Consider the following 57,671-nt stretch of genomic DNA (forward strand, 5'->3'; position numbering starts at 1 on the left):
AGTCGGTCGCCGCCAACCTTACTGTTTTGCCAACGCCCCTCCGGCCCTGCCGTTGAGGGGCGTTGCTGTTTCTAGACCACCGGCCCGCTGGCCAAGATAGGTTTGCTGTTAGCATAGCTGGGAAATCGGATGGCGAAGCAATTTTCTAGAAAAGATTGTGTTTACATTTATACACTTCTCTAGCTAATATGGCGCTTACTTATCCTTGGTTTCTGTTGGGTTTAGTTTCAATAGCTATTCCAATTGCTATTCATCTGTTTGAATTACGGCGTCCTAAACGAATATTGTTTACTAACATTGGGTTCATTCGTGAAGTGAAGCTGATCAGTGCTCGGCAACGTAAGTTGAAACACCTGTTGGTACTCTTAGCGCGTATTAGCTTTATTACTTTTCTGGTGCTGATTTTTGTACAGCCCTATATACCTGCGCCAATTCAAAATGCACAAGCTCAAACATCAGTTGGAGTATTTGTTGATGCAACCCCAAGCATGCAGGCGAGTAACCGTAATAGCCAGCCTAATGGGTTTGAACAAAGTATTAAGCAGGCCCAAGAGCTTCCTAACGCTTATTCAACCAACACTGCTTTTTCTTTACTTAATAGTTCTATACAGCCTCGAACAACAAGTGCTTATAGATTAGAATTAGATAAGCTAAGTATATCGGGTGAGGCTGATGGTGTAGGTGGCTTGCTTAATCGGATAAGTGCTGTGAAGCCGGAACAGGTATTTGTCTTTTCAGATTTTCAGAAGAATGACTTTTCTGCAAAAAAAATTGCCTCTATAGATTCCGGTAAACAGGTGTTTTTAGTGCCGGTTGGCACAGCAGACAAAAAAAATGTTTTTGTAGATAGTGTGTGGCTTGATGATGCTTTCATAAGAAGTAATACTAATATCAAGTTGCATATTAGGCTTCGCAATGGCGGGAATGTTGAGGTTGATAACTGCCAAGTAAAACTGTTTGTAGGGGATCGTCAGGCTGCAGCTTTCAGAACAGATGTGCCTGTTGGAGGGGTTGCAACAACTACCGTACAGTTACGCCTAGAAGGAGAGCGACTATCTGAATGCAGAGTGGAATTGAATGATTTTCCTGTCACCTTCGATAATAGCTTCTACTTCGCGCTTCAGCCTTCTCCGAAAATTAAAGTACTTGATATTGCTGGTACTACAGGAGGCGCTGATATAATGAGGCAATTGTATGCTAACGAGCCTTTATTTGCATATAATTCTGCAAAAGCTTCGAATGCTGATTACCGCACGCTAGAAAGCAGTGATATAGTTATTGTTGAAGGTCAGGCTCGTATCGAAACTGGTTTGCGTGAGAGTTTGGTGCGTGTGGCGAAGCGAGGTGCATCGTTGGTAATCGTGCCACCGTCAGTATTAACAAGTCGGTCTTCGTATAATCAGTTGTTTGAAGACTTAGGAGTTGGTCCGATACAATGGGAGCCTGCAGGTTTGGCGCCAGTGTTGCGAGATGTTGCAGTACCTACGGCACAGAATCCTTTTTTTAAAGATGTGTTTGGGAGTCAGAACCGACAGCCCGTTATGCCGAAGGCAAGCCCGGTAATACGCTGGTCGCGCTCTGATGCGAACATCGTGCAGATGCGTGACGGAGAAGGTTTTCTGGGAGCGTTTTCCAGCGGACCAGGCAGAGTATACCTATTTGCTGCTCCCTTTAGTACTGAGTACACTGATTTCACGCAACATGCCTTGTTTGTGCCTGTAATGTACCGTTTGGCTATGCAAAGCTATAGGCGCGAGCAGCAACCTGCTTACCGACTCAACCAAGGTACTATAGCTGCAAATGTCGCTGAAGCTATACAGAGCGGAGGCGAACAAGTATTCAAACTTTCTAAGGATAGCACCACGTTTATTCCGAGCCAGCGGCTGCAAGCCGGAATTTTGCGCTTTGATGTACCTGTGGCGATGCGTGAGCCAGGTTTCTATACTCTTTCTTTGAACGGAAAAACAGTAGCTACTCTGGCTTTCAACTTCGACAAGCGCGAGTCGGAACTAGCTACTTATTCTGCCGAAGAGCTACGCCAGCTTGTTGGCCCAAATCAACCAAACGTGCAGGTGTACGATGGAGCTAATGGCGAGTCAGTAGCGGCGAAATACAAAGCAGAGCGAGTTGGTAAGCCTTTGTGGTATTACTGCCTGTGGGCCGCACTAGCTAGCTTGCTTGCTGAAGTGCTCGTGCTGCGCTTCATGCGCCAACAGAAAGCGCAGCAACAGACTCCAATTGCTGCTTAGGCACGAGTAGGTAGCATAAGTCATTGTATCTTGCTGGCTCATCATGTCAGATATAGTGGAAGAATCTGTTTCGCCGGCTAAACCTGTTTTGCGTACGGCATTGCTTTTTGGAGTTGGGGCGGGAGTTTTATGTGCCATCTGGGTGATAGGGCTCTATCTGAGCGGCAGTAACCCGTATGGTCCCAAGCGGCTGATGGCCATTTTTGCGCCACCCATTGCGGTGCTATTGGGCCAGTGGCAGCTACGGCGCCATTTCAAACCAGAGGGTCCCGGAATTCTGAAATCTGTAGGAACTGGGTTGCTAATTGCGCTTTTTGCAGCTGTAGTATCGGCAGGTAGCGTTTATGCTTTTGCGCGTATTACTGGCCCTGACCCCATAGCGCGGCATTTAACAGAAATGCGCCAGTTGTTGAAGCAGAGTCGCCCGATGTTTTTGAAAGAAAAAAACGGACGCCAGCAGTACGAACAAACGTACCGTGGCCTGGCGTTTTCTGCTCAGGGCTTAGCGGCTGATGATTATATGCGGAAGCTGTTAGTGGGGGTATTGCTAAGCATTCCGGGGGGGATATTTCTGCGGAAATAAGGAAATAATAGATATTGCATCTTCAATTTCCCGTCTCAACCTTATTAGAAAACAATGGAAACACCTGCTACTCCCGTTACTACTTCTTCAGTCGGTATTCGCTATGGTCTGTTGCTAGGGCTGGTATCCGTCATCTTCTCCTTTCTTCAATTAACGTTTATTGAAGACCCAGAAACGCCCTTGCGTTGGTTGAGTGTAATTATTCTGATTGGAGGCATTGTATTAGCTCACAAGCACTTTAAGCAGCAAAACCAAGGGTTCATGGCTTATGGACAAGGACTAGCCATTGGCACAATCGTGTCGGCTGTTTCAGGCATTATTGGCGGAGTGTTTACGTATATATACTTCACTTTCATTGACCCTAGCTATATGGCTCGCGTTATGGAGCTAACCCGGAGCCGGATGGAAGAAAAGGGAATGCCAGATGCACAGATTGATCAGGCTATGGCTTGGTCGGAGAAGTTCACTACTGGTCCTATTTCTATGATATTCCCTATTTTGGGCGCTTTGCTTATGGGTTTTCTCATCTCGTTAGTTGTTTCTGCTTTCACTAAAAATTCCCGTCCCGAGTTTGAGTAAGCGCCTTTCGCATCCATTTCCGGTTGAGCTGTCTATCGTAATTCCGTTGCTCAATGAAGCCGAATCCTTACCGGAACTGACACGCTGGATTAATCGGGTGTTGGTGGAGCATGGGCTGACGTATGAGGTGCTTCTGATTGACGACGGTTCGACGGACGACTCCTGGGACGTAATTGGAGAGCTAGCCGAAACCAACAAAAACCTGCGCGGCATTCGTTTCAACCGCAATTATGGGAAATCGGCGGCGCTGAACGTTGGCTTTCGGGAAACGGTTGGCCGGGTGGTATGCACCATGGATGCCGACTTGCAGGACTCGCCGGAAGAGCTGCCAGAGCTGTACCGCATGATAACGGAAGGTGGTTTCGACTTGGTAAGCGGCTGGAAACAGAAGCGTTACGATCCACTCTCGAAGACCATTCCTACTAAGCTATTCAACGGTGTAACCCGTTGGATTTCGGGTATCCAACTCCACGATTTCAACTGCGGCCTGAAATCATACGACCAGCGGGTAGTCAAAAGCATCGAGGTGTATGGCGAGATGCACCGCTACATTCCGGTAATTGCCAAATGGTCGGGGTTCCGGAAGATAGGCGAGAAGGTGGTGCAACACCAGGAGCGCAAATACGGCGTCACGAAATTTGGGCTGGAGCGGTTCGTGTATGGGTTCCTGGATTTAATGAGCATTACGTTCGTGAGCCGGTTTCGGCGGCGGCCTATGCACTTCTTTGGCACTATGGGCACGTTGTCGTTCGTGCTGGGAATGCTGATTACGCTGTGGCTGGTGGGGGAGAAGGTGTATCTGGCCTTCAATAATCTGAAAGCGCGCGACGTGACAGACCAGCCCTTGTTTTTCCTGGCCTTGGTAGCGGTGGTACTAGGAGCTATGTTGTTCCTGACGGGGTTTCTGGCCGAACTGATTCAACTCAATGGCCCGAACCGCAACGACTATCTAGTGCGGGAAAGAGTTAACTAAAGCTAGACTGTGCACAATTACCGCCGTACTACAACCAGTTGTGTGTTGGTTTTTAACGCTTAAAATCACCTATGCGCGTTGTTATCATCGGGCCGGCGTATCCGCTGCGGGGCGGGCTAGCAACTTACAACGAACGGCTGGCGCGGGCATTCCGCGAAGCCGGTGACGAAGTAAAGCTGGTTACGTTTTCGTTGCAGTATCCAGGGTTCCTATTTCCTGGCCAGACCCAGTTCAGCACCGAAACAGGACCAACGGATTTAACGATTGATGTTAGCATTAATTCAGTGAATCCTTGGACTTGGTGGCAAGTGGGCAACAAGCTACGGCGTGAGAAGCCCGACCTGGTGGTATTTCGGTTTTGGCTGCCATTTATGGGGCCTGCGCTGGGTAGCATTGCCCGCCGCATCCGTAGCAACCGCCATACCCGCATAGTAGCTATTACCGACAACGTAATACCGCATGAGAAACGGCCCGGCGACCGGCCGTTCACGCGGTATTTTCTGGCGGCCTGTCATGGCTTTGTGACTATGAGCCGCTCGGTGCTAGCCGATTTGCGGCGCCTGCACTTCAAGCAGCCGGCTCAGTACAAACCACATCCGCTCTATGACAACTTCGGGCCATTAAAGTCTAAGCCAGAAGCGTTGCAGGCCTTGCAACTGGATCCTAACTACAGCTATTTACTGTTCTTCGGATTTATTAGGGCGTATAAAGGCCTCGACATTCTGCTAGAAGCTTTTGCTGATGCTCGGTTGGCGGCGTTGCCAGTAAAGCTCATTATTGCGGGAGAGTATTACGAAGATGCGGCTCCTTATGAGGCTCTGATTCAGCAGCACAAGCTGGAAAGCCGCCTTGTACGTGCCACCGACTTCATTCCAAACGAGCAGGTGGTAGATTATTTTTGCGCGGCTGATATGGTGGTGCAGCCCTACAAAAATGCCACCCAAAGCGGCGTTTCCCAAATTGCCTACCACTTCGAGCGCCCCATGCTAGTAACCGATGTCGGAGGCCTCGCCGAACTGATTCCAGATGGGGAGGTGGGTTACGTAGTGAAGCCCACGGCCCAGGCCATTGCCAATGCGCTGGTGGATTTCTATGAGCACCAGCGCGAAGTGGAATTCACCGCCGGTGTGTGGGCCCGCAAAAAGGAATTCTCGTGGAGCGAAATGGTGAAGGCGTTGAAGGAAGTAGCTGCCTGACCGTCAGGCCAGAAGCGGCACGCTGGTTTGCACGGCGGCAAACACCTTTTCAGCGGGCAGTTCCTCCATGCAGCTGGTGCCCAGCTTGCAAGTACCGCGGTAAAAGCAAACGCACGGCCGGTCGGGCTGCACGAGCTGGCCACGGCCATACAGGTCAAACTCGTGGGGGTTGAAGATATTGTTCATCAAGATGGTAGGCTTGGCCAGCGCAATGCTGATGTGCATAGCCATCGTCACCTGCGTCACGATGCCATCCATCTGATGCATCAGGTTGATGAACTGCTCCAGCGGGAACGTGCCCGGATACGCCGCACCAGTAGCGGCATGCAGGCGCTGGTTACGCTCGGCCTCGGCGGTGCCGCCTAGCAATACGGGCGCATAGCCGGCTTGTTGGAGCTGGGTAATCAGCGTGACCCACTTTTCATCTGACCACAGCCGCGTCGTCCACCGGTCGCCGCAGCCGGTGTTCAGACCGATGCGGGGTTTGCCTTGTGGCAAGGTGTCCCAGCGGTAACCCTTGTTTTCGTGATTGTCGAAGACGTACTCCTCACCCCGGAACTCGAAGCCGCACAGCTCGAAAATCTCCTGCACGTAGGGCTTCTGGTTTTGCAGACTAAGCTGGTCGAAGATGCCCGTTAGAAACTTATGGTGGGCCTGCTCGTTGTGGGGCCACGCCACACCATCGTACTCGCGCAGGGTGTAGCCGAAACGGTGTTTGGCATCCACTTTCAGCAGCAGCGCGCAGGCTTCTTTCTCTTTATCAAGGTTGATGGCAATGTCGAACTGCCGGGCCATGAGCTGCATGGCGCTGGCGAAGTCAAACTTCAGAATTTCATCGACTTCAGCTTGCGGCAAAATAGCCGGCGTAAGCGTCAGCCAAGTGATGTAGCAGCCCGGATACTCCTGGCGCAACCGGCGCAACAGCGGCGTGGTCCGAATTACGTCGCCAATTGCCCCAAGCTTAATAAGCAGCACCCGCTTCTGTACTGGGGCATATACGGGGCAGTTCTGGCAAACGTAGCCGCTTTCTTTATTGGGACGGCAGGGCAAGTCGCCGCGGAAATGACGGCAGTCGGGCCGGACAGTAACGCCGGATAGGTTGGACATACAAACGCAGTTAGGAACCGCGAAGATAAACACCCCAGCCGATGTTGCAGATGGTAGTTGCTAGGGCAGCAACTGAGGCACAGACGAGGTACCCATTGATACCCCAGTAGCTAGTTGTACGGCAGGTAGTTTCTCGCTTTTGTACACTGGCGACCAAATAGGCAGATCCGTGAATTGCGTGGCTGGTAACAGTTGGGCGAGAGGGGCGCTTGGCTGGTTTAGATGTTCAAATCCGTCTGTATCGAAGATATCAGCGTACGACATGCAAGTAGGTGGTAGAGGAGCGAGGTTCAGTATGCCAAAGATTCACCTATTTATACAAATAGACAATATATCTATCTTGTAATTATTCTACCATAAAATAAGCTGTACTAGCCAGGAAAGATTGAAACTGCTGGTATTTGAACATAAGGTATAATTTATATAATATATAAACGTTCGGGTGATTAGTATAAAACAAAAAGCAGTGCAGACTTACGCCTTGCACTGCTTTTTGTTTCAGTAATGATGTTTTACACTCCTACATAGTTTGAAGGAGAAATAGCCCGTAGTTCGGTCTTCACGGCCTCACTTACTTCCAGCGTTTCTACAAACTCGCGGATAGTTGCCTCCGAAATAGCCGAACCAGTGCGGGTTAAGGCTTTCAGCGCATTATATGGGTCAGGATAATTCTCGCGGCGCAGAATAGTCTGGATGGCTTCGGCTACCACCGGCCAATTAGCTTCCAAGTCGCGGCGCAACGCGTCTTCGTCGAGGGCAAGTTTGTTGAGGCCGCGTTGGAGCGAGGTAAGAGCAATAAGCGTGTGGCCCAGCGGCACACCTAGGTTGCGCAGTACAGTGGAGTCGGTCAGGTCGCGCTGGAGGCGGCTGATGGGCAGCTTGGCCGACAGGTGTTCCAGCACGGCGTTGGCTAGGCCCAGGTTGCCTTCCGCATTTTCGAAGTCGATGGGGTTCACCTTGTGCGGCATGGCTGACGAGCCTACTTCACCGGCCTTAATGGTCTGGCGGAAATAGCCCACCGCAATGTACTGCCACACGTCGCGGGCTAGGTCGGTGAGGATGGTATTGAGCCGTTTCAGGTTGTCGCAGAGAGCCGCCAGGTGGTCGTAGTGCTCGATTTGGGTGGTGGGGAAGCTGCGGCTCAAACCCAATTTGCCTTCCACAAATTGCTGGGCAAACTGGTGCCAGTCGAGTTGGGGATAAGCTACGTGGTGAGCATTGAAGTTGCCGGTAGCCCCCCCAAACTTGGCCGCAAACGGTACCTGCCCCAGCAAGGTTACCTGGGCATCGAGGCGGGCTACAAACACCTGAATTTCCTTGCCCAGCCGAGTAGGGGAGGCCGGCTGGCCGTGGGTACGGGCCAGCATCGGAACGGCGGCCCACTCGGTGGCGCGCTCGGCCAGCTGGTTGCGCACCTGGGCGTAGGCGGGCAGCAACGTATGCAGGAGGGCGTGCTGGAGGCTCAGCGGAATAGCGGTGTTGTTGATATCCTGCGAAGTCAGCCCGAAGTGGATGAACTCCAAGCAAGAGCCCAGGCCTAGCGCCGTGAACCGGTCCCGCAGGAAGTATTCCACGGCTTTCACATCGTGGTTGGTTACCTGCTCGTGGGCTTTCACGGCTTCGGCATCGGCCACCGAAAACTCGGTGTAGATGGCACGCAGCTTAGGGAATAAGCTGGTATCAACGCCTTGCAGCTGGGGCAGCGGCACTTCGCAGAGCGCAATAAAGTATTCCACTTCCACCAGCACCCGGTACCGAATCAGGGCTAGCTCCGAGAAGTACGGTGCGAGAGGGGTGGTCTGGCGGCGGTAGCGGCCATCAAGAGGCGAAACGGCGGTTAGAGGCGTGAGTTGAGCGTAATCGGCAGCAGTTGACATGCGGAGAAGGAGTTGGCCTAGACGCCCAAAGGTAACGAAAGGGCACGCGCAGCCTGAACGGGGGCAACCTTTTTCGTTACCTTTGTACAGCAGGCGGTGGCTGGTTGGCACGAATCTGGCCTAGCCCCGCCACGACTTCCTTCACTCTGCTTGTTCGCGTGACTCCAGCAACAAAGAAAAAAATAGGTATTGGTCTGGGTATTCTGGCGGCGCTGCTGGCGGTGGGCCTCACGGTGTTTCTGCTCAAGCGCCAAGCCCTGCTAACGTATGCCCTGGCCCAGGTGAAAGCGAAAGTGGAACGCAAATACCCCGTGGCGCTGACGTTGGGCAAGGCCCATTTCACCGACCTGAACACAGTGCAGATTGACGGCATGAGCCTCGTGCCCACCGCCCAGCCCACCGACACGCTGCTTCAGGCCCGCCTGATGACGGTTTCGTTGAGTGTCCGGTCGTTGTTTGCCGGCCGGCCGGTGTTCAGCAACCTGGAAATCAGTGATGCGCAACTCACGGCCCGCAAAACCAACCGCGCCGATAACTACTCGTTTCTCTACAAAAAGAAAGGCGCTACGCCCACTGCCACGCCACGGGATACCACCAACGGCACCAACTATGGGTTGCTGGTGAACCAACTGCTGGAAGCCAGCTTCGATAATGTACCCGGTGAGGCAGATTTCCGCAATTTCCTGGTTACCTATGACAGCCCGCGCCACCAGGCCCGCATTGTAATGCCCCGGCTGGCTATTGAAGACGGTGATATTGAAGGCCAGCTAACGGCTACCGTCGATTCGGTGGTGAACAAGGTGGGCGTACAAGGCCACATCGAGCCCGGTGACTACGCCCTGAACGCCGAGGTGTTTGGCTTGGACCGGCGGCCGGTTGCGCTGCCCTACGTGCTGCGGCGCTACGGTGCGCGGGTGCAGTTTGATACGTTGCGTTTCAGCCTCACCGATAAGGACCTAGCCGATGATGAGCTAACAGTGCGCGGCACGGCGTCGGCGGCCAACTTCATTGTGAATCACCCCAAACTCTCCGACCGGGATGTGCGCTTCCCGCGCGGCGGTATCGAGTTTGTGGCCCGACTGGGGCAAGCCTTTGCCGCGCTGGATGAGGGCACGAAAGTGACTTTGAACCGCATGGCGTTCTTTCCGGTGATGAGCGTGCGGAAGCTGCCGCTCAACCAGCGGGTGGTGGGTAAGATGCTGAACGGCCTGCGCAACCGCCGCGAAACGTTGGCCGGCTTGCAAGTGAAAGCGGATATTGTATCAGCAGAAACGCCGGCCAACACGTTTTTCGCGGCGTTGCCCGAAGGCATGTTCAACACCTTGGAAGGCATGCAGGGCGAAGGCACGCTCAAATACAAGATGCACCTCGACCTGGATATGAACCAGCTCGACAGCCTGCAATTCTCATCGGGCCTGACGCCGAAGAACTTCCGCATCACCAAAATGGGCGCCGAAGACCTGAACAAGCTGAACGAGGATTTCCTGTACACGGCCTACAACGACAAAGGCGACTCCATCAAAACCTTCGCGGTGGGTGCTTCCAACCCCGAGTTTGTGTCGTACGACGAGGTGTCGAACTACCTCAAGGCGGCCATTATGACGGCTGAGGACCCACGTTTCCTGACGCATAAAGGGTTCATGGAGAAGGCCTTTGTGAAATCGGCCATTCAGAACATCAAGGAGAAGCGGTTTGCACGGGGTGGCAGCACCATTTCTATGCAGCTAGTGAAAAACGTATTCCTGACCCGCCAGAAAACGGTAACCCGCAAAATAGAAGAGGCCCTGATTGTGTGGCTGCTGGAAAACACCCGCATCGTTTCCAAACAGCGCATGTTTGAAGTGTATTTGAACATCATTGAATGGGGCCCCAAGGTGTATGGCGCCAGTGAGGCCTCGGAGTTTTACTTCAATAAGCAGCCTGCCAACCTCAACCTGTCGGAGAGCTTGTATTTGGCCAGCATCATCCCGCGGCCCAAGTATTTCCAACGCTCATTCAACCAGTACGGCGAAATGCGCAGCAGCGCCCGGTATTTTCACCGCCTGATTGCCAAGCTCATGGCCAGCAAAGGCCTGATTTCGCAGAACGATTACGCCAGTGTCGACTACTCGTTGAGCTTCCCCGGCCGGGCCCACAGTTCTATTTTCCGGGCCGTGCGCGACACGGTGCGCGTTACAACAACTGATTCCACACAATTCGAGCCATTGAATCTGATTGATTTGCTGGGAGGCAACGCGGCTCCGGATGCCGGCGTGAACACCAATATTCCGGCCGAGCAAGGCGGTGGTCCACCTACGCCAGCGCCCAAGCCATAACCAACCATTTGCTAGGAAAACCAACGGCCCGCAAGCTACCTAGGTAGTTTGCGGGCCGTTGGTTTTCCTAGCCGTATTAAGAAAATGCAAGCCTACAGCAGCGACTTTATAAATTCGTCGTTGAAGTCGGGGGCGAAGTGCAGCACGTTTGGCAGGTGAGTAAACTCGTGCGCTTCGTGGGTGGTGGTGAGTACTACGGCCTGCATACCGGCGTTGTTGGCGGCCTCAGCACCTTTGGGCACATCCTCGAACACGAGGCACTCACTGGGCTCAGCGCCGAGCTGGGCGGCGGCTTTCAGGAAGGTTTCGGGGTGCGGCTTGCTCAGCGTTACGTCGTCGGCACTCACGATTTGCTGAAAATAGTGCCGAATATTCAGGTTGTCGAGCACGAAGTTAATGTTGAAGGGAATGGCTGCCGACCCAATGGCCATAGCAATACCCCGCTGATGGGCCCGCTCCAGAAACTCGGCCAGGCCCGGCAGCAGCGCCAGATGCGGCAGAAACTCGGCTTGGTAGCGCTTTTCCTTTTCCACCGACAGCGTATCCATTTCCGCTGCCGTGAACCGGTCGGCCCCGAACATGCGCACCAGCAGTTCCTGGTTTTTGCCGTACATCTGGGGCTTGATTTCGTCCCAGGAAAAATTGCCGCCCAAATCGTGGTTGAGTACGTGCTGCCAGGCCCGCGTATGGTATTCCATATCGTGGATCATGGTGCCGTTGAGGTCGAAAATAAATGCTTTCATGCAAAGGAATAGGTGAGGACGCGTTTTCAGATAGTTGGTAGTTGGATGAAATGGCATCTTGAGAATAGCATCCAACCTAAATCCAACTACCTACTACCCTATAATACGCTGCCGCAAAGCTACGGCCGCCAGGTTTACAACCGATGAAGAAGAGGTTACGCTGGCGTTTCGGCCTGCTTCGGGAACAGCAACGAAGCCGTAATGGACAGTGCCAGAATAACGCCCACCACCCCCAATGATATGCCCATAGACAAATGCACCACTTCGGAAAGCAGCAGCTTGCCCCCAATAAAGACGAGGATGAGCGAGAGGCCGTAGTGCAGATAGTGGAACAGCCGCATCAGGCCTTCCAGCGCAAAATACAGTGCCCGTAGCCCCAGCAGCGCAAATACGTTGGAGGTGTACACAATAAACGTGTCGCGCGAGACGGCCAGGATGGCGGGGATGGAATCGACGGCAAACACCACATCGGTGGTTTCCACCATTACCAGCACCACCAGTAGCGGCGTAGCGAACAGCAGCCCGTCTTTGCGGACGAAGAATTTGCCCTCGTGCAGTTGGCTGGTGATGGGCAAATGGCGGCTCAGAAACTTCACTACCGGGTTGGAATCGGGGTCAATTTCGGGCTCCCCGGCGCTAAGCGCCATCTTGATGCCCGTGTATATCAGAAACGCCCCGAGCACATACAGCAGGAAGCTGAACTTGGCCAGCAAGGCCGCGCCCACCAGAATAAAAATTGCCCGCAACACCAGCGCGCCCAGAATCCCCCAGAACAGAATCTTGTGCTGGTACTGGGGTGGAACCCGGAAATAGCTGAAAATCAGCAGGAAGACAAATAGGTTGTCGACGCTCAACGACTTCTCGATGAGGTAGCCGGTGAGGAACTCCAGGCCCGCCTGCCGGCCCATGGTGCGGTACACCAGGTAGTTGAACCCCAACGAGAGCGTAATCCAGAACACACTCCAACCCAGGGCCTCGCGCATTTTCACTACGTGCGCTTTCCGGTTGAACACCAGCAAATCGAGCAGCAGCATGGCCAGCACGAAGGCATTGAACCCAACCCAAAAGAGAGGCGTGTTTTCCATGTAGTAGCGACTTGATACCCTTGGTAAGTCACCCGCTAGCCGGGCCTCTCAATACTACGAATTTACCGGGTTTCGGTGGTAGAAGTTGCCACGGTAGTAGCTAATGGGGCGGCGGGCTCCACCCGGTCGAAGCGGCGGAACCAGCTATAGATGCGCATCTTGATAACACCGAAGAAGGCTTCCTGGAAGATGCCTTTGCTCATTTTGGAAGTGCCGCGGGTACGGTCGGTGAAAATGATGGGCACTTCCTTGATGCGGAAACCATACTTGTAGGCCAGCCACTTCATCTCAATCTGGAAGGCATAGCCCACAAACCGAATCTGGTCGAGGGGGATGGTGCGCAGCACGCGGGCCGTGTAGCACTTGAAGCCGGCGGTGGCATCCATGATGGGCATGCTGGTAATGAAGCGCACGTAAGCCGAGGCAAACCACGACATCAGCACCCGGTCCATGGGCCAGTTGACCACGTTTACGCCCTGAATGTAGCGCGAACCAATAGCCAGGTCGTAGCCCTGATGGGCGCAGGCATCATAAAGCTTCACCAGGTCGTCGGGGTTGTGCGAGAAGTCGGCGTCCATCTCGAAAACGTACTGATAGCCGTGCGCCAACGCCCACTTAAACCCGTGAATGTAGGCCGTACCCAACCCCAGCTTGCCTTTGCGCTCTTCCAGAAACAGCCGGCCCGGAAACTCCGTCATCAGGGCGCGCACAATACCGGCCGTGCCGTCCGGCGAGCCATCATCAATGATGAGCACGTTGAACGCCTTCGGCAACGAGAAGACCTTACGGATAATCAGCTCCGCATTTTCTCGCTCATTGTAGGTTGGTATCAGGACGAGCCCCTCATTCATAAGCCAAAGATATAAGTTAGATACGAGTACGAACACATCAGTAAGCAGACTTTACAGCGCGTAGTACAGTTGAGCTGTGTATACCCCTCGGAGCCTCAGAGAACTATAGAAGAAAATGCCTCTGTTCCAGCGGCTGTTCTTGGCAAGATGCTTTCTGCTACAGTGGTGGTTGCAGCCCAAGGGCAGCTAGCAAGCGCATATTTCAACAGCGCCAAGTGCCGCAAAAGTTGCCTGGTTTCCAAGAACGTTAAATACCGGCTGAGGCTGCTTGTTAGCGTTGGGATACCACATAATATGCGCTGCTTGCAGGTGGCTTGAAAAAATAATGCAACCGTGCTGTAACCTTCCGGCGCGGGGACGGTGTCCACCAGCAAATACCACAAAAACTCAGCTCTATCCGGTTGGACTCGCTATCAGATAACGCGCTTATGCTCCGGGTAAAGGCCGGGGAGCTGGACCGAATGGGTTTGCTGTTCGAGCGGCATCACCGCAAGCTGTACGGCTTTCTGTACCACATGCTGGGCAGTGCCGCCGTCAGCGAGGATTTGGTGCAGAACGTGTTTTACCGCATGCTCAAGTACCGGCACACCTACACCGGGGAGGGCGAGTTTCGGGCGTGGATGTACCACCTGGCCCGCAACGTGCTAGCTGACCACGCCAAGAAGAACCGCCACGCCACCCGCCACACCGATGTAGCCGCCTTTGCCGAAAGACTGAGCGGCGGCACCCACGCCGACGAAGGCCTGCAAAAGGAGCAGGAAGCGGCCACTCTGCACCGCGCCTTGGCCCGGCTCAGCCCCGAATACCGCGAGGTACTGGTGCTAAGCCGCTTCCAGGAAATGAAGTACGAGGAAATAGCCCGGGTGCTGAACACCACCGAAGGCGCCGTGAAAGTACGGGTGCACCGCGCCATGAACGAGCTGAAAACCACCTATCTGCGAATTGAAAACTGAATGATATGACGTGCCAACAAGCCCAGGACAAACTCCCCGACTACGTGAATCAGCAGCTACCGGCCGCTGAACAGGCAGCGCTAAAGGCCCATTTGGCGCATTGCCCGGCGTGCCAGGAAGAACTGGCCGCCATGCAGCAGATGTGGCAGTTGCTAAGTGGGGTGTCCACACCCGAGCCGAGCGAAAACGTACGGCCGGCATTCTATTCCATGCTGGCGGCCTACAAGGAAGAAGTGGCCGCTACGCCAACATCCTCATTAGCTGGCGTATGGCGCTGGTTGCAGGCGCTGGCCGTGCCACAGCCGGTAGTTCGGTTGGCGTACAGTGTGTGCTTGATAGGGGTGGGGCTGGCCGCGGGGTGGTGGCTGAATAACCGCAACGCCCCCGCCAAACCCGACCAAGAGCAACTGGCCGCTCTGAGCAAGCAGGTAGAGCACATGCAACAGGTGATGCTGCTCACGCTCATCGAAAACCCCTCAGCAACGGAGCGGCTGCGGGCCGTGAGCTACACCAAAGAGCTAAGCAGCGCCAATGCCCGGGTGGTAGAAGCCTTGCTGAGCACCCTCAACCACGACGAAAACGTGAATGTGCGCTTGGCTACCCTCGAAGCCCTGGCCCAACTGGCGCAAGACCCGGCCGTGCGGCTGGGGCTGGTGCAGGCGCTGCCGCAGCAGGAGTCGCCGCTGGTGCAGTCGGCGCTGGCCGATGTGATGGTGCAGTTGCAGGAGAAACTCTCGGTGCAGCCGTTACGCCGCCTGCTCGCCCAGCCCGACCTGAACTCGGCCGTGAAAAGCAAAATCGAAGAAAGCCTCAAATCCTTGTCGAACGGGCAGCCCGCCACCTCGTCTTCACCTCAACCTTCCTACCATGAAACGCTGTATCCTGCCCAGCCAAATCGGACTGCTGGTACTATTATCTAGCTGCCAGGCTCAGGCCCAACAACAGGAAGCCACCGAGCAAATCAACAAGGAATTCACGCTAGCCACTGATGCCAGCCGCAACACCCTGGCCGTGTACAACATCGACGGCGCAATAAGCGTGCAGGGCTACTCCGGCAACAAAGTGGTGGTGGAAGTCACGAAAACCATCCGGGCTGCTGACGCGCAAACCCTGGCAGTAGGCAAGCAGGAAGCGCAAGTGGATTTCTACCAGCGCAACGACAGCGTGGTGGTGTACATGAAAGGCCCCTACGATTCGCGGCCGAACCATAACCGCAACACCGGGCACAAGGATATCAAGTACCGGTACTCGTTCAACTACGTGGTGAAAGTGCCTTACCAGATGAACCTGCACGTATCGACCATCAACAACGGCGCGGTGCTGGTGCAGGACGTAACGGGCACGCTGAACGCCTACAACATCAACGGGGCCGTGACGCTCCGCAACGTGAAAGGCACCACCACCGCCCGTACTATTAACGGCAACCTGGAAGCCACGTACGCGGCCAATCCGCCCGGCCCGTCGTCCTACAACACCATCAACGGCCAAATCAAGGTGAGCTACCCAGCGGATTTGGCGGCGGATGTGCACTTCAAAAGCATGCACGGCGAGCTGTACACCGACTTTCCCAACGCGGAAATCCTGCCCGTGCAAGTCACGCAGAACAAGCAAAATGCCGGCAGCGGCACCCAATACAAAATCACCAAGAATACGGTTGTGCGGCTTGGTAAAGGCGGTAAAGACTTCCGCTTCGAAACCATCAATGGCAGCGTAACCATCAAACAGCAACCCAAATGAACAGTTTCTCTTCTCGATTTTCCGTCCTGCACCACGTAGCAGGCAGCATTGGCTTGGCGTTGGTAGTGGGTATCTACGAGCCGGCTTCGGCACAGGCACCCAAAGAGCAGCTGGTAGTGGCGCTCAGCAACCCCGGCAAACCCGGTTTGGTGAGCGTGAAACTGGTAGGCGGCTCGATTACGGTGGTTGGCTACAGCGGTAAAGACGTGGTGATTGATGCCACAGCCCGCGCCGGCCGGCAAGCCGCAGCCCGCCCGGTACCCGCCAACGCCGCCGGCATGAAGCGCATCGACACCAGCAACAGCTTCGACCTTACCGCCGACGAAGCCAACAATCAGGTTTCCATCAAAACCTCATCCTGGAAGAATCCCATCGACTTGGTGATTAAGGTGCCGCAGCGGTTTTCGTTGCAGATTGGCACGGTGCAAAACGGCAATATTACGGTCGAAAACGTGTCGGGTGAGCTGGAAGTCAGCAACGTGAATGGGGCCATCCAACTGAACGACGTATCGGGCTCGGCCGTGGCCAACACCGTGAATGGCCCGATAAAAGCCACGTTCAAAACCGTAACGGCCGGGGCACCGATGGCCTTTTCCACGGTGAACGGCCAGGTTGATGTCACGCTACCGAGTAGTGCCAAAGCCGCATTAAAGTTGAAATCAGACTACGGCGAAGTTTACTCCGACTTCGATTTGGTAACGGAGAAAAGCCCGACCAAAGTAGCCCGCATCAACGAAGGGGGAATGCAGCGCGTGAGTATCGACGAGTGGACTTACGGAAAAATCAACGGCGGTGGCGCCGAAATCATGATGAAGACCTTACACGGCAACATTTACATCCGCAAAGCCAAGTAAGTAGTAGGTAAAGACACCGTCATTCCTCGGCAAGCCGGAATGACGGTGTCTTTACCTACTATAACTCTAACTCAGGCCCACGAATCAGTTGTTCGGCTACGTGCCGGGCGTGGCGGATACAGTCGGGTACGCCCACGCCGCCGCGCCAGTTGGCGGCACTCCAGATGCCTTCGGCCTGAAGGGCATCGGTGGTAGCATGTGCGGCCACAATGTGCTGGTCGTACTGCGGAATGGCTTTGTCCCAGAGGTAGCGGTACTGCCACAGCGGCTGCGCGGCTTTGATGTCGTACAGCCGGCTTAGCTCCTGGTGCACGGCGGCTTTCTGGGCGGTTTCCGGCTGCCGGGCATTGGCTTCATACTGCACACCGCCCACAAACGTGGTGAACAGCACCTGCCCATCGGGCACGCGGTTCGGGAAGATAGAGCTGGTCCAGATGCTGCCGGCCGCGTAGGGCTGCTCCACTTTGGGGTGCAGCGCCCCAAATCCATCGAGTGGGTGACCGACATCGGCGCGGCGGTAGGCGGTGTACACGGCGGCCATAGGCGGGTAGTGCACAGCGGCCAAAGCGGCGGCAGCTTCCGGGAAAAGCGGGGCCAGCAAGGGCGCCGCTGCAAACGTTGGTAGGGCCAGCACTACAGCGTCGTACGAGAAGCCCCCGTTGCTACCCGCTGACGTTTGCACCTGGTAGCCACCCTTGGCGGTGCGGTGCAGCGCCAGTACCCGCCGGCCTACGTGGCGGTGGGTAAGCCTGGCAGCCAGCGTATCCGTTAGCCTTTGAATGCCGCCTTGCAGCGAAATGATGCGGCGGCGGCCGGCCCCACCGCCGGTTTTAGCTAGCCCACGCAGCACCGAGCCGTACTGCTGCTCCAAGGCCGCCACCTTGCTAAAGGTCTTGTGAATGAGAAGCTGCGCCGGGTCGCCGGCATAGATGCCCGAGATGAACGGATTAACGGCGTAGTCAACTAGCTCGGAGCCGAAGCGGCGGCGGAAGAAGGCATCCACCGTTTCGGTGGGGTTGAGCGGCGCGGCCGGGCGGCGCAACTCCCGCAGGATATTGAACTTGGCTTTCCAACTGAAAAAACTATTAGTAAGCAAAGCAGGTGGCGTACCAGGAAGCTGCTGGTAGCGCCCATTGCGCAGCACGTAGCGGTTTTTGCTAACAGCGGCGGCCTCCTGAATGTCTTCGGTTAACCCCAATTCCGTTATCAGTTCCAGCAGCTCGTCGCTCAGTTGCAAGGAGTTGGGGCCGGTTTCAACGAGGTAGCCATCGGGGTGCGACACGGAGCGCAGGCAGCCGCCGGGCGTGGTTTTGGCTTCAAACAGGTCGTACGCAACGCCGGCTTTTTGCAACTGCCAAGCCAGCGTAAGGCCAGAAATACCGCCACCCAGAATAGCAATGGTCATACCGTGGAGTAAGTAACGAAGCGAAGAAAAAGGAGCTATGCAGTAGATAACCACTTGCGGGCGCAAAGGTCATGGAAATTTATAATTCCAAGCCCCCGCGCCGTCAACTCCCGCAAAAACCGCAATTTTGCGCACTCTGCCCCACTTCTTACTTCGCTTACCAGCCTCCGCGTATGCCTGCTACCAACAAAGCCGTTTTCCTAGACCGCGACGGGGTACTCAACCAGGAAATTGGGCATTATGTGTGGGACCCCAACCAGTTTGTGGTGCTGGAAGGCGTGCCGCAAAGCCTGGCCCAGCTCAAGCAAGCGGGCTATTACCTGATAGTTGTAACCAACCAGGCGGGTATTGCCAAGGGCCTATACACCCCACTCGATGTGCAGGCCTGCCACGCCAAGCTGCAAGCCGCCTGCGGCAACCTGATTGATGCATTCTACTTCGCGCCGGGCCATCCCAGCGTGTCGGAATCCTTGTCGCGCAAGCCCGATTCGCTGATGCTGGAGAAGGGGCTGGCCCGCTTCCACCTCGACCCCGCCCAGTGCTGGATGGTCGGTGACCGGTACCGCGACATGCAGGCCGGTCACAAAGTTGGGGTGCGCAGTATTTTGGTGGGAGAGGAGGAAACTACTGAGTACCAGCCCCGCGTAGCCGATTTGTCCGCCGCCGTGCAGCTGATTTTACAGGCCGCGCATCCCGCACCTACCACTACCAATTAAGCGCGCTTTAGCCGAGCCAATACGCAGAAAGCCGGCCTCTTGGTGAAGGGCCGGCTTTCTGCGTATCGAGAAAATGCAGACGGATTACTGGCGTGCTGCCGCCGATTCAGAGGTGCTGGCCGTGATGGGAGAGGCCACGTGAGTAGCCGGTTTGGTGCTGCTGTAGGCAGGGCACTGGGTTTTGCACGAGCTAAGCCCTACAACGGCCAATGCAACGAAAAGCAAAGTTCGTTTCATATAAAAATGCAATTTTAGGTTTTCTGGTTTTAGGCAGTGTATTCGAAATTAACACATTCCGGAAGATAACGCAGCGTTGGAGTTAAAATTATTCTAGTCATCTGTAATGCCACAGAAAATACGCAACAAAAAGAGAGGTCAGCTTCTATCCGCAGATAAAAGCTGACCTCAAGGGAGGACAAAGCCAAAAAAAGCCGTTCCTGCTTACTGCCGCGCTACCGAAGCAGAAGCCGTAGAGGCCGTAACCGGCGAAGAAACCCGGTGAGATGCTTTAGTGCTTGAATAAGCCGGGCAAACCGTTTTATTGCATGCACTCAAACCTAGTACGGCCACCGAAGCCAGGAGAAGTAGCTTTTTCATCATCAAGTAGTTGAGCTGTTTTTGGGGATTAGTTATATCCTCAAAAATAGGATTTTCCAGCGGGCCAACCAAGGCCGCCCGCCGGAAAACCAGTAATATCATTTATTGGTAACCCAGAATGCGCATCATGGAGGCGCTGTCCTGCTTTTCGGCAAACACCCGGTCGGTGAGGTTGCCCTCTTCGTCCCGGTCCAGGATAACCAGCTTGGGAGCCGGAATCAGGCAGTGCTTGATGCCACCGTAGCCGCTCAGGCTTTCCTGATAGGCACCGGTATGGAAAAAGCCCACGTACAGCGGCTCGGTGTCGGCGGGTTTGCGCTCCGGCAGGAACACCTGGTATATGTGCTTTTCAGCATTATAATAATCCTGTGAATCGCAGGTGAGGCCGCCGAGCTGGCAGCGCTTATACTGCTTGTTCCAGCCGTTGAGGGCCAGCAGGATAAAGCGCTGGTTCAGGGCCCAGGTATCAGGCAGGTTGGTGATAAATGAACCGTCAATCATGTACCACAACTCCTTGTCGTTCTGAAGCTTCTCATCCAGAATCGAGTAGATGGTTGCGCCCGATTCACCCACCGTGAAAATGCCGAACTCGGTGAAAATATCCGGCTCTGGTACGCCTTCTTCCCCACAAATGCGCTGAATAGTACGCAGCACCTCGGCAATCATGTACGGGTAGTCGTACTCGGGCTGGATGGAGGTTTGGATGGGCAGGCCGCCGCCAATGTCGATGGTGGTGAGGGTAGGGCACACCTTGCGCAGCTCACAGTACTTGTGCACAAACCGGCTCAGCTCCGACCAGTAATATGAGGTGTCCTTAATGCCCGTGTTGATGAAGTAGTGCAGCATCGTCAGCTCGAAGCGCGGGTCGTTCTTGATGCGCTCCTGATACAGCGGAATGGCATCGGCGTAGCGAATACCCAGGCGCGAGGTGTAGAACTGGAAGCGTGGCTCTTCATCGGACGCCAAGCGCATGCCCACGTTGCACTTCTCCTGCACGTTGTCGTGGTAGTACTGCACCTCATTCGGCGAGTCGAGAATGGGCATGCAGTTCACGAAGCCGTCGTTGATGAGGGCGGTAATTTCCTGCTTGTATTCCGCGGTTTTGAAGCCGTTGCAGATGATGAACGTATCCTTGGAAACCTTGCCTTTGGCGTGCATGGCCCGGATAATGCTCATATCAAACCACGACGAGGTTTCGATGTGCACGTCGTTTTTGAGGGCTTCTTCCACCACAAAGCTGAAGTGCGACGCCTTGGTGCAATAGGCGTAGGAATAGCGGCCCTTGTAGCCGATTTGCTCGATGCCTTCCTTGAACCACTGCTTGGCCCGCTGAATCTGGGTGCTGATTTTGGGTAGGTACGCCAGCCGCAGCGGCGTGCCGTGCTTCTCCACCAGGGCCATCAGGTCGATGTCGTGGAAGCGCAGCTCGTTTTGCTCGACGGTAAACTCCTGGCTGGGAAAGTCGAAAGTCTGCTTAATCAGGTCGTGGTAGGTGTCCATGTAGTAGTGCCTAGTGCCTAGTGCTTGGTGCCTAGTGTTTAGGGTGAAAGGAAACGGAAGAAAAAGAACACAAATGGCGTAGCAGTCTGGCTGGGCCTGTACCGAAGAGTAAGCTCCACTCTAAGCACCAAGCACTAATAACTAAGCACTAAATTGCGTCCGCAAAGATACTCCCTTGGGGAGTTTTGGTTGTGCTATGTTCGTTGGTTGCGCCGGAAGGTCCGGGCGCGTCAAGCCTGAGTGGGAACCCACCCCCTCAATCGGCAAGCATCTAACCCACCTAACCTCTTTTCTGCCAATGTAATATGCGACGTATCAAGTTGCTGGAAGTGCGCTCCGAACTTGGAGCCGGTACCCGAGGCGCCAGTATGGGCATTGATGCCCTGAAAGTGGCCTGCCTCAACAAGGGCGGCGACTACTTCCGCCGATTCAACTCCGTGGTGGTGCCCGACCTGAACCACGTGCTCTTCGAGCCCAACCACTTCCCCTGCGCCCGCCACATCGACTCGATTTATACGGTGCAGCGGGCCGTAGCCAGCGCCGTCGAGCAGACGTTGCGCTTCGGGGAGTTTCCGCTGGTGCTATCCGCCGACCACAGCAGCGCCAACGCCACCATTGCCGGCATCAAGGCGGCCTACCCCCACAAAACCCTGGGCGTTATCTGGATTGATGCCCACGCCGATATTCACTCGCCGTACACCACGCCCTCCGGCAACGTGCACGGCATGCCGCTGGCCGCCTCCCTGGGCGTAGACAACCGCGAGTGCCAGCGCCAGCAGCCCGACCAGGAAACCGAGTTTTTCTGGCAGCGCCTCAAAAACCTGAGTGTGCCCGGCCCGCGCCTGCTCCCCGAGCACCTCGTGTACGTAGCCGTGCGCGACACCGAGCCCGAAGAAGACGCGCTGATTGAGCGCCTGGGCATCCGCTGGATTCGCCTGCCCGAAATCAAGGAAAAAGGCTCCCGCCAGCTTTCCCGTGAAATTTACGAGCACCTGCGCTTCTGCGACATCGTGTACATTTCCTTCGACGTAGACAGCCTCGATGCCAGCTTTAGCCGCGGCACCGGCACGCCCGTCGCCGATGGGTTGTACCTGTCGGAAGGGGAGAACCTGTGCCAGGATTTGCTGGAAAATGAGCGGGTAGTGTGCTTCGAGATGGGCGAAATCAACCCCACCCTCGACCACGAAAACACCATGGCCCACAACGCCTTCAATATCCTGGAAAAAGCCACCGAAGCCATTGAGCGCCGGTTGCGGCTGGAAGAGGTAACGGCCCGCCACCCCCGCGGCGAGGCCGCCGGGCGGTAGAGGGTCAGTTCTGATTGTAACTGGTTTAGTTTCGGGTTGTACGCTTCTCCTTCCAGTATGCCAGTGAAGGAGAGGAAGGTGGTAATTCTATCGTCCCTAACTTCCTCCCGTGGTTCTCCCCAGCCTTTCTACCTTTGTAGTAGTAGAAACCGGTAGCGGCTTCTGCTACTGCTTGTAGCGCCGGTGCTGGTTTACGCCGCCTCGTTTGCCGCAACGTAGGGGCCGTGCCGCTGCTACACCTTGCTTTTCCGTGCAACAACTCGAAAATACTCTCAAAACTGCGCTGGGCGCGGCTATTCAAAACGTATTCGGCGCTGAGGTGCCCGCCGCCCAACTGGTATTGCAGCCCACCCGCAAGGACTTTGCCGGCTCGTTTACGCTGGTTACGTTTCCGTTCACCAAAACCCTGGGCAAAGGCCCCGAGCAAATCGGGCAGGCGGTGGGGGAGTGGCTGGTGGCCAACGAGCCCGCCGTGAAAGGCTTCAACGTGGTGAAGGGCTTCCTGAACCTGGAAATTGCTGATGCGGAGTGGCTGAAGGTGTTCGAGCAACTGCGGCAGCTGCCGGCCGGCGCGCCCGTGGCCACCGGCGGCCCGCAGAACGTGGTAGTGGAGTATTCGTCGCCGAATACCAACAAGCCATTGCACCTGGGCCATTTGCGCAACAACTTCCTCGGTTACTCGGTGGCCGAAATCCTGAAAGCCACCGGCGCCACCGTCACCAAAGCCAACCTGGTTAACGACCGGGGTATCCACATCTGCAAGTCGATGCTGGCGTACCAGCAGTACGGCAACGGCGAAACGCCGCAGAGTGCTGGCATCAAAGGTGACCACCTGGCTGGCAAGTACTACGTGCTGTTCGAGAAGCACTACCGGGAGCAGGTGAAGCAGCTTGAGGCCGAAGGCGTAGCCGCCGACGTAGCCAAGCGCAAGGCCCCCCTGATGCTGGAAGCCCAGGACATGCTGCTTAAGTGGGAAGCCAACGACGAAGAGGTGGTAAACCTCTGGAAGCAGATGAACGGCTGGGTGTACGAAGGCTTCGATGAAACCTACAAGTCCATCGGTGTTGATTTCGACAAGTACTACTACGAGTCGCAAACCTACTTGCTGGGCAAAGAGCGGGTGGAAGAGGGCCTGCAAAAAGGCGTGTTTTTCAAGAAGGACGACGGCTCCGTGTGGGTGGACCTCCAAGCCGAGGGCCTCGATGAGAAGCTACTGCTCCGCGCCGACGGTACCTCCGTGTACATCACCCAAGACCTGGGCACGGCCGAGCTGAAGTACCAGGATTTCCATTACGACCTGTCCGTTTACGTCATTGCCGACGAGCAGAACTACCACATGCAGGTGCTGAAGGCAGTGCTGGCCAAGCTCGGCAAGCCTTACGCCGACGCCATCTACCACCTCAGCTACGGCATGGTAGATTTGCCTTCGGGCAAGATGAAGAGCCGGGAAGGCACCGTAGTGGACGCCGACGAGCTAGTGCGCGAGGTGGTGGAAGCCGCCAAGCAAGCCACGCTGGAAAAAGGTAAGATTGAAGGTTTATCCGAGCAGGAGGCTGCCGAGCTATTCCACATGCTGGGCTTGGGCGCGCTGAAATACTACCTGCTGAAAGTGGACCCCAAGAAGCGGATGCTCTTCAACCCCGAGGAGTCGGTGAGCCTGGAAGGCCACACTGGGCCGTTCATTCAGTACAGCCACGCCCGGATTTCCAGCATCCTGCGCAAAGCGGCCGAGCAAGGCGTTGAGCCCAGCGCCCCGCTTGCCAATTCAGTGGAGCTACACAGCACCGAGCAGGAAATGATTCAGGAACTGGGCCGGTACGCTGCCGTAGTAGCCGAAGCCGCCCGGGCCCAGTCGCCGGCTTTGGTGGCGCAATACGCTTACGATGTGGCTAAGGCCTACAACCGGTTCTATACCGAGGTGCCGATTTTCATTGAGCCGGATGCCACCAAGAAAGCCTTCCGGGTGGCGCTGTCGGCCCAAACGGCGCGGGCCATTAAGAGTAGCATGGGCTTGTTAGGCATTCCGGTGCCGGAGCGGATGTAGTGTCCAGGTAAGCCGTTAATCAACACAATGCCCCGCTTTACACTAAGTAAAGCGGGGCATTGTGTTGATTAACCAAGCTACGTTAGGCAGTGCTCCTACAAACACTTACCCAACGTAGCACCGAGGCTTAGTTGTAGCCAGGGTTTTGCGGCACCTTCCAGCTTTGAGCGTCATTCAAAGGAATTGGCAGCAGAGGCGTCGGGTTCACCGAGGTTTCGGTAGCTACGTGCGACATGGCCCGGGCCCGCACTTCAGGCGACAGGATGGCCATGTAGCGGCCCGTCCGCATCAAATCCCAGAGGCGCAACGACTCCTCGCCAAACTCCACCCGCCGCTCGTGCCAGATGGCATTCAGCAAGGGTTGGCCCGACAAACTCATTGCCAGGTCTGGCAGCGTGCCGGCGGGGGCGTTGGTAGGCTCGTAGGTGAGCGTGCCCAAGCGGGTGCCGGGTGGCCGGGTGGAAAGGCGGGCCCGGCCGCGCACCTGATTGACCAGCATTACAGCTTCGGCGGGGCGGTTTAGCCGGGCTGCGGCTTCAGCCTTCATCAGCAGAATATCGGCGTAGCGAATCTTACGGATGTTCTGCGGGCCCGACTCCGGCGCATTGGGTCGGAGGATAGCCGCCTTCCGGTTGAAATAGCCCGTAGCGTTTTGGGTGAGGTCGATGCGGTTGAGGATGCCCAGCACGATGTCGTTGTCCTTAATAATGGTGACTTCGCGGCGTGGGTCGTTGGTCTCAAACTCATCCACGAGACTCTGCGTGGGGTTGTTGAACCCGTAGCCAAACGTGTTGCGGTTGTTCTGAAAAATATTGCTGGTGGTACCTATCGAAATAGGGCCGTACCCGTTGTTGTCCGAGCCAAACTGGATTTCAAACAACGATTCGCTGCTGTTCTCCCCAATGTCCTGGTGAATGGCCGCGTAGTTGGCCAGCAGGCTGTATTGGTTGGAGGCAGTAATGGTGTTCGTAATGTCGTACACTTCCTGCCACGTGTGGTTGTTGCCGTTCACGGTGCCCAGCTGGTACATGATAACGCGGGCCAGGTAGCCGTTGGCGGCGCCTTTGGTCGCGCGGCCCAGGTCGGCAGCAGCATAAGCGCTTTTTTCCGGCAGCAAACCCGCGGCATCCTTCAGGTCCTTCTCAATAAAGGCGTAGGTCTGCGCGATGGTCGCGCGGGTTGCGTTGGGAGCTTCCGTCGGCGTCAGGGTTTTCTCGAACAGCGGAACGCCCCCGTACAGCTTCACCAGGTTGAAGTAGAAATACGCCCGCAGAAACAGGGCTTCGCCTTTCAGGCGCGATTTGAGCGCCGCGTCGATAGTGCCCGCATCCACGTTGTTAATCACCGTGTTAGCGCGCGCAATACCCGTGAAGCTATGCGTCCAGAGTGAGTTGACGATGGGACTACTAGTTGGCGTGTTCCAGGTTTTGAGCTCGATAAGGGAAGGAAAGTCGCTGGGTGAGCTGCCCCCCTTGTCGGAATCATCCGTCATTAAGTCGCCAAACATCCATTCGAAGTTCTGGGCCACGTACTGGCCGTTGGGGTCACCCCATTTGGGGCCCTGGTCCCAGGCGGCTACATCGTACACGGCATTAATGGCCTGCACGGCATTGGTAGGGTCCCGGAAAAGATTGTCCTGCGTGGTGGTGCCAAGCGGCTCCTTATCGAGGAAGCTCTTGCAGCCAGGAGCCAGGGCGGTAGTCAGCAACAGGCCGAACAAAGCGGCGCGGGTAAGTTTCATATAACGGGAGGTGGGAAGTAACTGATTAGAACTGCACGTTGAAGCCCAGGCGGTAGGTACGGGCCTGCGGATAGTTGCCGTAGTCGACGCCGTACGCGAGGGGGTTGTTGTACGAGGCCGACGTGGAAATTTCGGGGTCGTAGCCGGTGTAGTCCGTGATGGTAAACACGTTGTCGACCGAGGCAAACACCCGAGCCCCTTTCACCTTGACCTTGCTTAAGAAGGCCTGGGGCAGCGTGTAGCCTAGCTCCATGTTGCGGGCGCGCAGGTAGCTGGCGTCTTCTATGTGGCGGCTGCTTAAACGGTCGTTGCCGTTGGTATCGTTCGACGTGATGCGGGGCTGATTGCTATTGGGGTTGTTGGGCGTCCAGCGGTCCATGCGGCTCGCGTAGAAGTTGCTCCATACCCCCACAAAGTCGGCAGACTTGTTTAGGTGGAAACCGGCGCCGTTCACGGCTTCGGCACCCTGCACACCATACAGCAGAACCTTGAAATCGAAGCCCGAATAGCTCAGGTTCAGCGAAGCACCGTAGCTGAAATCGGGAGTACCGCTGCCCAGGTACGTGTTGTCGGCGCCCGTAATGGTGCCGTCGCCGTTGGAGTCCACATAGCGCACGTCGCCAGGCTTGGCCCCCGGCTGCACCGGCGCCGTCACGCCAGCGGCGTTGGTGGAGGTATAGGCATCAATTTCGGCCTGGCTATGAAACACGCCCTGGGCCTGCAAGCCGTAGAAGTAGGCTATTTCGCGGCCTACGCTCGTGAGGGTGGTGTTGCCGATTTGCGTGAGCACCGCGCCGGCCACAATGGGGTTGCCGCCGCCCAGGCTGGTTACTTCGTTGTTGATTTTGGTGAAGTTAAGACCCACGTTGTATTGCAGCTTGCCAATCTCATTGCGGTAGTTCATGGCTAGCTCCAGGCCGCGGTTGCGCAGGGAACCCACGTTGGCGCTAGCAGGAGCCTGCCCCAGGTAGTCGGGTACCGGCGACAGTGCAATCATGTCTTGGGTGCGCCGCTCGTAATAGTCGGCCGTGAAGGTCAGCTGGCTGTTGAACAGCTCGGCATCAATGCCCACGTCGGTGGTAACGGCGGTTTCCCACTTCAGCTTCGTATTGTTGATCTGCGTAATAGCCAAACCGGGAGCAGGCGCGCCGTTGAATACGTAGATCTGGTTGTTGTTCGCCACGGACGCATAGCCGTAGTTGGGGGCGGCGTTCTGGTTGCCCACCTGGCCGTAGCTGGCCCGCAGCTTCAGCACCGACAGGTAGCTGATGTCCTTCAGGAAATTTTCGTTGGAGATATTCCAGGCAGCACCCACCGACGGGAACGTACCCCGCCGTACCGGCCCGAGAAACTTCGAGGTCTGGTCGAAGCGCAGCGTACCTGTTACCAGGTACTTGTCGCGGAAGTTGTAGTTGGCCCGGCCGAAGTAGGAGAATAAGCTGCCATCGTACTGCGAGCTACGCACCACGTTGCCGGTGCTACGCGAGGCCGACGCATATTGCAAGGAGATATCGGCTGGTACGTTGTAGGCCGTGACGGAAATGCCGTTGCCGTACCCGCGCTGCGCTTCCTGGCCCAGGGTAGCTGAGAAAGAGCTGTTGTCGGAAAGCGTTTTGTTGTAGTTGGCGTAGTTCGACCACACCCACGAAACGTTTTCGTTGCGCGACTCGATAAGCGCGCTCTGGGCCCGGTTGTCTACCGGCCCGATGTAGTACTGCGGCTGGTAGGCTTTAGGGTGGTTGTTGTTGTAGTTGACGCCGAACGTAGAGCGGAACGACAACCCTTCAAACAACGAAATATCCAGGTAGCTGCTGCTGAACAGGTTGTTGTTCTGCGTCTTGTTGTACTGCTGCTCGTCGAGGTAGCGCGGCACGTTCAGCACGTTGCGCGTGATAATGTCTTCGTTGTACGTGCCGTTGGGGCCGAACGGGTTGAATACCGGGTTGGCTTGCACGGCATATTGCAGCACCAGGTAAGGCGGCGAGCCACCCTGACCGTCGCCGGCTCCCGTTTGGTTGCTATTGGTAAAGGTGGCCGCTACGCCCGCCTTGATGCGCTTGGTGAGTACCACGTCGTCGTTTACCCGAATTACGTACTTCTTGAAGCCCGAATTCTTGATAATGCCGTTTTGCTGGAAATAGCTGCCGCTGATCAGGTAGCGGTTTTGCTCGGAACCGCCCGAAGCCGACAAGCTATAGTTGGTAATCAGGCCCTTTTGCGTTACTAGGTCTTGGTAGTCAATGCCTTTGGCGTTGGTAGCAATGGCATCTTGCAGCAGCGGCGCATAGCTGGCCGGTACCTGGTTGCCGTTGTTGGCGAAGGCCTCCGTTACGAGTGTGGCGTACTGGGCGGCGGTGGTCAGGGGCAGGGTCCGCCGAATCTGCTGGAAGCCGGTGTAGCCCGACAGGTTGAACTGCGTGGCACCCGCCTTGCCGTGCTTGGTGGTGATGAGCACCACACCATTCGCCCCGCGCGAGCCGTAGATGGCCGTGGCTGAAGCATCCTTCAGAATCTCGGTTGACTCAATATCAGCGGGCAGCAGAAAGCCGATGTCACCGGTCTGGATGCCGTCCACCACGTACAGCGGGTCGCTGTTGTTGATGGTGCCCACGCCCCGCACCCGAATGCGGGTACCGGAACCCGGCTGCCCACTGTTAGTGGTTACTTCTACGCCGGCTACCCGGCCTTGCAGGGCCTGTACGGGGTCAGCGGTAGCTACCTGCGTCAGCTGCGCGCTACTCACCGAGGCCACGGAACCGGTCAGGTCACTTTTGCGGGCCGTACCGTAGCCGATAACCACTACTTCGTTCAGGGCCTGGGTGTCTTCCACTAGCGTTACCGATAGGTTAGTGGTAGCACCCGTTACCGGCACTTCCTTGCGCGTAAAACCCACAAAGCTCACCACCAACACACTGTTCTCAGGCGCCTGAATCGTGAAGCTGCCGTCGGGCCCGGTGCTGGTGCCGGTGGTGGTGCCTTTCACTACAACCGTTACGCCGGGCAAGCCGGCACCTTTGCTGTCCACTATCCGGCCCGATACCGCCACATCCAGTGGCTGAGTAGTGCTACCGAAATCGTTTGCGTAAGTTGGTATACGTAATACAATCCGGCCGTTGGTCACCTCGTAGCTGATCTTCAGCGGAGCCAGCACCTCATCCAGTACCGCCGATAAGCTTTCCTCCCTGGCATCCAGCGTTACTTTGCGTTCAGCACCAATGAGTTGCTGGCTGTACACGAAACGGACGTTGGCCTGCTTGGCAATCTGGGTCAGCGTTTCTTTGATGGTCTGGCCCTCCACCTGAAGGGTGATTTTGCGCTCCAACACGGTTTGGGCCCGCGCCGCGGCCGACGGAGACGCAATCGGTTGTGCGGCAACGCTCGAATGAGCACTCACTAGGCCAACCGGCACGCCTAGCATGGTTGTGTGGAGCATAACAGCCCTCAGGGCCGGCCATGAAGGAAAATGTACTGGGTGTTTCATAAGGTGATAAGAAGTGATGGGAATTATGGCACTTGTTGTTTGGAATCGGATTATGCGAATTGCGCGCAGACCGCCGCCGCTTATTTCGCCTGGTTCAACTGACAGCCTTTGCTGTTGAACCTAATTTGCGCGTCGGAGAGGGTATAGGTGGCGCCCAGGGATTTACACAGCAGCCCTAGCTTCTCGAACAACGACTCGTTGGTGAAGGAAATGCTGACCGTACAACCTGCCAGCTTGGCTTCATCGTACACGATATCAACCCCGTAGGCCTTTTCAAGCGCCGCCAGTACTTCCGGCACGGGCCGTTCCTCGAACTCGAAGGACTGCGGCAGCAGCAAGGCCGGCTTGGTAACCAGCTGCTTTTTTAAATGGCGGCTGGCCACCGAGTACACCACCTGTTCGTTGGGCAGCAACAGCACGCCCGCGGCGGCCGGGTGGGTTGGGGTGGCATCGAGTTGGGCCTCGTCGCGCTTCTGCACCGCCACTTTTCCTTCCCGTACTGCCACGGAGGCCTCACTGCTGCCCGCGTAGGCTTTCACCCGGAAGCTGGTACCCAAAACGGTGGTTACCACTTGCTTGGTCAGCACCAGAAACGGCCGCCGCTTGTTCTTGCTAACTTTAAAGAAGGCCTCGCCTTGCAGATATACTTCGCGCTTCGGGCCCGAAAAGGCCGTTTGGTAGCGGAGGCTGCTGCCGGGGTGCAGGGTAATCTGGCTGTTATCCGGCAAAGCAAAGCGTTGGATTTGCTGCGTCTGGTTGGTGCGCAGGGTCCAGGCGGTGGCTGGGGCCGGGGTGCTTCCCAGGAAGTCGGGCAGCTTGGTAGCGGGCAGTAAGAAGCGCAGGGCCACGCCCAACACCAGCAGCGCCGCAATCCACTTAACAGGGGCGGTTTTCCAGAACGAAGCGGGGTGCTGAACAACCCGGCCGCTGGCCGGCTCTGGCACCATCTCGCCGCGGAGGCGCTGCCAAATGGCATCTTCCACGGCCTCCTGATTCTGGCTCTGCAAGTGAATTCCGGTTGGCTCGTCGAGGCGCTCATACCACCGTTCCACCAAGGCCCGCTCTTGCGCGGTGCACTGGTTGTCGAGGTAGCGTTGGAGCAGGTTCTGGAATTCAGCTTCAGTCACAGTCAGCAGGCGTAGGTGGGCTTCTATACTAGCAAGTCACCGAACTGCCCGCACCCCCTAAACCAAACTGAAATTTTTTTATAAAAAATTTGCCGCTGGCTGAATGTGTTAATGTAAATAGCTGTAATAAAGGTAATTATAAGTCTACTGGAGCCACAGGAAAAGTGGCAGCAACAGCAGCAAATAATCCCGCAGGTAGGTTCGCAGCAGCTTCAGCGACTTGGTGAGATGATACTCGACGCTCTTCTCCGATAAGCTGACGCGCTTCGATATTTCGGGCACGGTGTAGTGCTCCAACCGGCTAAGCTGAAATATCTCCCTCGATTTTTCGGGCAGCTTGCGCAGGCTCGCCAACAGAGCCTCGCTCAAATCATTGTGGGCCAGTAGTTTTTCGGTGTCGGTATCGGCCTCGCTGGCGCTCATGCGGCAGTACAGCTCGTAGCCCGACTTCACTTTCTGGCTCTTGATGTAATTGATAATCCGGTACCGGATGGCCGTAAACAGGTAGTTTTCCAGCTGCTGAATCTGGTTGGTGCTTCGGCGGCTCCAGAGGTCAGCAAACAGGTCCTGCACCAGCTCTTCGGCGGCTGGGCGGCTCTTCAGCTTCCGATAAGCCACCGTAAACAAACGGTAGCAATACCGCTGGTAGATTTCAGCAAATGCCTTTTCCTCGTCTGCTTGCAAGGCATCTACTAGCGCGGCATCCGGCCAAGCGGCGTACATCGAAGAAAAAGAATTCACAGAACAAGAAGCTGAAAAAGGCGGTAGCTACAACCAATATACAATTTTACGTTAGGTTAGTTATAACCTGCTACTTCTTAAGAACTTTAACCGCGCGGCTAATAGTTCAGCAGGCTGAACTACAGGTCAGCCCCCAAACAATAAGCCGGCTTTAGCTTGGCAATGTAGGACGTTTGCGGAGCTTGGTCAGCAAGGAGCCGCCGCGGTACCAACCTGCAGTTCGACCAAGCACAACGCCTTGCCCGCCGTTCCTGAATCGGCTAGTATCTTTGGCGGGCCACCTGAAGTTGGCGCCACATTCTATGAAAAGCGTAGCAGTTTATTGCGGTTCCAGCTCCGGAACCAACCCACTATACACCCAGCAGGCCCACGAAATGGGCCGCATACTGGCCGAGCGCAACATAACCTTGGTGTACGGCGGAGGCCGCGTAGGCCTCATGGGCACCGTAGCCGATAGCGCCTTGCAGCACGGCGGCAAAGTCATTGGCGTCATTCCCGATTTTCTGGCGGCCAAGGAAGTGGAGCACCGCGGCCTCACCGAACTGCACATCGTGAAAAGCATGCACGAGCGGAAACTCCTCATGGCCGACCTCGCCGAAGGCTTCGTGGCTATGCCCGGCGGCTACGGCACGCTCGAAGAGCTGTTTGAAGTGCTGACCTGGGGCCAGCTTGGGCTACACCGCAAAGCGGTTGGCGTGCTCAACGTGGACGGGTACTACAACCACCTGCTCCGCGCCCTCGACCACATGGCCGACGAAAGCCTGCTGCGCCGCGAAAACCGCCACCAGCTCCTGAGCGACCCCACGCCCAACGGCTTACTGGATAAGATGCTGGCCTACGTGCCCGTCACGCTGGAAAAGTGGCTGACCCCCAGCACCACCTAACTACCATTGCTGCTGAGGGTGAGTGGCCATTATTGCCGCGAAACTCTGGCCGGGCCAAGCGGTTTACTGTCGGCAAACAAGCTTACTTTGCTGTACTGCTGAATAGTTGAGCTTGCTTGTTCGTCGCTCTCAGCCTCATTTCTCCCCAATTCGCCACATCCGTACTATGAAAAGCTTGTTCTTACTGGGCATACTGGCTGCTTGCGGCCTTTCGTCTGCCTCCATTTCCAACTCCTTGCCTTCTGCCGCCATGTCTGAAACCGCCGCCGCTCCCGCCACTGTCTACGATTTCACGGTGAAGACTATTGATGGCAAAGACATGAAGCTGAGCCAGTTCAAAGGCAAGAAGCTGCTCATTGTGAATACGGCTTCCAAGTGCGGCTACACGCCCCAGTACAAAGAGCTGGAGGAGCTGTCGAAGAAGTACGCCGGCAAAGTAACCGTACTGGGCTTCCCCTCCGACAGCTTCAAGCAGGAGCTGAGTTCCGATGAGGAAGTGGCTTCTTTCTGCGAGAAAAACTACGGCGTGACGTTCCCGCTGTTTTCCACGGTGGCCGTGAAAGGCGACGAGGCTGCTCCGCTCTACAAGTTCCTGGCCGACAAAACGAAAAACGGCGCCGTAGGTGAGGCTCCCAACTGGAATTTCTGCAAGTACCTCGTTGATGAGCAAGGCCACGTAGTAGCCTTCTACCCGTCTAAAGTGAAGCCCCTGAGCGACGAGCTGGTGGCGGCTATTTTGAAGTAATACTTCCTGGTTTTGTAATGAAGCACGTCCTGTTTCGACTGCGCGAAAGCCAGATCAAGCAGGACGTGCTTATTTTTGTGCTAGTATGACTGCTACTCCTTCTCCTGCTATCAGCCCCGCTAAAGCGTGGGTTTCCGCATTTCGGCCGCGCACGTTGCCGCTGGCGTTGGCCAGCATTATAGCGGGTGGCTTTCTGGCGGCTTCGCACGGGCAGTTTCGGGGCGCGGTGGTAGGTTTGGCCGCCCTTACCACCATCCTGCTCCAAATCCTGAGCAACCTCGCCAACGACTACGGCGACTCGCAGAACGGCGCCGACAGCGTACACCGCGAAGGGCCACAGCGGGCCGTGCAAAGCGGCGCCATTACGCCGGCTCAAATGAAGCGCGGCATGGGCGTATTCGGCTTCTTGTCGTTGGTGAGTGGCTTGCTACTGCTGTGGGTAGCACTGGGTACGGCCGGCGCCTGGATTTTTGCGACCTTCTTCGTACTCGGCTTGTCGGCCATTTGGGCGGCCGTGAACTACACGGCGGGTTCCAAGCCCTATGGCTACGCCGGCCTCGGCGACTTGTCAGTATTCGTGTTCTTCGGGCTGGTGGGCGTGTGCGGCACGTATTTCCTGCAAACCCGCTCGTTGCCGTTGGGCGTGCTGCTGCCCGCGGCGGCGCTGGGCTGTTTTGCTACGGCGGTGCTCAACGTCAACAACATCCGCGACATTCGCTCCGACAAATTGGCCGGCAAAATCACGATTCCGGTGCGACTAGGGCCGGTGCATGCCCGGCGCTACCATTGGTTGCTGCTGCTGCTGGGTTTCGGTTGCGCGGTGGTGTACGTGGCCTTGTCGTATCACTCGCCGTGGCAGTGGCTGTTTGTGCTGGCCGCGCCGCTGCTGCTCTTCAACGCCCGCGCCGTGTGGCAGCGCCAGGATTCCATGCAGCTCGACCCATTGCTCAAACAAATGGCGCTCAGCACGCTGGTGTTTACCGTGCTATTTGGGGTAGGGCAGGTGCTGTAGAGTAAGGCAGTGGTATAAAGGGAGGTGATGCAGCAGTTTGTTCATTTCGGCGAAGGGTCGTTTTCTAAGTGCTGTTTGCCGTTATCAGTGTTGAGGCAAAAACGTCAATCACCTCTCTTTATACCACCGCCAGGAGGTATAATAACAGTAAGATATTATCGAGATACATTTTTTACGAGCGAAAGATTTTCAGTAAAAAGAAGCGGGTGGTGGTTTTCAACTAACATTGGTATTCCACCTAAAGGGAAGAAGTATTGGTAGAATTCCTGTTAGTTTCTCTGTCAAAGGCACATTTGTGAATTCAATAGGGTCTTAAATTAATTAGTGTAAATAATACGCTATGCTAACCGAAAAAGAAACCACCAAGCTCAGCAAGCTTCTGAGCCTGGTACTCCGCCACGACCCCGCGCACTTGGGCTTGACATTAGACGCGCAGGGCTGGGCCAGCGTACCAGAACTCCTTACGCAGGCGCAAGTGCACAACGTCCCGCTGACGCTGGAAACGCTGGTGCACATCGTGGAAACCAGCCCCAAGCAACGCTTCCGCTTCAGCGACGACCAGCAGAGAATCAGGGCCAGCCAGGGACATTCGGTGGAAGTGACTTTGGGATATGAGCCCCTGACGCCGCCCGAACTGCTCTACCACGGCACGGCGGCGCAATATCAGACCCGGATTGCGCAGGATGGCCTGAAGAAAATGAGTCGGCAGCAGGTGCACCTAAGTACCGATGTCCCGACGGCCCGCACGGTGGGGAGCCGGCATGGCCGGCCGGTGGTGTTTGGGGTGGATGCCCGCCAGATGCAGCAAGACGGCTACCTTTTCTACCAAGCCGATAATGGGGTGTGGCTCACGGATGAGGTGCCGGCCCGCTACTTGCAGATACTACCCAACGCCCAGTAATCGTTGCGGCTTTAGCGCTGTGTTTCAATTGCCTGCTACTCCCCATGACTTGCACCGCCAACATATTGCCGCTGTTCTTGCTGTTGAGTCTGCTGGCCAGCTGCGCCGGAACCACATCCAATGCGCTTTATCAGACTGCATCGGCTAGCTCGCCGGTGGTAGCAGATACTGAGCAACCGGAATTGAAAGAACAGAGCACCGGTGCCGCTGCCCCTAACCCGGCTCCGCCCGCCGTTGCCCGCCGCTTGGTGTACAATGCTACCGTGCAGCTACGCGTGACACGCACCGATTCGGCGCAGGCGCAGGTGCGGCGGCTGGTAGCGCACGAGCAAGGCTATCTGGTGCAAACCAGTGAGGAACGGATGCAGCTACGAGTGCCCACCGAGCGGTTGACGGCGGTGCTGGCCGCGTTGCCCAGAGTGGGCAAAGTGGAAAGCCAAACGCTGAGCGGGCAAGACGTAACCGACGAGTACACCGACTACCAAATCCGGCTGGAAAATGCCCAAAAGGCCCGCCAGCGCTATTTGGAGTTGTTGGCCCGTGCCGCCAACGTCACCGAAGCCGTAGCCGTGGAAAAGGAGTTGCAACGCCTCAATACCGAAACAGATAGGCTCACGGGGCACCTCAAGCGCCTCCAGCACCTCACCGACTACGCCACTCTGAGCGTAACGCTACGGCCCAAAGTGCAGCTGGGGCCGCTGGGCTATGTGTCGGTAGGGCTGTACAAGGCAGTACGCTGGTTGTTTGTGTGGGGCAAGGCCAGTTAGGCAGGCTGTCCGGACAGGACCTTAGTAACTACCATCATTCCGAGCTAATCGAGGAATGACGGTTTTGTGCTTACAGCCCGTTACAAGTCGTTTAGTAGCCGCGCTGTTCAAGCTCGAAGCCCGTATCGACTTTATAATTTATATTTGCATCATTGTTGCATTTAAGAATTAGAAAAGCCGTGGAAGAAATCGATGTACTGATAGTAGGAGCAAGCAATGCGGGCCTGAGCGCCGCCATGATGCTGGGCCGGGCGTTGCGGCGGGTGCTTGTCCTCGACCACAACCAGCCCTGCAACCGCCAAACGCCCCACTCGCACAACTTCCTCACCCGCGACGGCGAAACGCCGGCCGCCATTGCGGCCGCGGCGCGGGAGCAAGTATTGCGTTACCCATCGGTGGCGCTGCAAACTGATAAAGTGGTAGCGGCGCAGGCCGTAGAAAGTGGCTTCCAGGTGACAACCGAGCGGGGCGAATTGCTGCACGGGCGCAAGCTGCTGCTGGCTACCGGCGTGAAAGACGAAATGCCTGCTATTCCGGGTTTTGCCGCGTGCTGGGGCGTTTCGGTGCTGCATTGCCCGTATTGCCACGGCTACGAGGTGCACGGCCAGAAACTGGGGCTGCTTGCCAACGGTGCTATGGCCGAGGAACTCGCCACCCTGATTCACTACTGGAGCCAGGAGTTGGTGCTGTTTACCAACGGCCCCGCCGACCTTACCACCGAGCAACAAGCGGCTATTGCAGCCCGCAACGTGCAACTTATTGAAACCCCCATAGCCGAGCTAGCGCATCAAAACGGTCGGCTTCAGGCCGTGCGCACGACCGACGGAGTTGCTTATGCGCTGCCGGCCATGTTTGCGCGGGTGCCGTTTCGGCAGCACACCGATATAGCCGCGCAACTAGGCTGCACCCACACCGAAACCGGGCTTATCCAGGCCACTGCTTTCGGCGAAACCAACGTACCCGGCGTATTCGTGGCCGGCGACAACAGCACGCCCATGCGGCAGGTTTCGGTGGCAGTGGCTAACGGCAGCATGGCCGCGGCCTTTATCAACCGGGAACTGATGAAAGAAGGCGTGTATAGTACTCTCGTTCAGTAATTCAAACTGGCTTGCTTGGACTGTTTACTCTGTTCGTTACTACACCTTACAACCAGGGCGTAAGTAAAAGAAAGGGCGGCTTCCTGTGGGAAGCCGCCCTTTCTTTTGCAATTCAGTTGACTACTCCGCTGATGGTGCAGCAGCCTGGCCTTCGGCGGCCGGAGCGGCACCTTCCGGGCGCGGGCCCCGGCCTCCGCGGTTGCGGCCGCCTCGTTTGCGGCGGCGCTGGCCTTCTTCACCTTCGGCCCGAGGTTCCCGGGCCTGGTTTTCGCCTTCGGGGCGGGGAGTACGCGGCTCACGGGGTGGGCGAGCCGGGCGGGTTTCGCCTTCGGGGCGCGGAGCACGAGGTGGGCGCTCATACGGCACGGCGGGCGCCTGGCCGGCATCCAAAGCGGCCAGGGCGGCCTGGGCTTTGGCTATGCGTTCCTGGTGCTTGGGGTCTTTGGGGTCGGGGGCACCGTTGCGGGCGGGGCGGCTACCATCACGGCCACCGCCACTGCGGGGGCCCCGGTCACCGCCTTCCGGGCGCGGGCCCCGGTCGCGGCTGCCGCCGCCGGAGCGGCCGCCCCGCTCGGGCCGCCCGCCGATTTTGCCGTGCAGGCCGGAGAAACGCTTGGGGTCGAACTCGGGCGCCGGGCCCAGGCCGAGCGCTTCGGTGATGTTCTGCTTTTCCACTTCGCGCTCAATCAGCTTCTCAATCTTCACCACCCGGTCCTGGTCCTGGTCGGCAATGAAGGTGATGGCCGTGCCTTTGGTGGCGGCGCGGGCCGTGCGGCCAATGCGGTGCACGTAATCCTCGGCGGCGCGCGGAATGTCGTAGTTCACCACGTGGCTCAGCGAGTCGATGTCAATGCCGCGGCTGAGCACGTCGGTAGCCACCAGGATCGGGAACTTCTTGTTTTTGAAGTCGCGCATGATTTGCTCGCGCTCCTCCTGTGTGCGGTCCGACGAAATACCCTGCGCCTCGTAGCCCAGCTTGCTGATGGCCCGCACAATGCCGGCCACGGCGGCTTTCTGGCTGGTGAATAGCACCATGCTCTGCACATCCTGGGTTTTGATGATGTGCTCGAGCAGGTAGATTTTCTGGCGGTCGAAGGCCATGTAGAACTGCTGGTCGATGCCGGCGGCGGGCTTGGATACGGCCAGCCGGATTTCCTCGGGCTCGTTGAGAATCTGCCGGGAGAAGTCCCGGATTTTGCTGGGCATGGTGGCCGAGAACAGCAGCGTCTGGCGCTGCTTGGGCAACTGCCGCACAATGTTCAGGATGTCATCAGAGAAGCCCATGTCCATCATCTTATCGGCCTCGTCGAGCACCAGATATTTGAGGGTGTCGAACTTCACGTAGCCCATTTGCAGGTGCGCAATCAGGCGGCCGGGCGTGGCAATGATGATGTCGGCGCCGCTGGTGAGGGCGCGTTTCTGCTGCTCCCAGTTCTCACTTTTGCCGCCACCGTAGATGGCAATGCTGCTGGCTTCCACGAAGTAGCCGAAACCCGTCACCTGCTCGTCAATCTGGGTGGCCAACTCGCGGGTGGGCACCAGAATGAGCGTGGACGTGGTACCGTGCTTGGCGTGCGAAATCTTGTCGAGAAGCGGCAGCAGATAGGCGGCGGTTTTGCCGGTGCCGGTTTGCGCGCAGGCAATCAGGTCTTTGCCTTCGATGATTTTAGGAATGGCCTGCTCCTGAATAGGGGTGGCATTCTGGTAATTCATGGCGTCCACGCCAGCCAATAGGTCGTCGTGGAGGTTGAACTCGTGAAAAGTCAAGGGGGAGCGAGTTAGGATGAGTGAATGGCTGACCTTGCTTTTCCGGTCAGTATTTTTAGCTGTTGGCTGCTGGCTTTCAGCTACTAGTTGTCGATGTTCAACTAACAGCAATAAGGCAACAGCTTGAAACAAAGATAGGAGAAACAACGGCGGCAGCCCCCAGCTTACCAAGTAGGAGGAAAGTAGCGCGGAGCGGATTTCTTGTGGCTTCCGCGCTACTCTGCTTACGAGGCCAGAATTTCCAGCTGCGTCCGTAGGTGCTGCTCTGTAATAGGGTAGGGCTGCCCGTGCCGCAATGATTGGTACACCGCCTCAAACAACCCCATGTAGTCTCCGCGTTCCGCCGCCACTGGCGTTGCCGTTTTTTCGCCTTTGTCGTTTACCACCGTGAGCGTGCCAACGGCGTCGGCAGGTTCCACACCATACGCGGCGTCGAGGGGTGTGAGGCCCTGGTCGAGTTGGGTTTCCTGCACGTCGGTGCGGGCTTTGCGCAGGCTGCCGCGGGTGCCGTGCAGCACGAAGGCTGGGCCAGGGTCGGCGACCAACAGGCTGGTGGTCAGGTACACGTTCAGGCCCGAGGAGTACAGCAGGTGCAACTGCATATAATCGGTCACGCGGGAGTGGGGGCGGAAACTGCCGAGCGTTTTGCGGAATTCGCTGGGCGTGCCAAACAAGCTGATGGCTTGGTCGAGGATGTGCGGGCCCAGGTCGAAGTGCAGGCCGGAGCCGAGCGTGGTGGGTTCTTCCTTGAATACCTTGGTGTGAATGGCCGTCTTGTATCGGTCGAAGCGGAAATGCGCCTCGATTAGCTGACCGAGCTGGCCGCTTTCCACCACCTTGCGCACGGCCAGAAAGTCACTGTCCCAGCGGCGGTTCTGGTAGCCGAATACCTGGCGGTTCATCTCGCGGCCCAGCGCAAACAGGGCCTCAATATCGGCGGCGGTGGTGCCCACGGGTTTCTCAATCAGTACGTGCTTGCCGGCCCGAAGTGCCTCGCAGGCAAGGTCGAAGTGCGTATCGTTGGGCGTGTTGACCACCACTAGCTCAATGGTGGGGTCGCGCAGCAAATCCCCCACGCTGTCGTAGCTGATGGTATGCGGATAAGCCTGCTGCATCTGCTTGCGGCTGCGTTCCACCACGGCCCGCAGCGCAAAGCCGGGGTGCGCCTCCAGAAACGGCGCGTGAAATATGCGCCCCGACATACCGTAGGCGAGTAAGCCCGTTTGGATAGGTACAGTCATGGTTTCGTTTTTTGTTGTTGGTTTTTCGTTGTTCGTGCGTAAGAACGTCATGCAAAGCTTGCCAAAGTATCTCGCGTGCTGAGGTTGCAGAAACAAATGAGTTAGAACACTGGCGAGATGCTTCGACTACGCTCCGCTGCGCTCAGCATGACGTTCTTACGCACTTGCGCACAAACAACGAAAGACCAACAACAAAAAACGAAACCATGCTCGACCGTTTTTCCGCCCAAGCCGCGCAATACGCCCGCTACCGCATCGACTACCCGCCCGCGTTGTACGAGTTTCTGCTGGCCCACACATCGCACCGGGAGCGGGCCTGGGACTGTGCCACCGGCAACGGGCAGGTAGCGGCGGTGCTGGCCGAGCATTTCGAGCACGTAGCCGCCACCGACATCAGTGAAGCGCAGCTGGCCCAAGCCCCGCAACGGGCCACTATCACCTACCAAGTGTCGCCGGCCGAGCGTACGCCTTTCCCGGCAACGTCTGTGGACCTAATAACCGTGGCCCAGGCTGTGCATTGGTTTGATGCCGCCGCTTTCAACCAGGAAGTGCGCCGCGTGGCGCGCCCTGGGGCTACGGTAGCCGAGTGGGGGTACGGCCTAGTACAAGTGCACGAAACCATCGATCCACTTGTCCGACAGTTCTACGCCGGTACCATGCGGCCGTACTGGGACGAGAACCGCTGGCACATCGACGACGAATATGCGCGTATCCCGTTTCCGTTTGAGGCCGTGCAGCACGCGCACTTCCAGGTGCGGCGGCAGTGGTCGGCGGAGTGGTTTCTGAACTACCTGCGCACGTGGTCGAGCGTGGTGCAGTACGAAAAGCAGCACGGCCAGGACCCGGTGCTACTGATTGCCGACGAGCTGACGGCACGGTGGGGACCCGCAGAACGGGAAATAGTGTTTCCGGTGTTTCTGCGGCTGGGACGAGTAGAATAATCCGGCCGCCGGGGCGTTGTCTGCTGGTATTCAAGCCAACCTATGCTTTCGAGGAGGTATCCACGGGCCCTATTCTTGTTCTACCGCACGCAGTTTTCGGCGCTAAGCTTATTTTCCCTGCTGATACTGGGTACCTCCGTTCCGTTTGGTAACTGGCCATTGCAACTGGGCGTCAGTGTGCTACTCATGAAGCTGGTTACGTATCCGGTGGTATGGTACCTGTCGGGGCAGATGCGTCCCAACCAGTATTGGCTGTATCTGAACCTGCACATCGCGCCCTGGCAGCTATGGGCGGGCGTTGTGCTGCTGGATACGGGGCTATTTAGCGGCGTTGTAGCCTTGTTGCGGCAACTTGTGGTATGGCTATAAACTCCGCCACTACGCCCTGGGTGCTGGAGGCCGACGGCATTCAGCTGCAATTCGGCCAGCGCCGCATCCTTTCCGACGTGTACATCCGGGTGCAAACCGGCCAGGTGGTAGGGCTGATGGGGCGCAACGGCTGCGGTAAATCCACGCTGCTGCAAACCATTTTCGGCGGGCGGCACGTGCCCGATGCGTCGGTGCGCGTGAATGGCCGCTACGCGGTGCCCGCTTACCAACAGCCCGGCTTGCTCAACTATCTGCCTCAGACACTCATGCTGCCCGCCGCCATAACGGTAGCCGAGGCGGCTCAGCTGCTGCGCATAGATGGGCACGCTGCGCTGGCGGCCTTTCCGGAGCTGCAAGCCCAACTGCACCAACGCATCGGTGAGCTGTCAGGTGGTACGTCACGGCTGGTGCAGGTGCTATTACTGCTACACGCCGACACGCGCTTTTCGTTGTTGGATGAACCTTTTTCCGGCGTGATGCCGGTGCACATCGAAACACTGTCCGACGTTATCCAGCAAGTGAAAGTCCGCAAGGGCCTGCTTATCACCGACCACCGTTTCACGGAGCTGTTGCCACTCTGCGACGTGGTGTACATGCTGCACAACGGGCGCCTGGAGGAGCTGCCTGACCCCCTACAAGGATTACGGGACCGGGGCTATCTTGCAAGCTGACCTTTCTGCCTGCCCTACTATGCCTGACACTGTATTCTCACCTCAGCTACCTTTCCACGGTTTGTTTGTGCTGGAGCTGGCCTCCGTGCTGGCCGGGCCGCAGGTGGGCCAGTTCTTTGCTGAGTTGGGGGCAGAAGTGTTGAAAGTGGAAGCCCCGGCCGGCGACGTCACCCGTTCCTGGCGTACCCCGGCCGAAGCCACCAATACCACCGTTTCGGCGTATTTCAGCTGCGCCAATTGGGGCAAGCAGTCTGTGGTGTTGGACCTGACCACCACCCCGGGCCGGGCCGAAGTACACCGCCTGGTGGCCCGCGCCGACATCGTGCTGACCAGCTACAAGCCCGGCGACGCCGAAAAGCTGGGCGTGGATTACGCCACTCTGGCCGCCCTCAACCCCCGGCTGCTCTATGGCCACCTCACCGGCTACGGCCCCGCTGCTCCCCGCGCCGGCTACGATGCCGTGCTGCAAGCTGAAGCCGGTTTCATGCACCTCAACGCTGCCGGCCCCGCCACAGAGCCGCAAAAAATGCCAGTGGCCCTCATCGACCTATTGGCCGCGCATCAGCTTAAGGAAGGCTTGCTGACTGCCTTGTACCAGCGCGAAAAAACCGGCCGTGGTGCCTTGGTGCAGGTGTCGTTGCTGGATAGCGCGCTGGCTTCACTGGCTAATCAGGCTGCTACGTTTCTGGTTACCGGCCACGACCCACAGCCCCTGGGCTCTGGCCACCCCAGCATTGTGCCCTACGGCACCGTGTATCAGGCTGCTGATGGCGTACGGCTGCTGTTGGCGGTGGGCGCCGACCGGCAGTTCCAGCAGCTCTGCGCCGTGCTGGCCCGGCCCGCGTGGGCCACTGAAACCCGCTTTGCTACCAACCCAGCCCGTGTAGCGCACCGCACCGAGCTAGAGCAATTATTACGGGCAAGAATAGCCGAAGTCAGTGGCGCTGCTTTGCTGCAAGAACTGGAGTTGCGCGCCGTGCCGGCCGGCGCCGTGCGCACGGTAGGGGAGGCCCTGAGTCACGAATCGGCGCAAAATATGCTGCTGCCTCCTACCACCGAATTCCCGCACGCGGGGCTGCGGACGGTGGCGTTTCGCAGCAACCAGTGGCCGCAAGCCGAGCGGCTTTCGGCCCCACCTACGCTGGAAAAACCGTAGCTGCAAACCAGTAGCGGTAACTGTTGAGTTGCTACTTTGCGTACGTACTAGCACTTGCCCAAGCTGAATTGCTTGGATTCACTATGCCCTGGCTAGCGCCTGGTGCGTCAATCCTCTCCTGCATGGCCAAAAAGAAAACCGCTCCCGCCCCCACCGTTAGCACGCAAACCGACGATGGTACTCCCGGTGCCCCGCACACACCCACCAGCGGCTCCACCAACACCGACAACGCCGCGCCCAACGCTGCCGGGGAGCCCGCCGAAGCTCCCGCCGACCGTCTCGACCAGATTTTCGATGGCCTCAAGCAGAAATCCTCAGCCAAGCAGGCCATCTACCGCAATACCATGTCCACCTTCGACCTGTTGCGCAAGGTGACCCAGGAACTAGTAGTGGAGCTGAGCCGCAAAATCACGCCCGTCGATTCCACCGTCATCATTGAATATCGGCCTATCAACGACATGGAGTTCCACATCCGGTTCTCCGGCGACTTGCTGGTGTTCGTCATGCACTCCAACATCGTGACCTTCCCGGATGAGTACGGACCCATGCCCACCAAATACGTGGAGGACGACTTCCGGCGGCGCTTTTTCGGGCACATCATGGCATACAATTTCATGGCCGACAGCATCAAGTACCAGCGTATGAACGACCCTGGCTACCTGGTGGGCCGCCTGCTCATCAACATCGACAACCACTATTTCCTGGAAGGCGTGCAACAGCTGGAGCTACCCGACAACGATATGTCGGACAACGTAGTAACGCCCGATGGCATGAAACTCTTCGTGGAAAGCGCCATGATTGCCGCCGTCAACAACGACCTCATTGCCCCGCCGCTCGACGACATCCAGAAAATATCAGTGAAGCAGAAGCTGGAAAACCAGCAAGTTAGCCGCCCCAGCAAAGTAGGCTTCAGCTTCTCCCACGAGCAGGTTGTCCATTAGGTGAGGTGGTGAAATGGTGAGTTTGACGTGCTTATTGCGCCATTTGCGCAGCCAGTACGTCAAACTCACCATTTCACCACTTCACTATTTCACTTTCTACCGCCGCAGGTAGCCTACCTTCTCGCGCACCTTGTTCAGTACTTCTGTACCGTAGGCCTGGGCTTTGCGGGCGCCTTCGGCGAGACGGGCGTCCAGTTCCGGCAGGTTGCTCATGTAGAAGTTGAACTGCTCTCGCTCGGTGGCAAAGCGCTGCTTGATTAGCTCAAACAACGCCTGTTTGGCGTGGCCGTAGCCGTAGCCGCCAGCCAGGTACCGGGCGCGCATATCGGCGGTTTCGGCGGGCGTGGCCAGCAACGAGTACAGCTTGAAGGTGGTATCCGTATCGGGGTTTTTGGGTTCTTCCAGCGGCGTGCTATCTGATACAATTAGCTTGATGTTCTTGAGCAATGCCTTGTCATCCAGGAAGATGTCGATGATGTTGCCGTAGCTCTTGCTCATCTTCTGCCCGTCGAGGCCCGGAATGGTCTGGATTTGCTCGTCCGTCTTGGCCTGGGGCAGCACGAAGGTTTCGCCGTAGCGGTTGTTGAAGGTGCTAGCAATGTCGCGGGTGATTTCCAGGTGCTGAATCTGGTCTTTGCCCACCGGCACAAAGTCGGCATCATACAGCAAAATATCAGCTGCCATCAGCACCGGGTACGTGAACAGCCCCGCATTCACGTCCGAGAGCTTGTCGCTCTTATCCTTGAACGAGTGGGCATTGGCCAGCATCGGGTACGGCGCAAAGCACGACAGGTACCAGGCCAGCTCCGTCACCTGGGGCACATCCGATTGCCGATAGAACAGATTTTTCTCGGTATCGAACCCGCAGGCCAGCCACGCAGCAGCTACCGAATAGGTGTTGTGGCGCAACGTTTCGGCGTTGCGCACGGTGGTCAGGGAGTGCAGGTCGGCAATAAAAAGTAGCGACTGATTGGCACTGCTTTTCGATAGCTCAACGGCGGGTAAGATGGCACCGAGCAAGTTGCCCAAGTGGGGGCGGCCAGTGCTCTGGATGCCGGTCAGGATGCGGGACATTTTTTTGCTGTTCGTTTTTGGTTATTCGTTTTTCGTTGTTGGGAGGGCAGGGAGTAAATCGATTATCAAACCGCCGGAACGGTCCGAAAAACGAAAAGCCAAAAACGAAAAACGCACTTGTTACACGCTCACATTCGCGGCAGCTTCCTGCTGTAGCTCGGCCGTAACCTCCTCGCCCAAATATCGGTCGATGAGGAAATGAGCTACGTACAGCACCGGCGTAAGCAGAATAGCCGCGGCGAATTTATACCAGTAATTGGTGTTTGCCACGCTTAGCACCTGGTCCATGGTCCAGTTGCCGAACAGGTAGAAGGCCACGTACAGTACCACGAACGAATCGACGAGCTGCGACACCAGCGTGGAGCCAGTGGCACGCAGCCACACGTAGCGGCCTTTGGTAGCCCGCCGGAGCGCCTGAAATACCGTGGCATCCAGCACCTGCCCAATCCCAAACGCCGTAATGGAGCCAGCAATAATGCCCAGCCCCTGCCGGAAGATACTCTGGTAGGCGAAATCGATATTGAACGGCCGGCCTTGCGCATCGGTCTTGTTGACATCCAGCCAGAAGGCGGCCGGCGGCAGCTTGGTGGTGGCGTAAATCACCAGGAAGGCAAACAGAATCAGCGCTACTGTGAGGTAGCTAATGCGCAACACGCCAGCCTTACCGAAATACTCGTTGATAATATCGGTAGTAACAAACACCACCGGCCAGATGAGCACGCCTGCCGTGAGGTTGCCGGGCAACCCCATCAGCGCCTCCACCGAGAAAATCTTGACCCCGATAATTTCGGCCAGCAGCGCATTCACAATGAAAATGCCGCTGAGCACCAAGTAAAGCTGCTGTTTTTTATGAGACATGCTCTTTAATTAAAAATTGAGAATTAAAAATTAAACATGAGCAATTTGTGCCGGCACAAATCCGGCTTCTCGTGCCCAATAGAACCGGAAAAGCAGGTCTGCCGGTAGAAGGAACAGACTTTTAATTCGCAATTCTTAATTTTTAATTCACACGCTCACTGTTAGGCCTTCCACTGCCAGGTCGGTCCACTCAAACATGGTTTGGGCTTCGGTGAGCAGGGGCTGTAAGTCGCGGTAGCGGCTGGAGAAGTGGCCGATAAGCAGGCGCTGCACTTGGGCGCGGCGGGCGAGCAGCCCCGCCTGGCGGGCCGTGGAATGATGCGTGGTAGCGGCCCGGTCGCGCATTTCTTCCAGAAACGTAGCCTCATGGTACAGCAAATCTACGCCGTGCACTAGGTCGGCGAGGCTTTCGGTGTAGAGCGTATCGGAGCAGTAGGCGTAGCTGCGCGGCGGGCGGGGCTCGGTGGTTACGTCGAGGTTGCGAACCAGCACGTGGCCGGCTTCATCAAGCACATCTTCGCCGAGGGTAAGGCTGGTGAGCTGAACGGGGGTGAGGTTGGGGGGGAGCTTCTCTTTCACCAGTGGCCGGCGCCGGGGCTGCTCCCGGAACAGATAGCCGCAGCACGGAATGCGGTGCCGCATGGGCAGCGTATGCACCGTTACGTGCTTGTCTTCATATACCTGCGCGTGTTGAGTGGTATCAACGGCCGTGAAATTCAGCTCAAAGCACAGCTGCGTAAACGAATGCCGAAACTGCATGGTCAGCACCTCATCGAGGCCTGCGGGCCCGAAAATGTGCAGCGGCTCGGTACGGCCGTTGAGGTGCATGGTGCCCAGTAACCCAAACAGCCCGAAATAATGGTCGCCGTGCAGGTGCGAGATGAAAATGGTATTGATGCGTTGATGCCGCAGCTTATGCTCCATGAGGCGGCGCTGGGTGCCTTCCCCGCAGTCAATCAGGTATTGCGCGTTGCCCACCGTCAGGACCTGCGCCGTGTGGTGCCGGTCGAGAAAGGGCGTGGCCGACGCGCTACCCAGAATTTTCAGCTCGAACTCCAAAGTGGTTGTTAGTTGAGTGTTGTTGGGCCGGTGAAGGGCAGCCGGGCCGCCTAAAAGCAAATTGGTTGTCGGTTGTCAGTACGATACCTGACAACTGACAACCAACAACCGACAACTGAAAACCTATTCTTTGCTGGTCAGGTCCCGCTCGATGGCGTGCAGGAAAATCCGGTCAATACCTTCTTCCACCGTGGGCAGAATGTGCAGCACCGACTCCAGCTTGCTGATGGTGATGAGTTTCATGACGTGGTCCTGCAAACCGGTCAGTACCAACAAACCACCCGTAGAATTGCACAAGCGGTTGGCAATCAGGATAGAGCTAAGTCCCGACGAATCGGTGTACTTCACGTTGGTCAGATCCAGAATCAGGTTGTTGATTCCTTCAGCATTCAGTTTTACAAATTCCGATTTCAAGTCAGGAGCTACGGTGGTATCGAGCTTCTTCTCGTCAATCGTAATTATCGTGTACGTTTCCTTTTTATCAATCGAGTACTTCATGCCGTCGGTGGTTCGGGGTTTTAGGGAGTTGCGAAGGTAACAAAAAAATGTTCGTTGAACCTGTGTTCAGGTACCAACATCAGTGACTTTAGAAGGCCGCCTCAACGGCTTGAATTTCCCTTAAAACCGAACGTAAGGGTACTCCAGGTACTTTGCCAGTCAGCATCCGGCAGGCTGGCGGGCACCATACGCACGGCACTCACCATATATTGCCCAGCGGAGTTTAAACGAAACAGCACACGGCCGTTTTGGTTGCTGTAGAGCTTGGTAATTTTTACAGATTGATTAGGACTACGTTGCCATAGCTGTACTAGTTGGTTTGCCTGGGGCTTTCCATCAGCCAGCACCCGCACGGTGAGCGAGCCACCGGGCCGGAGGGCATAGGGGTTTTGCTCGGGCACAAGGTCCAGCGCCCCCCCAACCGGACGGCTCCAGGCGCGGCTGGTATCGGCGGAGGAATAGGGGCCAACCTGTACCAGCGTTTTAGCGCACCGGCTGTACGCTTCGCGGCCGGGCTTATCAAGGGCGTTGCGCTGCTGGCGTTGCAAGAGGATGTTGTCGAGGCCTTCTTCCTTGAGGTAGGCGTTGAATTTCTCGGCTTCCAGCGTAAGCGTGGCGTTGTTGGTAGCCAGCGCTACCATGTGCGTACCAGCTTGCCCAAACGTTACGGTGGGGTGCAGCGTATCGGCGGCGGTAACGGTGGCGCGTAGGTCCTGCGCACCCGGCGGGGCGTAATGCACAAAGCGGGTGATGCGGTTGCTTTTGCCAGCCCACCGCTCCCCGGTGAAGTTTTCGCCTACGAACAGCTTGAGGTTGAGCGTGGTGCCGGGGGCAACAAAGAATTGCGGTGGTAATAGCCAAAACTCGTGCGCTACCGCTGTGAAGGCGGCGGCGGCAAGCACGAAGGTGGGAATGTACTTCTTAAGCAAAACAGTTGGCTTGGTAATAGGGTACTCGAAACAAATAAGCAGCGTCTCGGCAAGGAACTAGCCTGCCATTCCAAACGCAGCGAAGAATCTGGGCAATTAATAGCGCACTCAGGTTCTTCGCTGCGCTCGAACTAACAGATGGCGCTAGTGCCGCTCCAGAGCCAGAGTGTAGGCACGGTCGTAGTAAATGCGTAGGTTTTTCCAGTCGAAGATTTCGGCGTTGCTTTCCACGTTGTTGCGCTGCATGATTCGCTCGCGGCGGGTAAGCAGCACGAAGTTCCACATCATCTCGGTCAGCTCTTCCGCCGATTCGTCGAAGCTCTTTTCCTGGCGCTGCACCACGTAAATGCCCTTGTCTTCGTGGGCATCCACGTTCTGCATCACATAGTCGCCGAAGCCGGAAAGGTCACTGGTAATGGCCGGTACGCCGCGGGCCACGCACTCCAGCGGAGTGTAGCCCCAGGGCTCGTAGTAGCTCGGAAACACGCCCAAGTGGCAGCCGCGCACAAACTGCCCGTACTCCATGCCAAACAGCGGCGACGTCGGCGACACGAAATCGGGGTGGTACACGATTTTCACCCGGTCGTGCTGGTGGTTGATGAGGCCGGCCTTGCGCACAAAGTTCAGGATGTCGTCCTTCTGGTCGTCAATCAGGTTGTGGGTGATAACCGACGGCAGGCTGCTGGTTTTCCAGCTTTGCAGGGTGCGGCGGTAGCGTAGCTTCCAGTAGTCGTCCACCATAGAGCTGAGGTCGGGCAGGCGGTGGTCGGTGGAGGCGGCGGCGGCGTAGAACAGCTTTTCGCCGACTTGCCGCTCAATGGCCTCGCAGGTTTCCTGCACCTCATCCAGAATGGCGCGGTTTTGCAGGATCAGGGGGTTGATGCTGGTGAAGGGGCGCTTGGTGATAAAGAACATGACCACGTTGCCTTCCAGCCCGCTTTGCTGCAAGCGGTAATTGAGCCGAGCCAGGGCTTCCAGCGTGAGGTCGAAGCCTTTGTTGTGGTACTCGTAGCGGCCGCTCGTGAACAGGTACAGCGTCTTGTCGAGGTCAAACGAGTAGCTCTGGAAGAAGTGCGCCATCACAAACTCGTGGATCTTGCTCTTGTACTGCTGGTGCAGGTTCTGGAACTCGTGCCCGGCCACAAACCGCTCGATGTTAAGGCCGTTGGGCAATACAGCATCCGGAATCCTATCCAGCAAGTAAATACACTCCCGCACCGTCAGCTCGCTCACGGTGGTAAACACGTGGGCTCCGTGCGCGGCGGCGCGCTCAATGGTAACGGCCGGCTCGATGTTGAAGTGCCGAGCCTCGGGCAACCAGTCCACCTGCATGAGGTGGTCGTAGAAGTTGGGGTCGTTCATGGCCAGGTAGCGGCCAAGCAAGGTGGCGTGCGTGGTAAACACCAGGTGTACCGGCGTCTGGTCGCGGCGCAGGGCCGGAATGGCTACGCCGGTCATCCACTCGTGGAAGTGGGCCACTACCTGCTGTTCTTCTTCTTTCTCGGAGGCCAGCACTTGCAGGAAAATCTTGCTCAGGTAGCCAAACGCCTCCACTTGGTGCAGCAAATCGTCGTTGTCGGGCGACGGAATGCGGTGGTGGTCCCAGAGGTCGTACTTTATCTGGCCCAGCATCGGATAGGCCTGATACGGGTTGAGCAGTACGGTGCGCGGCCGGCCAGTTACCAGCCACACACCCAGGCAGATATCATAGCCAAGCTGGCGCATGCGGCGCACGGCGCGGGCAAACGGGTCGGAGAGGGTGCTGAGCTGGTAGTCGTCGTAGGCTTCAAACTCGCCCTGGGCCTGGTTGGCAAAGTAGGGGCCGAGCAGGCAGTACCGGTCGTCCCAGCCTTGCATGGTGGCGGGTACTTTGCTGCGGATAACCGTGTAAATACCGCCCACCTGGTTACACACTTCCCACGCTACTTCAACGAGTAGCGCATCGGGAGCAACAGGAGCGGGAGCAGAGGAAGGAACTTGCATACAGTGGATGCTTGAGTGGGAGAGCGGCAAGATAGGTTTCTGGCGGCGTTTACCCAGCCTGTTTATAGCATGTACCCGATATAAAAAGCAGGGTTTCGTGGGCCCACAAGAAAATAAGTGCCTGCGTGGAAGTTGAACCCCAACGGATTTAGCCCGCAGAGGGCGCAGACGGAGCGCAGAGTACGCAGAACGTTCTGCGACTTCTGCGCTTCGTCTGCGCCCTCTGCGGGAACCGTCGTCGCCGGTTTACCCCGGCTCCTGCGAGATAATCAGCACCGAATACGGGGCCAGCCCAAACGAGGCGTGGTAGGCCTGGTCGTCGTAGATACCTTCTTCGGCCTGGGTGTCGAGGCTGTCGAAGTTGCCGAAATCCTGGTCGTAGCCTTCCCAGTCGGAGTTGAAGCGTACGCGCCAGTTACCGCCGCGGGGCAGGCCAATGGTATAGGCATCGTGGGCGCGGTTGGCGAAGTTGGCAATGACTACGGTAGTGTCGCCGGGGCCCGACTGGTCGCGGCGGATGAAGGCCAGCACCTTCGCATCGTTGTTGAGGTGGTGCACCTCAGTATGCTGGCCGGTGAGGCCGCGTGTGTGGCCGTGGAAATTGCGGCGCAGCGCAATCAAGTCGCGGTATAGGTGCACCATGCCGCCGAACTGCTCGGCCCGGCTCCAGTCCAGCGGCTGGTCGTCGGAGAAGTAGCCATCGGCCAGCATGGGCTGGCCCTGAAAAATCATGGGGATGCCGGGCGAAGTGAATACCAGGGCCGCGCCCAGGGTGGAGCGTTTTTTAGCAAACCAGTGGTCGGCGGCACCGGGCATGATTTCCTCGGTGACGCGCTGCTTGCCGTTGGCTACCTCGTCGTGGCTTTCGGTGTAGATGACGCGCTGGAAAGCGTCGCCGTTGTACACGCCGGTGAGGGTTTCGGCCACTTTCTGCAAGTCCCGGTCGTCGTCGGAAGGGGTGGTGAGGGCGTCGCGCACGATGTTCACGAAAGCCGCGTCCCACTGGGTGGAGAAGCCCTGGCCCCCGTCTTCGGGGCGCCGCGTGATGTACTCGTTGCCCTGCAAATCTTCGGCAATCATAATCTTCCAGGGCATGTGCTGCTGCACTTCCTCGTTGATCCACTTCATCAGGCTCCAGCCCTCGGGCAGGTCGCGGGTGGGGTCGTTAGTGCCATCCACGTTGCGGATGTGCGAAATGGAGTCGCAACGCAGGCCGTCTACGCGGTAGTCTTCCAGCCACATCAAAGCATTGTCGCGGATGTAAGCACGCACAGCGTCGCGGCCGTAGTCGGGGCGGTTGTGGCCCCAGGGAGTTTCGGCGCGCCAGTCGTTGTAGAAGTAGATGCCGCCACCGTCGTTTTCCTGCCAGCCGTCAAACTGCCAGAGGTCCAGGTCGCCGGGGCCGAAGTGGTTGTACACCACATCCAGAATCACGGCAATGCCGTGGCGGTGCGCTTCCTTCACCAGCTGCTTGAAGGCTTGCGGACCGCCGTATTCGGTTTCCAAGGCAAAGGGGTGGGAGGGGTTGTAGCCCCAGCTCCGGCCGCCCGGAAACTCGGTGGGCGGCATGATTTCAATGGCGTTGATGCCCAGCTCGCGCAGGTAGTCAAGCTTTTCCACCACATTCAGGAAGGTGCCGGGCTGCTCAGGGTTGGGCGCGTTGAAGGTGCCCACGTGTAGCTCATAGATGACGAGCTGATTCCAGGCGGGCATCTCGAAGTGGTCGTCTTCCCAGTCGAAGCTATGGTCGGGTACGATGGAATTGCCGGCCGAGTGCGTCACCTGGCGGGCATAGGGGTCGTTGCGGGTCAGCTCGCCGGTGGGCGTGGTCAGCTGAAACTTGTACTCGGTGCCCACCGCAACGTCGGGGAAATCAGCGGCCCAATAGCCGTCGGTTTCGTGGGTGAGGGGGTGGGTGGTGGCGTCCCAGTCGTTGAAGGGGCCGACTACGGCTACGGCCGTGGCGGCTGGGGCCCATACGCGAAATGTGGTGCCATCGGGGTGTGGTAAAGCACCCATGCCGGTTTGCAGCACGGGAGTGGAGGGAGGAGCAGTGTCGAGCATTGGAAGTAGAAAGGAAGTCGACCCGTAAATCGGGCTGATTCTTTTACTGGTAAGGCACGGTTAAGGTTGGGGTCTGGCGGACGGTGAGCGAGAAGGGCGACAGGCGCCGTACTCGTTGCGCCGCAACGCGAGAACAGCGCCGCGCCGGCTCAGGCCTCCAGGCCACTGGCAGGGGGCCGCGCGGCAGCTTTCGAGGGCTCAACCCGCCGCCTCAGGCCGCCAGCCAGCGCACGGCCTCGCCCTCGTCCCGAAACAGGGCTATTTCGTAGGAATGCACCCGGGCAATGGCGTCGCGGACGATGGGTTGCAGGGCGGGGCTGGTGCGCATAAGCTGGTCGCGGGTGGCCGACATGAAATAGGCAATACGCAGCCGGGCCGGCTCCATGGCTTCTACCGCCTCGGGCAACCAGACCTCGGTTATCCAAGTGGCGGCTTCCGGGCTACTGGTATCACGCCGCCGGATGTCGAGCAGCAGATGGGTGGTGCCGTAGAACTGGGCCGCTCGGAGCACGGCCGCGTATCCCTGCTGGAGCAGCAGCAGGTCGGAATCGGTGAGCCAGCGGATGATTAACTGGCCCAGGTCGGAGCGGTAACTGGCGTTGAGGGAAGGAAAAGCGGTAAATACGGAGTGTAGTAGGTAGTTGGGTAAAACTAAAATAACTCAAGTTGCGGACTAGCCGCATAGCGGCGATAGGTTGGTAGTAAGGGGCTAAAACTGGTTTCCAGCCGCGTAGCGGCGACAGAAACGCGGGTCATTCTGTCGCCGCTACGCGGCTGCAAAGCAATTCGGTGGGGTTTGCTACCAACCTGCCGCCGCTACGCGGCTAGTCCGCAACTTGAGTTAAAATAGGAAAAGATAAAGTATAGAATTTTAGGACTGTTTGCGGGTACGGCGGCTTGGGGGTGGCCGGTGGGGCCAGCTTGCGGGCGGGGGCGGCTACCGGGTGGGGGCATCAGGCCAGCAGCCAGCGCATGGCCAGGCCTTCGTCGCCGAAAACCATCAGGTCGTAGGGCTGGGTGGGTTGGGTGGCGGTTTGCACGGTGGCGTGCAGGGCGGTATCCTGCTGCACGGCCTCGCCGCGGGCGGGCGAGATGAGGTAGGCCAGCCGTAGCCGCTGGGGCGCCAGCGCGGCCACCACCTGCGGCAGCCACTCCTGCACAATCCAGGCGGCCATGAGGGGGCACGGCTGGGGCCGCCGCCGCACGTCCAGCAGCCAGCGGGAGGTATGGTGCTGCTGGCCGTACTGCAACAGCGTGGTGTACTCGGCCTCATGCTGGGCACGCGCGGAAGGCTCGGCTAGCCAGCGGGCCATGAGGAGAGCCAAATCGGCGCGGTAGTCGAGCGTGAGGGTAGCGGTGGCGTACATGGCGTAAAGGTGCAAAAGAAAACGGGAGGCGGCTACGGCCCTTCTACCAGCGCAATTTCGGCGGGTGTGAGCTGGTAGAGCTGGTACACCAGCTGGTCGAGGGCGGCATCCTGGCGCTGGAGGGCGGCGCGGCGCTGCTGCTGCTGCTGCTGGAACTGTTCGAGGTAGGGCAGCCACTCGCCCTTTTCGGCGAGGGTGAGCTTGCGGCCCAGGGCTGTTGAGAGGGCGGTGCTCCAGGTTTTCCAGGGCTGCGCGAGGGCCAGCTTGCCCGTGAGCGGCGCCGTGAGGCCCAGCTCGGCCTGCACCAGCCGCCCGGCGTTGGCCTCGGCCTCGTGCAGCTCCTTGTGCCCGGCCAGTAGGGCCTCGGCGGCGGCGATGAAGGGCTGCTGCTCGGCGGGGGAGATGTTGGGAATGGGAAGTTTAGAAACAGTTGTTGGATTGTAACGGTAATAGTTGCCTAGCTTAGGCGGACTAATGTGGTTAAGATAATATTTCGCTGTTTTAGAATTTAGAATAGCTAGTACAAATGATATGGAGTTTTTGTAACCTTCGTTTAAGATAATTGCAGGACAATTTGAGCCATTAAAAGATGAACCTTCTGATAAAATACCAACTTGAGGTCTTGTGTCAATGCCTTTAAGGAGAATCTTTTTTGCCTCAATATATTGAAAAGATCCCGCTCTCATGTGCCTATAAAAGTTGTGTTCAAACGCATAAAGTTTTCTGCTATCTAGTCTAGCCATTAATTCTTTTTTGAATCTTGAGAGATATTTGAAAATATTCGGGTAATCATTTTCTAATTCCGACACAGGTATCAAAATAGGATTGCCGTTTTCGTTGGATCTGTATGGATATATGACCTTAGCAGCAGGATATACTTCTGTATAGCGGCTCACTTCTTCTCCTCTATATGCATATGGTAAAATAATTGAGTCTTCAAGTTGCAAATCTTTTATAGTATTCGTGTCAACAATAAATGCAGCGTCCCATCCTGTCTTATTGCCTATATAAGCTTTGCCCAGTTTGCTTAAAGGGGAAAATATAATATTTTTATCAACTAATGATTGATTTAAATCAAATCCTTCAAATGTCCAAACGCTTTCATGTAATATACTTGTATCTATAAGCTTTCCTGTGAATGAGTTTATAAACTCATAATTTAAATTTTCTTTGTTTTTTATCTGCTTGTATTCAAAAGAGTTATTTATGCTGTTACTTATTACAAAAATAGCTGGATAAGCATCTGCATCTTCAAACACAGGTAGTGAGCCAAAGTCTGTTATTCTTCTTAAGAAACCAGTTGAAAGCAATCTTCTAATGTTTTTCCCATAATCAGTTTGCATCCATTGTGATGAAGATATGAATGATATAATGCTGTTTTCACTGATAAGATTAATTGCTTTTTCAAAAAATAAGATAGATATATCGAGCTTGCCTATTGGGGTTGTGTATTTGTCATAATAGTAAGTCATTTCTGACTTCGAAATATTCTGAACTCGCACATACGGCGGATTACCAATCACCACGTCAAACCCGCCTTGGGCAAACACTTCGGGGAAGGCGGCGTGCCAGTCGAAGGCGCGGGGGCCGGCCACGGTGGCATCGGAGATGAGCGAGTTGCCGCAGCGGATGCTGTGGTCGAGGGAGGTGAGGGGCTTGCCGGGGTTGGCGGTTTGCAGCCACAAGCTCAGGCGCGTAATGTCCACCGACTCGGGGTTCAGGTCGACGCCGTAGAGGTTGTGTTGCAGGATGTGGCGGTCGAAGTCGAACAGGGTAGCCTGGCCGGCGCGCAGGGCGGCCAGCTCCTGGTTCACGTGCTGGCCCTCGCGCAGCAGGTAGCCAAAGGCCTCGTTCAGGAACGCCCCCGAGCCGCAGGCCGGGTCCAGCACCCGGATGTTCTCCAGCGCGGTGGCGTAGGTTTCCCAGGCCGCAATGTGTTTCTGCACGGTGCGGGAGGGCTGCACCAGCCGGTTGCCCACCCCCAGGCGGATGGTGGCGCGGTCGTCGTCGGTGAGGTCGGGGAGGGCATCGAGGCCGGCTTCGCGGCGGCGCTCCTGCAACCACCCGCCCACGGCCTGCCGCACCATGTAGCGCGTGATGTACTCGGGGGTGTAGAAAATGCCGTCCTGCTTGCGCTTGCCCTGCTTGGCGTTGTAATCCTGCCCGGTGAGGCGGGCGCGCTCCACTTCGAGGTCGGAAAGGCTCTGCTCGAAGATGTGGCCCAGGATGTTCACGTTCAGGTCGGAGGCAAAGTCGTACTGCTCCAGCTGAATCACGGGCGTGAGGGTGCGGTCCTTAATCACCAGCGCATCGAGGGCGGCGTCGGCGGCAAACAGCCCGCCGTTGAAGCGGTTGATGTTGGCGGCTGGGTTGCCCTCATCGATGCTGCGGAACAGGCCGCGCACGGTGCGGTACACCTTGTCGTCGGCGGGGTCGAACACGTTTTGGCGCACGGCATCGAGCAGGCGCCGGAAGGTGAGGCGCGGGATGATATTCTTGTCCTCGCAGAAGCACACGAATATCACGCGGTCCAGCAGCTTCTGAGTGTGGGCCAGCAGCTCCAGCGGCGGCACCGCGGGGTTTTGCTCAATGAGGTGGTCGAGCAATTGGCGGCGGGCGGCGCTGTAGTCTTTGTAAAACGCCTTCGTGATTTTCATCTCTTCCTGCTGGCGCTGTTGCAGGGCCTCGTCGAGTGGGGCCTCGGCGCGGCCGGCCGGGGGCAACAGGTGGGCGGGCAGCAGCAGGGCAAAGAAGCGGCGCAGCTGCTCGGGCTGGTCGGGTAGGGTTTCCAGGTTGAACACCTCGGCGCGGCTCTGGTCCTGGGCCGCGTAGAGGCGCAGCTCCACAAAGTTGCTGACCAGCACCCAGCGGCACTGGCCGCCAAACTTGCTGGGGTAGCTGAAGGCCTGCTCCACGGGCGTTTCCTGGCGGCCTTTGCCCGCGCCGCCGCGCTGCTTGGCGTCGAGGGCGGTGCGGGCGTCTTTCAGCTCCACCACGGCCCGCACCGGCCCGCCGAGGCTGCCGCCGGGCGCGGCCACAAAGTCGCCGAGGGCGCCGTCGGGCTTGGTGCCGTCGGTGAGGGTTTTCAGCTCCAGCTGCAGCTGGCGGTGGGTGGTGGCCTGGTACTCGTAGCCCAGCACCTGCCCGAAGAGTAGATTCAGAAACTCGGCCTGCAAGGCTTCCTCTTTGTGGCTGCGCACGTAGCCGCTGGCAATGGCCTGCTGCCAGCGGCGCAGGTGGCGCACCCGCTCCGCGAAGTCGGGCAGGGCGGCGGCGGGGTCGTAGGGGGTGAAGGGGGCGGGGAGGGTAGCGGCGGGAAAGAGCGGGAGTAGCGTAGGCATGAAGGATAGAGGATAGAATGAGGGCGGAAGATAGGCAGGCAACACCGGAACCCCCAGCGCGGACCTCACCCCCTAACCCCCTCTCCTCGGGGAGAGGGGGAACTAGCTTTTAGATTTTTAGAGCTAGATGCTACGTCTAGTGCCCCCTCTCCCCGAGGAGAGGGGCTAGGGGGTGAGGTGCCCGGCAACGCCCAAGCTTGCTTATCCGTTGGGACGGAAAGTTTCCGCTGCTTATGCCTTCTGTG

General features: G+C 57.3%; 48 protein-coding genes (1 of these 48 running past the window's edge). 25 read left to right on the top strand and 23 right to left on the bottom strand.

All coding sequences use genetic code 11. The features are described from left to right. Window positions 1–188 precede the first annotated feature (188 nt). From J0X19_RS18950 to J0X19_RS18970, 5 genes are all read left to right on the top strand, one after another. The gene (locus tag J0X19_RS18950) at window positions 189–2,249 is read left to right on the top strand and encodes a BatA domain-containing protein (protein WP_206985999.1); all 2,061 of its coding nucleotides are present in this window, start codon (window positions 189–191) and stop codon (window positions 2,247–2,249) included. Window positions 2,250–2,292: 43 nt separating this feature from the next. Next, a complete protein-coding gene (locus J0X19_RS18955; RefSeq protein WP_206986000.1) occupies window positions 2,293–2,832 on the top strand; it encodes a DUF4199 domain-containing protein in 540 nt (179 codons plus the stop codon). A gap of 54 nt (window positions 2,833–2,886) precedes the next feature. After that, window positions 2,887–3,411: a DUF4199 domain-containing protein gene (locus J0X19_RS18960; protein WP_206986001.1), complete on the top strand. Its 525-nt coding sequence runs from the start codon at window positions 2,887–2,889 to the stop codon at window positions 3,409–3,411. Then, a complete protein-coding gene (locus J0X19_RS18965) occupies window positions 3,404–4,384 on the top strand; it encodes a glycosyltransferase family 2 protein (RefSeq protein WP_206986002.1) in 981 nt (326 codons plus the stop codon). The genes J0X19_RS18960 and J0X19_RS18965 overlap by 8 nt, the downstream gene beginning before the upstream one ends. Before the next feature lie 71 nt (window positions 4,385–4,455). Beyond that, complete coding sequence (locus tag J0X19_RS18970; protein ID WP_206986003.1) at window positions 4,456–5,580, top strand: glycosyltransferase; 1,125 nt, start codon at window positions 4,456–4,458, stop codon at window positions 5,578–5,580. A gap of 3 nt (window positions 5,581–5,583) precedes the next feature. Here J0X19_RS18970 and J0X19_RS18975 read toward each other — a convergent pair whose 3' ends face one another. Together J0X19_RS18975 and purB are read right to left on the bottom strand one after the other, a co-directional pair. Further along, window positions 5,584–6,687, bottom strand: coding sequence for a glycosyltransferase family 9 protein (locus J0X19_RS18975; protein ID WP_206986004.1), 1,104 nt, complete (start codon window positions 6,685–6,687; stop codon window positions 5,584–5,586). A gap of 512 nt (window positions 6,688–7,199) precedes the next feature. Further along, complete coding sequence (gene purB / locus J0X19_RS18980; RefSeq protein WP_206986005.1) at window positions 7,200–8,564, bottom strand: adenylosuccinate lyase; 1,365 nt, start codon at window positions 8,562–8,564, stop codon at window positions 7,200–7,202. A gap of 158 nt (window positions 8,565–8,722) precedes the next feature. On the opposite strand from purB, the gene J0X19_RS25170 reads away from it, so the two are divergent. Then, window positions 8,723–10,879 (top strand): transglycosylase domain-containing protein, encoded by a 2,157-nt coding sequence (locus J0X19_RS25170; protein ID WP_206986006.1) that lies wholly within the window; start codon window positions 8,723–8,725, stop codon window positions 10,877–10,879. Between the two features lie 92 nt (window positions 10,880–10,971). Here J0X19_RS25170 and J0X19_RS18990 read toward each other — a convergent pair whose 3' ends face one another. From J0X19_RS18990 to J0X19_RS19000, 3 genes are all read right to left on the bottom strand, one after another. Then, window positions 10,972–11,622, bottom strand: a complete 651-nt coding sequence (locus tag J0X19_RS18990; RefSeq protein ID WP_206986007.1) for an HAD family hydrolase — start codon at window positions 11,620–11,622, stop codon at window positions 10,972–10,974. A gap of 155 nt (window positions 11,623–11,777) precedes the next feature. Continuing rightward, window positions 11,778–12,707, bottom strand: coding sequence for a TerC family protein (locus J0X19_RS18995; protein ID WP_206986008.1), 930 nt, complete (start codon window positions 12,705–12,707; stop codon window positions 11,778–11,780). Between the two features lie 62 nt (window positions 12,708–12,769). Next, entirely contained in the window at window positions 12,770–13,558 is a 789-nt protein-coding gene (locus J0X19_RS19000; protein ID WP_206986009.1) for a polyprenol monophosphomannose synthase, read from the bottom strand. Window positions 13,559–13,986: 428 nt separating this feature from the next. On the opposite strand from J0X19_RS19000, the gene J0X19_RS19005 reads away from it, so the two are divergent. The 4 genes from J0X19_RS19005 to J0X19_RS19020 are packed head-to-tail and all read left to right on the top strand — an operon-like array spanning window position 13,987 to window position 17,102. Next, the gene (locus tag J0X19_RS19005) at window positions 13,987–14,511 is read left to right on the top strand and encodes an RNA polymerase sigma factor (protein ID WP_206986010.1); all 525 of its coding nucleotides are present in this window, start codon (window positions 13,987–13,989) and stop codon (window positions 14,509–14,511) included. A gap of 5 nt (window positions 14,512–14,516) precedes the next feature. Continuing rightward, window positions 14,517–15,431, top strand: coding sequence for a zf-HC2 domain-containing protein (locus tag J0X19_RS19010; protein ID WP_206986011.1), 915 nt, complete (start codon window positions 14,517–14,519; stop codon window positions 15,429–15,431). After that, entirely contained in the window at window positions 15,379–16,248 is an 870-nt protein-coding gene (locus J0X19_RS19015; RefSeq protein ID WP_206986012.1) for a DUF4097 family beta strand repeat-containing protein, read from the top strand. Before J0X19_RS19010 ends, J0X19_RS19015 begins: the two co-directional genes overlap by 53 nt. Then, entirely contained in the window at window positions 16,245–17,102 is an 858-nt protein-coding gene (locus J0X19_RS19020) for a DUF4097 family beta strand repeat-containing protein (RefSeq protein WP_206986013.1), read from the top strand. Before J0X19_RS19015 ends, J0X19_RS19020 begins: the two co-directional genes overlap by 4 nt. Before the next feature lie 58 nt (window positions 17,103–17,160). On the opposite strand, the gene hemG is transcribed toward J0X19_RS19020, so the two are convergent. Then, window positions 17,161–18,507: a protoporphyrinogen oxidase gene (gene hemG / locus J0X19_RS19025; protein WP_206986014.1), complete on the bottom strand. Its 1,347-nt coding sequence runs from the start codon at window positions 18,505–18,507 to the stop codon at window positions 17,161–17,163. Window positions 18,508–18,680: 173 nt separating this feature from the next. Here hemG and J0X19_RS19030 point away from each other — a divergent pair, with 173 nt between their 5' ends. Then, window positions 18,681–19,223, top strand: a complete 543-nt coding sequence (locus J0X19_RS19030; RefSeq protein WP_206986015.1) for a D-glycero-alpha-D-manno-heptose-1,7-bisphosphate 7-phosphatase — start codon at window positions 18,681–18,683, stop codon at window positions 19,221–19,223. 699 nt (window positions 19,224–19,922) lie between these two features. Here the strand turns inward: J0X19_RS19030 and J0X19_RS19035 are convergent. Further along, the gene (locus J0X19_RS19035; RefSeq protein ID WP_206986016.1) at window positions 19,923–21,320 is read right to left on the bottom strand and encodes a type III PLP-dependent enzyme domain-containing protein; all 1,398 of its coding nucleotides are present in this window, start codon (window positions 21,318–21,320) and stop codon (window positions 19,923–19,925) included. 305 nt (window positions 21,321–21,625) lie between these two features. On the opposite strand from J0X19_RS19035, the gene J0X19_RS19040 reads away from it, so the two are divergent. After that, the gene (locus tag J0X19_RS19040; protein WP_206986017.1) at window positions 21,626–22,627 is read left to right on the top strand and encodes an arginase; all 1,002 of its coding nucleotides are present in this window, start codon (window positions 21,626–21,628) and stop codon (window positions 22,625–22,627) included. Window positions 22,628–22,877: 250 nt separating this feature from the next. Then, window positions 22,878–24,671, top strand: a complete 1,794-nt coding sequence (gene argS, locus J0X19_RS19045; protein ID WP_206986018.1) for an arginine--tRNA ligase — start codon at window positions 22,878–22,880, stop codon at window positions 24,669–24,671. 127 nt (window positions 24,672–24,798) lie between these two features. Here the strand turns inward: argS and J0X19_RS19050 are convergent, their stop codons facing one another. The 4 genes from J0X19_RS19050 to J0X19_RS19065 form a co-directional block, all read right to left on the bottom strand. Further along, the gene (locus tag J0X19_RS19050) at window positions 24,799–26,412 is read right to left on the bottom strand and encodes a RagB/SusD family nutrient uptake outer membrane protein (protein ID WP_206986019.1); all 1,614 of its coding nucleotides are present in this window, start codon (window positions 26,410–26,412) and stop codon (window positions 24,799–24,801) included. A gap of 25 nt (window positions 26,413–26,437) precedes the next feature. Then, entirely contained in the window at window positions 26,438–29,845 is a 3,408-nt protein-coding gene (locus J0X19_RS19055) for a TonB-dependent receptor (protein ID WP_206986020.1), read from the bottom strand. Window positions 29,846–29,973: 128 nt separating this feature from the next. Then, window positions 29,974–31,020: a FecR family protein gene (locus J0X19_RS19060; protein ID WP_206986021.1), complete on the bottom strand. Its 1,047-nt coding sequence runs from the start codon at window positions 31,018–31,020 to the stop codon at window positions 29,974–29,976. A gap of 144 nt (window positions 31,021–31,164) precedes the next feature. Next, window positions 31,165–31,761, bottom strand: a complete 597-nt coding sequence (locus tag J0X19_RS19065) for an RNA polymerase sigma factor (RefSeq protein ID WP_206986022.1) — start codon at window positions 31,759–31,761, stop codon at window positions 31,165–31,167. Window positions 31,762–32,063: 302 nt separating this feature from the next. Here J0X19_RS19065 and J0X19_RS19070 point away from each other — a divergent pair, with 302 nt between their 5' ends. The 6 genes from J0X19_RS19070 to J0X19_RS19095 all read left to right on the top strand — a co-directional run bounded on the left by J0X19_RS19070 (window position 32,064) and on the right by J0X19_RS19095 (window position 37,167). After that, a complete protein-coding gene (locus tag J0X19_RS19070; protein ID WP_206986023.1) occupies window positions 32,064–32,645 on the top strand; it encodes an LOG family protein in 582 nt (193 codons plus the stop codon). 250 nt (window positions 32,646–32,895) lie between these two features. Then, window positions 32,896–33,390 carry a glutathione peroxidase gene (locus J0X19_RS19075; protein WP_242583013.1) on the top strand — a complete coding sequence of 165 codons (495 nt, stop codon included), beginning with the start codon at window positions 32,896–32,898 and terminating at the stop codon, window positions 33,388–33,390. An 85-nt stretch (window positions 33,391–33,475) separates the two neighbouring features. Further along, window positions 33,476–34,402 carry a 1,4-dihydroxy-2-naphthoate polyprenyltransferase gene (locus tag J0X19_RS19080; protein WP_206986025.1) on the top strand — a complete coding sequence of 309 codons (927 nt, stop codon included), beginning with the start codon at window positions 33,476–33,478 and terminating at the stop codon, window positions 34,400–34,402. A 340-nt stretch (window positions 34,403–34,742) separates the two neighbouring features. Next, window positions 34,743–35,303, top strand: a complete 561-nt coding sequence (locus tag J0X19_RS19085) for an RNA 2'-phosphotransferase (protein WP_206986026.1) — start codon at window positions 34,743–34,745, stop codon at window positions 35,301–35,303. A 44-nt stretch (window positions 35,304–35,347) separates the two neighbouring features. Next, window positions 35,348–36,070 carry a DUF4349 domain-containing protein gene (locus J0X19_RS19090; protein ID WP_206986027.1) on the top strand — a complete coding sequence of 241 codons (723 nt, stop codon included), beginning with the start codon at window positions 35,348–35,350 and terminating at the stop codon, window positions 36,068–36,070. Between the two features lie 179 nt (window positions 36,071–36,249). Further along, window positions 36,250–37,167 carry an NAD(P)/FAD-dependent oxidoreductase gene (locus J0X19_RS19095; RefSeq protein ID WP_317194796.1) on the top strand — a complete coding sequence of 306 codons (918 nt, stop codon included), beginning with the start codon at window positions 36,250–36,252 and terminating at the stop codon, window positions 37,165–37,167. 120 nt (window positions 37,168–37,287) lie between these two features. Here J0X19_RS19095 and J0X19_RS19100 read toward each other — a convergent pair whose 3' ends face one another. Together J0X19_RS19100 and J0X19_RS19105 are read right to left on the bottom strand one after the other, a co-directional pair. Continuing rightward, window positions 37,288–38,880, bottom strand: coding sequence for a DEAD/DEAH box helicase (locus tag J0X19_RS19100; protein WP_206986116.1), 1,593 nt, complete (start codon window positions 38,878–38,880; stop codon window positions 37,288–37,290). Window positions 38,881–39,158: 278 nt separating this feature from the next. Beyond that, the gene (locus tag J0X19_RS19105; RefSeq protein ID WP_206986028.1) at window positions 39,159–40,175 is read right to left on the bottom strand and encodes a Gfo/Idh/MocA family oxidoreductase; all 1,017 of its coding nucleotides are present in this window, start codon (window positions 40,173–40,175) and stop codon (window positions 39,159–39,161) included. A 206-nt stretch (window positions 40,176–40,381) separates the two neighbouring features. Between J0X19_RS19105 and J0X19_RS19110 the strand changes: the two genes are divergently transcribed. The 5 genes from J0X19_RS19110 (at window position 40,382) to J0X19_RS19130 (ending at window position 44,253) form a co-directional block, all read left to right on the top strand. Further along, complete coding sequence (locus J0X19_RS19110) at window positions 40,382–41,116, top strand: class I SAM-dependent methyltransferase (protein ID WP_206986029.1); 735 nt, start codon at window positions 40,382–40,384, stop codon at window positions 41,114–41,116. Window positions 41,117–41,191: 75 nt separating this feature from the next. Beyond that, window positions 41,192–41,485: a hypothetical protein gene (locus J0X19_RS19115; RefSeq protein WP_206986030.1), complete on the top strand. Its 294-nt coding sequence runs from the start codon at window positions 41,192–41,194 to the stop codon at window positions 41,483–41,485. Next, a complete protein-coding gene (locus J0X19_RS19120) occupies window positions 41,476–42,156 on the top strand; it encodes an ATP-binding cassette domain-containing protein (RefSeq protein ID WP_206986031.1) in 681 nt (226 codons plus the stop codon). The genes J0X19_RS19115 and J0X19_RS19120 overlap by 10 nt, the downstream gene beginning before the upstream one ends. A gap of 19 nt (window positions 42,157–42,175) precedes the next feature. Then, on the top strand, window positions 42,176–43,312 hold the full coding sequence (locus J0X19_RS19125) for a CaiB/BaiF CoA transferase family protein (protein ID WP_242583016.1): 1,137 nt from the start codon (window positions 42,176–42,178) through the stop codon (window positions 43,310–43,312). Window positions 43,313–43,434: 122 nt separating this feature from the next. Then, window positions 43,435–44,253: a hypothetical protein gene (locus J0X19_RS19130; protein WP_242583019.1), complete on the top strand. Its 819-nt coding sequence runs from the start codon at window positions 43,435–43,437 to the stop codon at window positions 44,251–44,253. Window positions 44,254–44,349: 96 nt separating this feature from the next. Here the strand turns inward: J0X19_RS19130 and trpS are convergent, their stop codons facing one another. From trpS to J0X19_RS19180, 10 genes are all read right to left on the bottom strand, one after another. Further along, entirely contained in the window at window positions 44,350–45,327 is a 978-nt protein-coding gene (gene trpS / locus J0X19_RS19135; RefSeq protein ID WP_206986032.1) for a tryptophan--tRNA ligase, read from the bottom strand. A gap of 120 nt (window positions 45,328–45,447) precedes the next feature. Then, a complete protein-coding gene (locus J0X19_RS19140) occupies window positions 45,448–46,185 on the bottom strand; it encodes a queuosine precursor transporter (protein WP_206986033.1) in 738 nt (245 codons plus the stop codon). A gap of 147 nt (window positions 46,186–46,332) precedes the next feature. Beyond that, the gene (locus J0X19_RS19145) at window positions 46,333–47,244 is read right to left on the bottom strand and encodes a ribonuclease Z (RefSeq protein WP_206986034.1); all 912 of its coding nucleotides are present in this window, start codon (window positions 47,242–47,244) and stop codon (window positions 46,333–46,335) included. A gap of 123 nt (window positions 47,245–47,367) precedes the next feature. Beyond that, window positions 47,368–47,742, bottom strand: coding sequence for an STAS domain-containing protein (locus tag J0X19_RS19150; protein ID WP_022825949.1), 375 nt, complete (start codon window positions 47,740–47,742; stop codon window positions 47,368–47,370). Window positions 47,743–47,843: 101 nt separating this feature from the next. Further along, window positions 47,844–48,671, bottom strand: a complete 828-nt coding sequence (locus tag J0X19_RS19155; RefSeq protein WP_206986035.1) for a DUF4198 domain-containing protein — start codon at window positions 48,669–48,671, stop codon at window positions 47,844–47,846. A gap of 144 nt (window positions 48,672–48,815) precedes the next feature. Next, the gene (locus tag J0X19_RS19160) at window positions 48,816–50,654 is read right to left on the bottom strand and encodes a glycosyltransferase (RefSeq protein WP_206986036.1); all 1,839 of its coding nucleotides are present in this window, start codon (window positions 50,652–50,654) and stop codon (window positions 48,816–48,818) included. 246 nt (window positions 50,655–50,900) lie between these two features. Then, window positions 50,901–52,718 carry an alpha-amylase family glycosyl hydrolase gene (locus tag J0X19_RS19165; protein ID WP_242583022.1) on the bottom strand — a complete coding sequence of 606 codons (1,818 nt, stop codon included), beginning with the start codon at window positions 52,716–52,718 and terminating at the stop codon, window positions 50,901–50,903. Window positions 52,719–52,929: 211 nt separating this feature from the next. Continuing rightward, window positions 52,930–53,229, bottom strand: a complete 300-nt coding sequence (locus J0X19_RS19170; protein ID WP_206986037.1) for a hypothetical protein — start codon at window positions 53,227–53,229, stop codon at window positions 52,930–52,932. Window positions 53,230–53,671: 442 nt separating this feature from the next. Next, window positions 53,672–54,085 carry a hypothetical protein gene (locus J0X19_RS19175; protein ID WP_206986038.1) on the bottom strand — a complete coding sequence of 138 codons (414 nt, stop codon included), beginning with the start codon at window positions 54,083–54,085 and terminating at the stop codon, window positions 53,672–53,674. Between the two features lie 32 nt (window positions 54,086–54,117). Then, window positions 54,118–57,426, bottom strand: a complete 3,309-nt coding sequence (locus J0X19_RS19180) for an Eco57I restriction-modification methylase domain-containing protein (protein WP_206986039.1) — start codon at window positions 57,424–57,426, stop codon at window positions 54,118–54,120. A 233-nt stretch (window positions 57,427–57,659) separates the two neighbouring features. Here J0X19_RS19180 and J0X19_RS19185 point away from each other — a divergent pair, with 233 nt between their 5' ends. Next, on the top strand, window positions 57,660–57,671 hold the start of the coding sequence (locus tag J0X19_RS19185) for a zinc dependent phospholipase C family protein (RefSeq protein ID WP_206986040.1). It continues 1,293 nt past the right edge of the window; the window shows 12 of its 1,305 coding nt (coding positions 1–12); the start codon lies at window positions 57,660–57,662; its stop codon lies beyond the right edge, outside the window.

The organism is Hymenobacter telluris (genome assembly GCF_017313265.1).
In the GTDB taxonomy this organism is placed as follows: domain Bacteria; phylum Bacteroidota; class Bacteroidia; order Cytophagales; family Hymenobacteraceae; genus Hymenobacter; species Hymenobacter telluris.

Excerpts from the sequence above, each read along its gene's own strand:
- J0X19_RS18950 (WP_206985999.1), top strand. The coding sequence starts at position 189 with ATGGCGCTTACTTATCCTTGGTTTCTGTTGGGTTTAGTTTCAATAGCT.
- J0X19_RS18955 (WP_206986000.1), top strand. The coding sequence starts at position 2,293 with ATGTCAGATATAGTGGAAGAATCTGTTTCGCCGGCTAAACCTGTTTTG.
- J0X19_RS18960 (WP_206986001.1), top strand. The coding sequence starts at position 2,887 with ATGGAAACACCTGCTACTCCCGTTACTACTTCTTCAGTCGGTATTCGC.
- J0X19_RS18970 (WP_206986003.1), top strand. The coding sequence starts at position 4,456 with ATGCGCGTTGTTATCATCGGGCCGGCGTATCCGCTGCGGGGCGGGCTA.
- J0X19_RS18975 (WP_206986004.1), bottom strand. The coding sequence starts at position 6,687 with ATGTCCAACCTATCCGGCGTTACTGTCCGGCCCGACTGCCGTCATTTC.
- purB (WP_206986005.1), bottom strand. The coding sequence starts at position 8,564 with ATGTCAACTGCTGCCGATTACGCTCAACTCACGCCTCTAACCGCCGTT.
- J0X19_RS18990 (WP_206986007.1), bottom strand. The coding sequence starts at position 11,622 with ATGAAAGCATTTATTTTCGACCTCAACGGCACCATGATCCACGATATG.
- J0X19_RS18995 (WP_206986008.1), bottom strand. The coding sequence starts at position 12,707 with ATGGAAAACACGCCTCTCTTTTGGGTTGGGTTCAATGCCTTCGTGCTG.
- J0X19_RS19000 (WP_206986009.1), bottom strand. The coding sequence starts at position 13,558 with ATGAATGAGGGGCTCGTCCTGATACCAACCTACAATGAGCGAGAAAAT.
- J0X19_RS19005 (WP_206986010.1), top strand. The coding sequence starts at position 13,987 with ATGCTCCGGGTAAAGGCCGGGGAGCTGGACCGAATGGGTTTGCTGTTC.
- J0X19_RS19010 (WP_206986011.1), top strand. The coding sequence starts at position 14,517 with ATGACGTGCCAACAAGCCCAGGACAAACTCCCCGACTACGTGAATCAG.
- J0X19_RS19015 (WP_206986012.1), top strand. The coding sequence starts at position 15,379 with ATGAAACGCTGTATCCTGCCCAGCCAAATCGGACTGCTGGTACTATTA.
- J0X19_RS19020 (WP_206986013.1), top strand. The coding sequence starts at position 16,245 with ATGAACAGTTTCTCTTCTCGATTTTCCGTCCTGCACCACGTAGCAGGC.
- hemG (WP_206986014.1), bottom strand. The coding sequence starts at position 18,507 with ATGACCATTGCTATTCTGGGTGGCGGTATTTCTGGCCTTACGCTGGCT.
- J0X19_RS19030 (WP_206986015.1), top strand. The coding sequence starts at position 18,681 with ATGCCTGCTACCAACAAAGCCGTTTTCCTAGACCGCGACGGGGTACTC.
- J0X19_RS19035 (WP_206986016.1), bottom strand. The coding sequence starts at position 21,320 with ATGGACACCTACCACGACCTGATTAAGCAGACTTTCGACTTTCCCAGC.
- J0X19_RS19040 (WP_206986017.1), top strand. The coding sequence starts at position 21,626 with ATGCGACGTATCAAGTTGCTGGAAGTGCGCTCCGAACTTGGAGCCGGT.
- J0X19_RS19050 (WP_206986019.1), bottom strand. The coding sequence starts at position 26,412 with ATGAAACTTACCCGCGCCGCTTTGTTCGGCCTGTTGCTGACTACCGCC.
- J0X19_RS19055 (WP_206986020.1), bottom strand. The coding sequence starts at position 29,845 with ATGCTCCACACAACCATGCTAGGCGTGCCGGTTGGCCTAGTGAGTGCT.
- J0X19_RS19070 (WP_206986023.1), top strand. The coding sequence starts at position 32,064 with ATGAAAAGCGTAGCAGTTTATTGCGGTTCCAGCTCCGGAACCAACCCA.
- J0X19_RS19075 (WP_242583013.1), top strand. The coding sequence starts at position 32,896 with ATGTCTGAAACCGCCGCCGCTCCCGCCACTGTCTACGATTTCACGGTG.
- J0X19_RS19080 (WP_206986025.1), top strand. The coding sequence starts at position 33,476 with ATGACTGCTACTCCTTCTCCTGCTATCAGCCCCGCTAAAGCGTGGGTT.
- J0X19_RS19085 (WP_206986026.1), top strand. The coding sequence starts at position 34,743 with ATGCTAACCGAAAAAGAAACCACCAAGCTCAGCAAGCTTCTGAGCCTG.
- J0X19_RS19090 (WP_206986027.1), top strand. The coding sequence starts at position 35,348 with ATGACTTGCACCGCCAACATATTGCCGCTGTTCTTGCTGTTGAGTCTG.
- J0X19_RS19100 (WP_206986116.1), bottom strand. The coding sequence starts at position 38,880 with ATGAATTACCAGAATGCCACCCCTATTCAGGAGCAGGCCATTCCTAAA.
- J0X19_RS19105 (WP_206986028.1), bottom strand. The coding sequence starts at position 40,175 with ATGACTGTACCTATCCAAACGGGCTTACTCGCCTACGGTATGTCGGGG.
- J0X19_RS19110 (WP_206986029.1), top strand. The coding sequence starts at position 40,382 with ATGCTCGACCGTTTTTCCGCCCAAGCCGCGCAATACGCCCGCTACCGC.
- J0X19_RS19120 (WP_206986031.1), top strand. The coding sequence starts at position 41,476 with ATGGCTATAAACTCCGCCACTACGCCCTGGGTGCTGGAGGCCGACGGC.
- J0X19_RS19125 (WP_242583016.1), top strand. The coding sequence starts at position 42,176 with ATGCCTGACACTGTATTCTCACCTCAGCTACCTTTCCACGGTTTGTTT.
- J0X19_RS19130 (WP_242583019.1), top strand. The coding sequence starts at position 43,435 with ATGGCCAAAAAGAAAACCGCTCCCGCCCCCACCGTTAGCACGCAAACC.
- trpS (WP_206986032.1), bottom strand. The coding sequence starts at position 45,327 with ATGTCCCGCATCCTGACCGGCATCCAGAGCACTGGCCGCCCCCACTTG.
- J0X19_RS19140 (WP_206986033.1), bottom strand. The coding sequence starts at position 46,185 with ATGTCTCATAAAAAACAGCAGCTTTACTTGGTGCTCAGCGGCATTTTC.
- J0X19_RS19150 (WP_022825949.1), bottom strand. The coding sequence starts at position 47,742 with ATGAAGTACTCGATTGATAAAAAGGAAACGTACACGATAATTACGATT.
- J0X19_RS19160 (WP_206986036.1), bottom strand. The coding sequence starts at position 50,654 with ATGCAAGTTCCTTCCTCTGCTCCCGCTCCTGTTGCTCCCGATGCGCTA.
- J0X19_RS19165 (WP_242583022.1), bottom strand. The coding sequence starts at position 52,718 with ATGCTCGACACTGCTCCTCCCTCCACTCCCGTGCTGCAAACCGGCATG.
- J0X19_RS19175 (WP_206986038.1), bottom strand. The coding sequence starts at position 54,085 with ATGTACGCCACCGCTACCCTCACGCTCGACTACCGCGCCGATTTGGCT.
- J0X19_RS19180 (WP_206986039.1), bottom strand. The coding sequence starts at position 57,426 with ATGCCTACGCTACTCCCGCTCTTTCCCGCCGCTACCCTCCCCGCCCCC.